This window comes from Aeromonas sp. FDAARGOS 1419 (assembly GCF_019047045.1).
Lineage (GTDB): Bacteria > Pseudomonadota > Gammaproteobacteria > Enterobacterales > Aeromonadaceae > Aeromonas > Aeromonas veronii.
This window is the reverse complement of sequence record NZ_CP077209.1, coordinates 806,847-864,517: the sequence shown is the minus strand read 5'-3', so window position 1 is coordinate 864,517 and position 57,671 is coordinate 806,847. Positions and strand designations below refer to the sequence as shown.

Below are 57,671 nucleotides of genomic sequence, written 5' to 3'. Positions count from 1 at the left end.
TCGAATAGAGCATCTTCGAAGGAGCTCTCAACAAAAAAGATGTACATCGTACTAGTTAACAATACAGTATTATCGTAAATAACAGGAATAGCATCGTGTTATCAGAATGATATCACTGGCTGTTCCATTAACAAGCTCAGCACAGTGATAGTGTTTATCTTGGTGCCCACAGGGATTGCAGTCAGGTCGACAAAAAAGCTCGGGTTGTGGTTGCTATAGGGCGCGGGCTGACCATTTTCGATTGCCTCAGCAAAAAGCTTCGGGGGCGCAATACCAATCAACTGGTAGACGTAGGGGGTTCCCAGTGGAGCAAATGCCTCCTGGAAATCTTCTGATCCCATAACGGAGGGGAAGTTGTCGACCACCTTGTCTCCCCCCAGCAGGAGGGTCAGATTAGGCTTGATCCTATCAACCAATGTCGCGTCATTCACCAGAGGCCCGGCATGACCTTTCATGGTTAGTGTTGGCATCTGGTTATCTGGTACACCTGCTGAAATGGCAATACCTCTGCTCATTGATTCTATGCGTGCCAGCATCTTTTCGCGGATGTCAGGACTGAACCAGCGAAGATTGAGCTTGAGCTTTGCTTCTGCTGGTATGACGTTGTTATCACGTCCAGCCTCGATAGCGCCAACCGTCAACACCGCTGACGATTGCGGGTCAAGGTTGCGACTGATGATTGTTTGGTAAGACAGAACCGCCTGCGCAGCCATTACAATCGGGTCAATCGTCATTTCAGGACTTGAACCATGCCCTCCAACGCCCTTGAAGTTGACATCCAATTGGTCCGTACCTGCCATACGCACACCAGCTACACTTGCAACATAGCCAACCGGCCCAGGCACACCGTGGACTGCGAATGCATAGTCTGGCTTGGGAAAGCCTCGCTCCCAGAGCTGGTCATCTACCATTGCCTGAGCGCCAAGGCCCACTTCTTCGGCAGGCTGAGCATAAACCACCAACGTTCCGGACCATTTCGCTGTCATTTTTGCCATGGTATTGGCCATGCCCAGTAACCAGGTCACATGCGCATCATGTCCGCAGGCATGCATCACATCAATTTCACTGCCATCAACAAGACGTTGCTTTTTTGTCGCCGCATACGGCAAGCCAGTTTCTTCTTTCACCGAAACAGCATCCATGTCGGCGCGAAACCAAACAACAGGTCCGGGGCCATTTTCCAGCACCCCAACTACCCCAGTGTGGGCAATCCCCTCGGTGACTTTGAAGCCCAAACGCTTAAGCTCTTTGGCGACGATGCTCGCGGTGCGAACTTCAGTAAATGCAATTTCTGGGTGTTGGTGTAAATCTTTGTAAATAGCGGCCAGCCGGTCAGCATCCGCATCGACCAAGGCATTGACTTGAGCAATAACGGCAGGAACCAGAGTCTGAGGCGGGGCTGTGGTAATTTGTACCGCCAGTAAGGGGGCGGCAAACAAAAAACTACTGAACCCGAGTGCATCACAGAACTTTTGTATGGGGAGGGTGAGTGCTTTCATTTTGTAATATCCGTAATCAAGTTGATTGGTAGGTTATAACTGACAGTCACCAGCAGCTCGCTCATTTAATGAGGCTAACCGGTAATGGGTGCATGCAGTAACTCGGCTGGCGATTGAGCCAAACTGTGATGTAAACTGATTACTCTGCATTCATGTCACCAAGAAAAATTTGCAGGCAATCCCGCTGTTTTTCTCTTGAACGATGATCTCAATAGAAGCCCCAAGGCGACAAGCTCATCTTTATACATCCTCCTTTGCGTGAGTGGTCGCAACGTGACTATTTGTTCGGTTGCTGTTGCCAAACCCACGATGCACAAGCCATTTCTCGAACTCGATAACTGCAAAAATCACGAAGCCAACCATCAATGTCATACCCCAGTAATAAAACGGCAACGGTTCAGTACTGAAGATTCGGTTCATTGCTGGTAGGTAGATAATTGCGAGTTGCAGCATCAGCAGGACGACACTGGCCAGCCAGAGACCTTTATTGCGGAACATGCTTGCATTGAGCGAAAAGCGGGTCTGCTCTCGACAGTTAAACATGTAGGCCCACTGTGCGGTGACCAACATCTGTAGCAACACCGTGCTGATAAAGTTATCACTGTGCCCCTTGCCTAGCAAAATAGCCTCCAGCCAGAAGGCGCCACCGGCAATTAATACGCCAACCAGCGCGATGCGCCATAGGCCATATCCATCAAGAATGCTGGCTTTGGCCGATCGCGGCTTACGTCGCATCATTCCGGGCTCGGACGGTTCAAAAGCAAGGCCAAACGCAAGGGTGGTTGAAGTGGCCATATTCATCCACAGAATCTGCAATGGCGTCAGCGGAATCATGGTGCCCAGCAATAGTGCAATCACAATAAGCAACCCTTGCGCCAGGTTGGTCGGCAAGGCAAAAAGAATTGTTTTTTTCAGGTTGTCATACACGCGACGTCCTTCAGAGACAGCACTGGCAATTGAGGCAAAGTTGTCGTCAACCAGCACCATGTCGGCAGCTTCTTTGGTCACCTCCGTACCTTTGATGCCCATTGCTATACCTACATTAGCTTGCTTGAGTGCGGGGGCATCATTGACACCATCGCCCGTCATACCAACCACATGGCCGCGCGACTGCAGCGCCTTGACCAGCCGAAGCTTATGCTCAGGACTCGTGCGGGCAAAAATGTCATTGCATTCGGCAACATCAATCAGCTCGTCGTCACTCAATTGCTGAAGTTGAGCACCGGTAACGGCTTCCCGCGTATTTGGCATCCCCAACATGGCACCAATGGCCATCGCGGTCTCCGGATGATCACCGGTGATCATCTTGACTCTAATGCCGGCCTGCTGACAGGTGGCAATGGCCCTGATCGCTTCCGGGCGCGGGGGATCCATCATAGCCGCAACACCAAGAAATTTAACATCGTTTGCCAGATCGGCATGGGTCAGTTCCTTCGTATCGGCTGGTATGCGCTTGAATGCAGCCGCCACCATCCGCAAACCCTTGCTGGCATAGCGTGCCATTACGGTTTCCCAGTATTCGCGGCAGAACGGCTGCTCACCTTCCTTGCCCTGTTGGGTACATGCCATCTCAAACAACACATCAGGGGCCCCCGTGATGAGTACCACGAGTTCGCCGTCAATCCTCTGTAAATTGGCTTGATATTTATACGAGGAATCGAAAGGAATTTTGTCGAGCAACTCGGCATTGCTAAAACTCAGCCCAGATTTAGCTGCGAGCACTTGCAGGGCACCCGCCGTCGGAGCCCCAATAATGAGCCATTGCCCTGCTTCGTTTTGTTGCAACTGGCTGTCATTACAAAGCTGCACAGTAGCAATGAAGCGTGATAACACTGGCTCTTCTGCGACTTGAATTACAGCTTCGCTTGCTGCGTCCCGGATGTAACCGACCGGATCATAACTGTCACCATCCACACTGAATTCACGCTCGGCCAGCACGACAGCCTTCACGGTCATTTCATTCATGGTCAATGTGCCGGTTTTATCTGAACAAATGACCGTCATTGCACCCAATGTTTCTACGGTGGGCAGGTTGCGGATGATGGCTTTTTTCCGAGCCATACTCTGCACCCCTAACGACAGGATGATCGAAATGATGGCTGGCAGCCCTTCCGGAACGGAAGCAACCGCTAGACTGATCAGGCTGAGCAACAATTCCGGCAACGGCACAGTATGGATCAGCAGACTAATGGCAAAGAGACTCACCATCATGATGGCAATAAGCCGGAAAATGCCTTTACCAAGCCGCTCCATCTGGGCCAGCAAAGGCGTCTGCAATTTTTGCACTGCAGCAAGCATGCTGTTGATGTGGCCCAGTTCCGTCTGATTGCCGATCGCAACAACGATGCCCTTGGCTGTGCCTGAACTCACCATAGTGCCGGAGTAGGCCATATTCAGGCGGTCACCCAACTGTGTTGCCCCCGGTAAAGGTTGGATGTGCTTATCAACTACGGTCGATTCTCCAGTAAGGATGGCTTCTTCGACACGCAGATTGTGTACCTCAAATAGACGTAGATCAGCCGGAATACGGTCACCGGGTCGAAGCGATACTATATCGCCAGGCACTAATTTTTCTGCATCGATATCCTGCAATGCGCCATCACGCAGGACATGTGCACGGCTAGACAGCATACCGCGAATGCCCTGGAGCGATTTTTCGGCACTACTTTCCTGAAAAAAGCCAATGGCGGCATTAATCAGAACCACCCCCAGAATGACACAAGTGTCCACCCAATGCCCCATTAACGCGGTTAAAATACAGGCCCCTATCAGGATGTAAATCAATACATCATTGAAGTGAGCTAAGAATCGCAACCACGCCGCTTGTCGTGCTTTTTCTGGGAGGCGATTTTTACCGAAATGGCGGTTTCGGTCCGGAATATTCTGAGTGGCCAGTCCAATATGCGAGGATTCCAATTCATTCAGCGTGTCCGATGCAGAAAGCTGATGCCAGTCTCGCCGTAATTTGTTGGAAATTATTAATTCTTTATTCATGAGAGTCTCCTTTGGCCTCGGAAAAGCGAGACGCGTCATCCGAGTTTATGGGGGCGAGGTGCAGCTTTTATTCCAAGCAACTGATCCGGTAATCGTTTTAATGGCTGATATTCCGCAATGTGACTTCTAATAGTCTGCTTGCTGCCATCGAGAACAATGGGAAAGTAGTAATCATCAGTATAACCAACAGATATAACGATGTGTTTTTAAATAGCCGAACGAAGGTAATCAATATTGTAACCCCATCAATGATGAGCACCTTTCAGGTTTGCCGATATTGTATCAGCCTACTCATTTCCTGATGACACAAATGGGGGCACTACAGCCACCAAAAGCCCCCAAAGGTTACAATAGGTTTCTATGGCGTTGTTTCCCAAATCAACCATCAAGCCACAACTGCCCCAACCCCAAGTGAGCGTTACACTAGGGGCTTTCAGTATTCAGCTTGTTTATGGCGCTTACATATGCAATGACTTCTCCCACTTGGCCGTTGCACGATGCTGCGGACGCAGAAGCTATCTGCGAAGCCGTGACGCGACTCTACATGCGGTTCATCCCTGTCAAATCCCCGGAGCAATAAGCCGAGCCGGCACTGCATCAGATCTGTAAGGGTCTCATCAAGCAGCTGACCACTCAGACCAATCAAATCCGAAGATTACTAGGCTGTGTTCTCAAAATGCTGGTTTTCTGTCCACTAATAGTTCCCGTAAGTAACGAAGGCAGAAAGCCAGCTTGATAAAAGCAGCAAAACTTCCCGCCAGCTTTTCATACCTCGTTGAGAATCTGCGAAACTTCTTCAGCCATCCGAAGCACCGTTCGACCACATTTTTCCTACGATAACGAGCTTTGTCTAACACCAGTGGACGTCCCTTATGGTGTCGTTGCTGGTCGCTGCGTTGCGGGATAACCGCTTTTATCTTTCTGCGCCGAAGTTCTGCCAGCAGAGCCCTGCTGCTATAGGCCTTGTCTGCGGCAAGATGCGTTGGCCGAGTGCGATAATGGCCTGATGAAGTCGGGATCCTTGCCATGGCCAACGCACTTGTCGCATATCTGATTTCCGCTGATTGCCCCGGCGAAAGGCAGAACCCCAGCGGTAAACCATTACCATCAGTGACCAAGTGAATTTTGCTGCCAAAACTACCACGAGAGCGACCAAGAGCTTGATTCACCGGAGTGTTTTTTTACGCGCTCCGGCAGCATCTTTGGATGCCCTGACATTGGAGCCGTCAATGCACCACAGGTCGAAGTCGATAAGCCCTTCTTCATTGAGATGCAGTTGCAACGCAGCAAGGATGGCATCGATACGACCTGTACTCAACCAACGTCGAAAGGTGTTGTAGACCGAGGTCCATGGGCCGAAATGTTCTGGCAGATCTCGCCAAGGTGCGCCGGTATGAAGAATCCAGAGAATGCCATCAAGCACTTGGCGTGGCTCACGTGTAGGGCGTCCGCTTATGCGGCGGCATAGAAAAAGGGGCTCGATAAGCCCCTATTGTGCATCGGTCAACTGGTAACGACGGGACACTGCATAGGTCTTAAGCTGTTGAGAAGATTTGAGATTATATATTCATCACTTTAAGAACACAGCCTAGGGGAGTTTGGCATCATCATCCCCCAAGACATCACCCACATACTGCGCATGTTACCCAACATCTGGAGGATGCGATAACATGCCTGCCTTGTTCCATCTACAATTGAGCCTGCTACAGGATTATCTGGACCACTTGTTCAAGATAACGGCGACACTTGGTAAACAAATCGAGTAATGCCATCAGCAGAACGCCTTGTGCCAATGCATCGGTAAGATCCCCGGCATCGGTCCCATCAACCCAGTGCGTTGGTTGCGAATATTGGCTATGCCAACAATTTCGAAAATGTCAGGCAACTGGCCGCGAGTCTCGGGTTGGTGCCAAGCCAACACTCCAACGGCGGCAAGCAAACCTTACTGAGGATCACTAAACGGGGAGATACCTATTTAAGTACTTTGCTAAACCACGGTGCCAGGGCAGTTTTGCAGTCGGTGAGGTGTAAACACAATGTCGCCTTGTACAGAAGGATGCGGCCATCTTTCTTCAGTTGGCAAATAGCCAACCACAAACTCAGCCCAGGCATCCATCATCGGACGCCGTTATCGCTCCTACGTCTTCTTACGAGCCATGACTGGCTACTTACGTCGCGGAAAAAATGTCTGTGTGAGTAATATCCATAATCTCTCTGTCTTGGCTACTCATTAGTACCTAGAAACACTCCGGGTAGATCAACCCGCCGTGGGGTGCAGTGGTTTTGCTTTGGTGTCAATCAGATGCTTCTGATTCCTCGTGTGGTTTATGACAGGTGATCTGAGTTAGGTTAGATAGTAACTTGAATCTCGAGTGTTCCATAGCTCAGCCTGTGTCAACCCGTTGCCCCTCCTCTAGGGGCTTTTTTCTATACCATGTTATAGTGGTCTAATCATCCCGGACACCATTTTAGGTGGTACAGTCGCCACCGTGACCTGAGGTGTTCAATGACAAGATTACGTCGCTCATTTACTGCCGAATTCAAACTCGACGCCGCCTCCCTGGTGCTCGACCAGGGATATTCAGTCCCCGAAGCCAGCCGTTCACTGGATGTTGGTGAAACCGTACTTCGCCGCTGGGTTCAGCAGCTTCAATCCGAACGCTGTGGCACTACCCCAATCAGCAAAGCGCTGACTCCGGAGCAGTAGAAAATCCAGGAGCTGGAAGCCCGTATCAACCGGCTCGAACGTGAAAAGGACATACTAAAAAATGTATGGTCTGCTCCTTATCTGCAAGCGTGAACTGATTTCCAGAAGTCGTTTGCGTCAATGTATCCGGCCTGTCTGTGAGCCGTTTTCCGGCTCTGGCCTTGATGGGATCCGCACGTCATCGTCCTAATAAAGCTACCAGTCACGAGAGACTGCTTTTTTAGCCAGGCTGCAACGTCGTGGGGTAAACGCTTCTGTCATCTGTTTTTGGCTCGCAAAACCGGGTATGAGTTCTATCAGTTAAACGGCTGTGCTTGCGTTGGCATAGGGTTGGTAATCCCTGCCGGATGTCAGTACTTTCCAGCAAATTCGCATTATCTTGTTGGCCAAGGCGATAAGGACCACATGATGGTGATGGCCGGCCTCCAGCCTGGCGACCCATTCGCCTAACGATGATTTGTCACGCTTCATGTGAATTTTTAGCGCTTTGGCACCTTGAATAACCATTTGCCTTAAATAGCTATTGCCACGCTTACTGATCCCGCCGAGCGAAGATTTGCCACCAGTTGAATATTGTCTGGGAACCAGCCCCAACCAAGCTGACTGGTCGCGGGCTTTCTTGAATTGTGAACCATTGCCAATCGCGGCAATCAACGCGGTTGAGACAATCGGTCCAATGCCGGGGACGGTACTGATTTTTTGGCACAAACCTGATGCGCTTGAGGCTTGTCCGAGCATGAGGCTCATGTCATCAATCTGAATATCCAGCTGTTGCCACCGTTCTCTCAGACGCAATACCAGGGCGCGGATAAAGTCAGGCAAACCATTCTCGGCATCTTCAAGGATCGTCGGCAGAGAGCGCTCGAAGATTTTTCTGCCGACTGGCACGGTGAGCCCATATTCCAGCAGCAACGCTCACATCTGATTGACAGTGGCGGTACGTTCGACGATGAAACGCTGACGGACGCGATGAGTCGCCTGCAATGCCAATTGTTCATGAGATTTCAACGGGACACAGCGCATAGTGCCTCTGCTACCAGCCTCGGCAATGGCGGTGGTATCGTTGAAGTCATTCTTGTTCGATTTGAGGTAGGGCTTAACAAATTGAGCGGGAATAATCTTGGGCTCGAACCCCGCCTGTTGGAACAGGCGTCCCCGGTATTGCGAACCAGGACATGCCTCGAAGGCAACCCGACAGGGTGGAGTCGTACTGATGAACTGTTTCAGTTGTGAACGAGTGAGCTTTTGCTTGGTCAATACATGCCCCATGCGATCCATCGCCACCAGGTGAAACCAGTTTTTGCCTAAATCGATCCCGTAAATGTAAATCTGCGCTTGAGTCATGATGAGCCTCCTTGATGCTGGCTCCAGCATAGCGGGGTGGGTGGAGCAGACCATCCCATTAGGCTACTGCTTTCTTGATGACGGACGAGTTCACATGTACGCACTGATAGACCGATTAAGGGAGCAAGCCCCCATCACTCTGGTCTGCTGCGCTTTCGATGTGCCCACCTCCTGTTTTTACGATTATCTGGCTCGCAGGCGGACGATTAACCGTGAACGTATGCAGCAGCACTGTGAGTTGTGCCGGTTGTTCAAAGTGCGTATTCCGGCGAAGTTGAACAGTCATTCCGGCCAACGTGAACACCCTGATCCTTAACGCGCTCACGTCATCTCGTTTCTAACTCGACAGTTCAAATTGGGTCAACTCACTTCTCCTCTTTCTCATCGATTCTCCCTTCAGTGACAGCCGGTGAGCGTTGTGCATCAGCCGGTCCAGGATCGCATCTGCCAGGGTGTTGTCCCCCAAGCTTGCGTACCACTCTTCCGTTGGCAGCTGACTGACCACGACCGTCGAGTATTTCCCATACCGATCATCCATGATCTCCAGCAGTGCGTTGCGCTGCTCGGCATTCACCGCTTCCAGTCCCCAGTCATCGAGGAGCAGCAGCGCTATCCTTGCCAGTTGACCCAGCAGTCTGGCGTAACTGCCATCTACCTTGGCCTGGCTCAGTTCAAGCAGCAGACGTGGCAGCCGGTAGTAAGGAGTGCTATGCCCTTGCTGACAGGCTTGGTAGCCCAGCGCACAAGCCAGGTAGGTTTTTCCACAGCCACAGGGACCGGTAATGAGCAGGTTCTGCCCCCGATGCAGCCATTCTCCTTGGGCCAAGTTTGCTACCTGTGACCGCTCCAGGTTGCGTGCAGACTGGTAGTCCACCTCTTGTACCGTGGCCTGGAGTTTGAGCCGCGCCTGCTTGACAAGCCGAGCTTGTTTACGCTGCTCCCGGCTCAGTTGTTCGTGTTCGACCAGCAGGCTTAGCCGCTCGATGAAGGGCAGCCCTTCGTAGGTACTCGCCTGTTCCAGTTGTTGTTGCACGGCATCCGCCATGCCGGTCAGTTTCAGGTTTCTCAGGCGGGTCAGGGTTTGTTGGGTCATGGGGCGTATCCTCTTTAGTGGAAGCTCTGGGGGCCACGGATGTTCTCGTGCTCTTGCGGTAACTCTGGGTAGCTCAGCGGGCTTGCGGGCAGTTGGTCACGGCCACTGGTCAGCACCGACTTGAGCTGTTTGAGTCGCACCAGACCTTCCCGGTTGGCCAACTGGCAACAGGCTTCAACCCGTGATGGCGGATACTCCCGACTAAGACTCAGCAGCCCCAGGCAGAGTCGGTATGCCTGCTCGGCATGGGCTTTCTCTTCCAGCCGTTCGCTAACCCAGTACAAGGTGCCCGGTCCGATATCAGCAGCCCACTGCTTGAGACGGACTGGGGTCCAGCGTTGCTGCTTGCTGTGGCGTTCCGGCATGTGTTCCGGGAGCGTGCTCATCCCCGGGATGGTTTTACGCGGATGGCTCGCGACCAGCTGTTGCTGGTGATAGACCTGGAGCAAAGTGTCGCCAGCATGGAGCTCCAGTTGCTGGCCCACATACTGGTGTGGCACCGAGTAGTGGTGCTGCTCATAGCTGACGTGATAGTCGATGTTGACCTTGACCGTTTTGATGGCGACATAGCGATAGGGATGCACCGGCAGTGGTCCCAGTGCCGGGCGGTCCAACTGCTCAAACGCCTCGCGCCGGTTACCGGACAGTTGCTTGAACGGGCGCTCGTTGAGTTCGTTCAGCAAGGCCCGGATGCACTGGTTGAGCTCGGCGAGCGAGAAGAAAGTCTGATGGCGCAGGCGGGCCAGGATCCAGCGTTCGACGATCTGCACACCCACTTCAGCCTTGGCTTTGTCCTTGGGCTTGTAAGGGCGCGCTGGCATCACCGCCACCTGATAATGCTCGGCCAACTGCTGGTAGCTGGGGTTGAGCTCGGGATCGTATCGGCAAGCCTTGCTGACACCGCTCTTGAGGTTGTCGGGGATCAGCAGTGCTGGGGTACCGCCGAAAAACTCAAAGGCACGGACATGGCTTTGCAGCCAGTCCGGCAGTGACTGTGACCAGGTGGCCTCGGCAAAGGTGTAGTTGGACGCACCGAGCACGGCGACAAAGACTTGTGCCTGGCGGACCTCACCCGTAGTCGGCGACACGATGGGCACCGTGGGCCCGCAGTAGTCGATAAAGAGCTTTTCCCCCGCCTTATGGATCTGGCGCATGGAGCGCTTTTGCAACTGACACCAGGACTTGTAACGGTCGCAGAACTGGGAGTAGCTGTAACAGCTGTTGGGATAGCGCTGGGTGTACTCCTCCCAGAGCAGTTGCTTGGAGACCCCCTTGCGCTTGAGTTCCTGATGGACAGAGGGCCAATCCGGTACAACATGGCGGGCCGATATGGTGGTATCGGCCTGCGGATAAAACAGGGCAGCCAGTCGGCCATCATCAAGCTCGGTGGGCAGGGGCCAGCTAAGGCCGAGCGCCTGGGCACTTTTGAGGAGTTTCTGGATGGAGCCGACACTGACCTTGGTACAGATACTGATCTGGCGAAAAGAGAGCTGAGTCTCCAACCGTAGTCGCAGCACTTCACGAATTTTACGCATTGCAATCCTCTTGGCAGACATAGGCTCTTCCCTGGCAAAAGGGAGAGCGTATCAAAGGTTGTTAAATCAATGCGTTAAGGATGATTCTGGTGAATGTGAACAGTGATTCCGGAAAGGAGGGGCAAAGTGTTCAGGTTGAGCCGGAATGAGCGTTCACATTGGTCCAGAAATGGTGTTCACGTTGAACCGGAATTGGTGTTCATGATCGGCCGGAATATGCACAATCTGCTGGCCCGCGAATTTGATGTCCAGCAACCCAATCAGGTGTGGTATGGCGATATCACCTACGTCTGGGCAGGTGGACGCTGGCATTACCAGGCAGCGTGCTTGACCTGTACACCCGGCGGGTCGTGGGCTGGGCGATGTCTGATAAACCTGATGCAGAATTGGCAATCAAAGCACTGGAGATGACCTATCAGCAGCGTGGTTGCCCATCTGGTGTACTGTTTCACTCTGACAAGGGCAGCCAATATGGCAGTAGGGCATTTCGGCAACGACTGTGGCGCTATCGCATGACCCAGAGCATGAGTCGGCGTGGCAACTGCTGGGATAATGCCCCGATGGAGCGATTGTTCAGAAGTCTTGAAACGGAGTGGGTTCCGGCTATGGGATACATGAGCGTGCGGGAGGCAAAGCGGGATATCAGTTATTACCTGATGGATTACTACAACTGGCGGCGTCCACATCACCACAATGACGGGATACCGCCAGCAAAAGCCGAAGAACGACCTAACCAAGTGTCCGGATTTAGTTGACCACTACAATGGGATATATGAGCTTGCGGGAAGCAAAGCGGGATATCAGTTATTACCTGATGGATTACTACAACTGGTGGCGTCCACATTGCCACAATGACGGGATACCGCCAGCAAAAGCCGAAGAACGGCCTAACCAAGTGTCCGGATTTAGTTGACTACTACAAACTAACCTCACTGTGAGTTGGCATCACATGACTATAGTAGGAAATACTTTTGAAGCGCGTAAGAGTTGTCTTGTTTTTTGCAACGAAGAAGTTTTAACTTGCGCCTACCAATAGATCATCATGTATAGTACCTTAGCAATATATCGAAGCTAGATAAAGATATAGCTGACGCTATGCAGCAGCATAAATCTTCAGACTTAAGTCTTACTGAGTATATTGTGTCATTATTGGTTTTGTGAAGGAGAAAACCAGTTGAATGTTATTTGATGACGCTTGTATCTTTGTTAGAAGAATTAAATGGTGCCACGCTTATTTTATAATGACGGTAAAATCATGAATGTATCAAAACATTTAACCATAGCTATTTTTTTTTGGGCCACTGGTGCATCTGCACAAGAATGGCATTCGCAACTCAAAAACAACAATAAAGAAGGTGAATGCCTAACGGTTGCCCAAGATAAAACTAATCTTTCTTTTGTAACATGCAATGGGGGCGAAGAGCAAAAGTGGGTTATCACCTATGACTCATCTTCATATTACCGAATTGGTAATGCATCTATTCCAAATAAATGTTTGCGTACATTAAGTAATGGTAGTGGGGTTCAATTGGGTGACTGTAGTGGGGACGGTTACTCTTCAATGAGGTTGTGGGCTATTAACTATCGTGAAAACAATAATATTTCACTAAAGAATAAATATACAAATGATCTAGGAAGATCTACTCAGACATTGAATGCAGTCGCTAATAAAGTAGGAATGTCTAATGCTGCAGATATAAATGTATCTCTCTGGAGTTACAATGGCGATATACCTTTGGCAAATAGCCCTACGGTAGGTAAGAAGAAAGTTTTACTGATGGCAACACACTTTAATAATACAATGCCTGCAAACCCAGAACCAATACGTAAGGCAGTGTTTGGTGATGGTGATGATTATTCCTCGTTACAGCACTATCTAAGACAGGGCTCGCGTGCAGCACTCCTGATTGATGGTACTTTTTTGAGTAATGTCAATATTGGTGATCGTCCGATGACTTGCGATCATAATGCCATATTAAGTGCCTCGAAGAATGCTGCGCTCAAGCAAGGAGTAAACCCAGCAGATTATGACTATCTATTTGTTGACATTTCTAGGACGTCGGAATGTCGCTTTGAAGGGTTGGCAGCACTGCAGGGTAATTGGATAATTACCAATGGAGTTGGGTATAAATATTGGGTATGGACACATGAGTTTGGACATAACTTAGGTTATACACACCCAAATACACTACGTGATTGCCCTATTAATGACAGTGGTATTGTACAGATAAATGGACAGTGTTCTATCCAGGGGGGGGATGATATGACGGATACAATGGGTGGTGGAGGTGGAAAGTTGTATCCTATCACTTATCAGCTTTTCTCTAACTGGATACCAGATAGTAATATGTCCACAATTCATAAATCTGGGCTTTATGAGCTGACAACATTATGGCAGGGTTTGCAACCAGGAATGATAGAGAGTTATCGTATTCCACGGCCTGATGGCTCAATCTTGGCCTTGGAATATCGTCAACCGCAGCCTTCATATGGCTTTGATAATTTTGAGTATGATACCCCAAGCCCTTTTATAAGTGGTGTAACTGTGCGGCTAGCAAAATATTCAGGAAAAACAGTAACCAGTACGCTTGTTGATGCGACACCGGGTAGTAAGCTTGGGATGAAAGATGCGCCCTTAATGCCGGGGCAATCTTTATACGATGAACTATCAGACACATTGATCACTGTCGTAGCAATAGATAGCAGTGGAGCAACAATTTTGGTCGAAAAAAACGTCTCAATGTCACATCCTGAATAAAGTTTCATATGAATTTATTTTTTGCTCCCTGATATTCAGGGAGCTTAAATTGTACAGTTCTAGTTATCACCTGACACCGGCCTCAAACCGGTGTCTTGTTTACGCTACTTTAGAGCGTACTTCCTTCGGTATCAATTTCAGACGGCGTTGTTGCCCAAATCAGCCAGCAAGTCATGATTTCGCCAGCCCTAGGTGACCGCTACACTCGGGGCTGTCTGACAGGTAGTTCTAGGGTATTTAGTTTGTTTATGGCGCTTACATACGCCATCACCTCTCCTACTTGGCCGTTGTAATTACGCAGACTGATTTTCCCCGCCAGCAACTGCTTGAACCGATACATCGCCGTCTCTGCCAGCGAGCGACGGTGATACCCCGATATCTTCTTCCAGTGCGCCAGCCCTTCTTTGCGCATTACCAGCACAGCCTCATTTCTTGGATGTCCCTTTTTCCAGAGTCCAGCGTTCTTGCGAGGTGGGATACAGGCTGTCGCCCCTTTGCACGAGATAAGCTGATGGCTGGCTTTGCTGTCATACGCGCCATCCGCATAAGCACGTCCCAGCTTGCGCCGCAGTGGATTGAGTAAGGTTGACAGCACCTCGGTATCATGGACATGCTCAAATGACACTTCTGCTGCCACGATATCGTGGGTCATCGGGTCTACCGCCAGATGCAACTTGCGCCACACTCGCCGCTTCTCGGCGCCGTGTTTTCAGACCTTCCACTCGCCTTCGCCAAACACATTCAGCCCGGTTGAATCGATAACCAGGTCGGTAATGCCTCCCTTTGGGGGCTGTCGATAAGCCACTGTCACCGTGCGAGCACGCTCGCTGACACAGCTATAGTCCGGCGCACACAGCGGTACGTTCATCCACTCGAACAGGGAGTCGAGTAGTCCCTGTGTTGCTCGCAGAGTGAGGCTGAAAATCCCCTTGAGCATCAGGAAGGTTGCGATGGTCTGGTCAGTGTAAAGCTGGCTGCGACCCCGCCGCCCATGATGGTCGTGGTGGAACCAGTTGTTCATGGCCTCGGCATCAACCCAGAAGGTGAGTGAACCACGGTTAATCAAAGAATTGTTGTATTGAGGCCAGTTGGTGATGGGGTGAAGCGACGAGCCCATGATGCAGATTTGAAGAGGATGGTGGTGTAGTGGTCAACTAAATCCGGACACTTGGTTAGGCCGTTCTTCGGCTTTTGCTGGCTGTATCCCGTCATTGTGGTGATGTGGACGCCGCCAGTTGTAGTAATCCATCAGGTAATAACTGATATCTCGTTTCGCTGCTCGCAAGCTCATATATCCCATAACCGAGAGCCACTCTGACTTCAGGCTTCTGAACAACCGTTCCATCGGGGCGTTATCCCAGCAGTTACCACGACGACTCATGCTCTGGGTCATGCGATAACGCCACAGTCGTTGCCGAAATGCCCGGCTGCCATATTGGCTGCCCTGGTCAGAGTGAAACAGCACACCGGATGGGCAACCCCGCTGCTGATACGCCATCTCAAGTGCTTTGATGGCCAGCTCGGCATCTGGTTTATCTGACATCGCCCACCCCACGACCCGCCGGGTGTACAGGTCAAGCACCGCTGCCAGGTAATGCCAACGACCACCTGCCCAGGCGTAGGTGATATCGCTACACCACACCTGATTGGGTTGCTGGACATCAAATTCGCGGGCCAGCAGATTGGGAATGTCCGGTCGTTCAGACTGTGCCACCTTATAGCGGTGTGCGCCCGGCTGTTTGGATACCAGCCCAGCTTCCTTCATCAGATTACGTACTTTGAATCGACCAATCTGATACCCCAACTCCCTCATCATCGACATCAAGGCACGGCTGCCCGCTGAGTTCCGGCTTTCTTTGAACAAACGGCACAACTCACAGTGCTGCTGCATACGTTCACGGTTAATCGTCCGCCTGCGAGCCAGATAATCGTAAAAACAGGAGGTGGGCACATCGAAAGCGCAGCAGACCAGAGTGATGGGGGCTTGCTCCCTTAATCGGTCTATCAGTGCGTACATGTGAACTCGTCCGTCATCAAGAAAGCAGTAGCCTAATGGGATGGTCTGCTCCACCCACCCCGCTATGCTGGAGCCAGCATCAAGGAGGCTCATCATGACTCAAGCGCAGATTTACATTTACGGGATCGATTTAGGCAAAAACTGGTTTCACCTGGTGGCGATGGATCGCATGGGGCATGTATTGACCAAGCAAAAGCTCACTCGTTCACAACTGAAACAGTTCATCAGTACGACTCCACCCTGTCGGGTTGCCTTCGAGGCATGTCCTGGTTCGCAATACCGGGGACGCCTGTTCCAACAGGCGGGGTTCGAGCCCAAGATTATTCCCGCTCAATTTGTTAAGCCCTACCTCAAATCGAACAAGAATGACTTCAACGATACCACCGCCATTGCCGAGGCTGGTAGCAGAGGCACTATGCGCTGTGTCCCGTTGAAATCTCATGAACAATTGGCATTGCAGGCGACTCATCGCGTCCGTCAGCGTTTCATCGTCGAACGTACCGCCACTGTCAATCAGATGTGAGCGTTGCTGCTGGAATATGGGCTCACCGTGCCAGTCGGCAGAAAAATCTTCGAGCGCTCTCTGCCGACGATCCTTGAAGATGCCGAGAATGGTTTGCCTGACTTTATCCGCGCCCTGGTATTGCGTCTGAGAGAAACGGTGGCAACAGCTGGATATTCAGATTGATGACATGAGCCTCATGCTCGGACAAGCCTCAAGCGCATCAGGTTTGTGCCAAAAAATCAGTACCGTCCCCGGCATTGGACCGATTGTCTCAACCGCGTTGATTGCCGCGATTGGCAATGGTTCACAATTCAAGAAAGCCCGCGACCAGTCAGCTTGGTTGGGGCTGGTTTCCAGACAATATTCAACTGGTGGCAAATCTTCGCTCGGCGGGATCAGTAAGCGTGGCAATAGCTATTTAAGGCAAATGGTTATTCAAGGTGCCAAAGCGCTAAAAATTCACATGAAGCGTGACAAATCATCGTTAGGCGAATGGGTCGCCAGGCTGGAGGCCGGCCATCACCATCATGTGGTCCTTATCGCCTTGGCCAACAAGATAATGCGAATTTGCTGGAAAGTACTGACATCCGGCAGGGATTACCAACCCTATGCCAACGCAAGCACAGCCGTTTAACTGATAGAACTCATACCCGGTTTTGCGAGCCAAAAACAGATGACAGAAGCGTTTACCCCACGACGTTGCAGCCTGGCTAAAAAAGCAGTCTCTCGTGACTGGTAGCTTTATTAGGACGATGACGTGCGGATCCCATCAAGGCCAGAGCCGGAAAACGGCTCACAGACAGGCCGGATACATTGACGCAAACGACTTCTGGAAATCAGTTCACGCTTGCAGATAAGGAGCAGACCATACATTTTTTAGTATGTCCTTTTCACGTTCGAGCCGGTTGATACGGGCTTCCAGCTCCTGGATTTTCTACTGCTCCGGAGTCAGCGCTTTGCTGATTGGGGTAGTGCCACAGCGTTCGGATTGAAGCTGCTGAACCCAGCGGCGAAGTACGGTTTCACCAACATCCAGTGAACGGCTGGCTTCGGGGACTGAATATCCCTGGTCGAGCACCAGGGAGGCGGCGTCGAGTTTGAATTCGGCAGTAAATGAGCGACGTAATCTTGTCATTGAACACCTCAGGTCATGGTGGCGACTCTACCACCTAAAATGGTGTCCGGGATGATTAGACCACTACAGTTCGCACCTTCCTTAGTTCTATTCAAGCGGCATCGATTTAGGCAACAACGCCCATCGATTAGTGAAACTACATCGGATGCAGGCATAAAAAAAGAAAATGCCTACAAGCAGGAAGAATCCCCTGCAGCATGAGACACTTAGCACGACACCTGTAGGCAACGACTTACATTATCCCCTCAAAGCACTCGAAAAAGGCTGCATAACAATAACACCTCGCTCAATATTAGCTAGATGAGCCGATACTATAGGTGAATGCCCCATACCAGAAGGAAGACAATATGATTACACTACTTCTCACCACGGCCTTGATAGCAAATGAAAACACTACAATTAAACCTGCAGCTAAAACATTTTATTTTTTTGGAGTCGTGCCCACGGCAACCTGTGAAATAGACCAATACGATGATGAAAAACTATATACAATCAACACACCTATAAAGTGCCCTGATAAAAACCAGGTTTTAATTAAACAAGAGACTGTCGTTCTAAATGGCAACATTACTAAAATATGGGTGATTGAATATGAAAACATCAAATAATATAAGTATTTATCTCATTGCCTTATCATTCTATTTTACATGGCCATCTTATGCAATAACATTTTCAAGCGGGCTAAAACCTATAATAAACGACCAAAATTACTATTGGTGGATTGAAAACAAAACATCATGCGCGATGTATATTGAAGCATGGTTGTCATCAGGCGTTGGCTTTTCAAAAAAAAATTACATAAAAAAAATGACCATCAAAAAAAAGGATAAAATTATGATTACAATTTTTGAAGATCAGATAATAAATCTCAAAAAACCATGGTTAAACATCATTCAAAATTCGAATCCATGCCATGAGGCAAGGCTGACAAGATTTAAATTAAGCATTTAACTGCAGCCTTTGAAATCAATATAGAAACAAGCTTATCATTAAAATGCAAGTTTGATAATGCGGTACAATTGGCAATAGCCATCAAATTTTATTACCCCCCCCCAAGCATTACTCATACTTTGGGGGGGGGAGATTTATAATGAATTACTTCACCATAATATGGTCAATCAACTTTTTCTGTAGCGACTAATATCCCGTGTATATATCCAGTCATTCCCGTTGAATACACTGTAACCTCCGTGAGCTTCTCGTTTGATGGTATGTCAATTCTGTAATCAACCGGATTCTTCAACCAGTTATGGTTACCAGTGGTTCCACAACCAACTTCAACCCCACTAGTATTAACAGCACCGAAATAGCTTATAACTTTCTTGGGGTCGTTTACAAACTCATAATCCGCAACACGAATATGTAACTGCTTGATCTGTTTACCAACCTTCAAAGTTCTCTCAACGCCACCAGTGCCACCAACATAGTAGCTTGATGACACACCTAAAGCATCGACAACGACCCCACTACGACAATAAAGATCATTACCAGCAGAGAAGTTAAATGTGTTATTGAACAATGGCCTTCTATCATTATAGACAAGAGCTCCATATGCTCCTCTTACATCCGCACCATAAAATGTGATAATTTTATTCACTTTAAAACCATCCAATGGATGGCCAGGTTTTGAAAGTACAAACTCAGGTTTATATTGACCGACTTTAAAACCAGAATGGAAATCATACTGTCCATTCCCTAGAGCTGTTGTATAGAACGACACCCCAATATTTGCTAGTGCAACGTCACCATCAAACACTTGATAATCCGTATCATTCACCCCACGATAATAAATACTATATGGTACGCTACGAGCCGTTTTCATTGTTTCAGGTAATGGGATATTTACTACATACGCAGCAGATTCGTCACCATTTTTAATACATGTAACATAAGCAGCTTCGCGTATTAATAAATCATCAATGGGAGATTCGGATATGCCAAGCATATTAACTGACTTATAAGCAATATCCAACACAGCTGGAGTACTACTCCAATAATTTCTTTTGGTTGGCCAATATCCTTTCGTCTTTTCCGAACGTTTCAGGTCCAGTAATTCATCCACCGTTGGTAATCTGGCGCCCCGACTCTCACACAATCCCTTGGCAGCATGATAAGAAAATGCAGCAGCTTCAAATCGACTATTGGATCCAGGAATATCAGTTTCAGTAAATGATTGATAACTTAACCCAATCAGGCCTGCTTGATATGAGCCCAAGGGCGCCATATACACAGCATCGCTACCAGGAAGCTGAATGTCAGTATAATAATCATCAACTTTGACAGCAATGATGGCTGTCGCGAAACCAGCATTATGATCAGTAATTGTATATGTGATGTAAAAGACACCAGGAGTGAATGACTTAAATTTTATCTTTGTATTACTGACATCCTCAGGTGAGTCAATAGCTGCAATTCCATTAAAAGAATATATGTCATGCAACTGAATACTATCATTATCAGGATCTGATATATGATCTTTGATATCTATCAGCGTTTCTTCACCTGCTTTTATAACCTGCGGCGCAACTGGATAAGAAAAATTATTGGCTATAGGCGCAGCATTTCCTTCCTGAGAAATCGCAACATCTACACTACCAAGGTAAATTCCCCCCTCACCATCTGTCATTTCATAAAAAATACGTGAAATTCCAGACTCTTGAGCTGTATAGAAAATTTTGTTATCCGCAGTGCTAGCATACGCTGATCCTGAGCCAACAACAATAATGTTATCTGTTAACATTAAACTTCCATTAGAAACGTCCACCGAACCATCGGCATATTCTGACACTGTGAGACTTAATGGAGATAATTGTATTTTATCACTTGCCACCTTATTCGAGGTAGACCTAATAACCGTGCGACTTATTGCACTGGCTGTTACACCATGATTATTTGAGGCCGTATACTTGATTACACAAGATGCAAGGTTGTCAGATTTCAATGAGAAACCATTACTAACTATTACCGCATCATGGCAAACGCTATCCCCACTCAATACTTCAAGGGAGCTAAGATAAGGAGTCTCTCCATCTGAAGATGCAATAAATGGTTTTAAATCAACCAAAGCAATATCATTCACTTTAAAAGAGTGGATAGTATCATTAGCAGATACAACGCTGGTTGTCATTGGCGGTGTAGATGGTGTCGATGGTGTAGAACCACTGTTATCATCCCCCCCCCCGCAACTACTTAAGAGTGTACACATAATGATAAGGCAAAGTAGGTACATCCTCATATAACCCCCGACAAATATGAATAGTTATAAATTAAAATCCATAAAAATATAAATCGCTTGTGTCTTATACAGCAGCAATAATATCTTCTAACTAAAATCCACATAGTTTCTCTGAACCAGGTCTCAATATGGAATTATCGCGTTGATGTGCCGGTAGTTATCAATATTAAGTGATGCCATGCAGCACCAATACACTTGACCATATATAGGGTATATTTACTCAAAGCTGTAAAAAATTATGCCGTAGCATTGTGACAACAACAGTATCTTGCCCGCTTTATCGAACCATCTCATTACATCGATATCACTGCATTGCTATCGACTTTTTTACCACCATTTCATAGGCTAGCCCGATAATCCGGCTACTATTCAAACTCATAGCGCCAATATCTTTATATGATAGAGTACAACTTGCAGTGTAATTAAGTTGGCGAGTGGACTGGAATATAAAATAGACTCGTATCCCCGCAGATTTACCATCACCATGGGTAAAATAACACCATATTGTCAATATTCTTGCTACAGTCAGCGTTTTGTTTTTTATGTGCCGGGATTGATCTTGTCGTTCGCACTACCTTTATATGAAAATAGCGCCTGCTAATAGACAGGCGCATAATTAATTAAGCCAACTACAAATTAAGTCGCTAGCAAAGCCAAAAATTATACTTTCTCGGCAACGATGGTGACTTGAGCCTGCACGGAACCACCTGCACTGACGTCAACTGGAGTCGCCTGCTTAACGGTCAGATTCAGGGTTTTTTCATTGTTCAGAGCAGAACCAATATCCCAGGGGGCATCATTAGCTTCAACAACCAAAGTTCCAACTTCAGAGGTCCCGGAGTAGCTCACCTGAGCTGTGCTCAGAGTCCAGTTGGCATCAACCATGTCGCCAATGACAGAAGTACCGGCATCATAGTCACGAGCCTCTACGGTCACGGGGGTGGAGGTGAAAGAACCATCGGTAGAGACGATCAGCTGACCATTACGAATATCTTGACCCGCCAGACCAGTGATAACCAACTCATCACCAGCTACCGAGCCGGGTACAAAACCAGACCATACGATATCCGCAGTCGGATTGGCAGCCATAGCAGAAGCGGAAAACGCAAGAGCAAGAGCCAGCATAGATTTTTTCATTTATAATTTCCTCTGTTGTAAATTGTTTAATTCAAGATATAGCAAGAAGCAGCTATGACTTCCTGACAAAACAAAAATACAACACAATCACATCCCCCCCATGTAGGACTGGGAGTATATTTGCGTAGGCCCTTCCCCAAAAAAAACTATTGTCATCTGAATATCTTGAAGCTTTCTTGGTTTTGTTCTCATGGTAATCCACCCGAAAAAATGAGGTGCTCATAGGTAGCACTTTTCCCGAACTGTGAATACAGGGGCGCCACATGAAAATATCACGCTTTAACGATATCCAGATCATCCCCCATCCTCAACTAGCCCGAGGTCGGCTCACTCGTCCCAGAGCTTTGCCGCAAGCATGGCATCAGCACTACGACCATCTACAAGTGGTGTTCCAAATTCGGCGGGATGACTTCCTCCCTCATGACTCGCCTCAAGGAGCTGGAGGATGAGAACCCCGCCTTGAGAAGATGTATGCCAAGGAGCGCCTCAAGTCCTAGCTCATCTCCGAGGTTATGGCAAAAAGTGGTGACGCCCTCTGCCCGCAAGGAGATGGCAATAAAGGCCGTGGCTCATTACGCCATCTCTATTCGCCTGGCTTACAAGCAGGGCGAGGCAGTTATCGCTATCAGCCCGTTCTGGCCGATGAAAACCAGGAGATTGCCGACTAGCTGCTGCGCCTCACCACCAACCAGAGCCGCTGGGGCTTTGGACTGTGCTTCCTCTACCTGTGCGCTACGCCAAAGACTTTAGCTGGAACAACAAGCAGATCTACCGGGGCTATCGAACACTGGAACTCAATCTGCAGATAAAACCCAAGAAGAGGTTGGTGCGTGCCAAACCGGAGCCGTTGGTAGTCCCCGACCAGCCCAATCGGGATTGGTCGATAGATTTCAATGCATCGAGGTTCATTTTTCCTTGCCCGCCGCACGGGCTAAACGAACGCTGGTGCATGTGATGGGTGGCTGAGCAAGCCGGCCGTAATCAGCTGTGGCAATGGCCCGAAATAGATCAACGAAGAACTCAAGAGCTGGGCGAAATAGGAGGGAATATGGTTGGGGTATATCCAGCCAAGCAAACCGCAGCAGAATGCTTAAATCAAGCTGTTTAACCGCACGGTGCGTTACGACTAGTTAGGCCAATACCTTTTTGAGTCACTCAATGAACTACAGCAGTTTGCTACGAACTGGTTGTGGGTTGATAACCATGAGCAGCCCAATATGGCTCTGGGTGGCTACACGCCGAAACGATGTCTGACACAGACTGCATAACCTCTAGTTTCGAGTGGCCTAAAAATAGGGGATTACCCTATAAAACCATGAAAATTAAAGCCCTGAGAGATACTAACACTTCAGGGCTTTATTAAACAAAAGGATAAAATCTACTTTATTATATCTGTAGAAATCTTTAGCCCTACTATTTGATCAGGAATCGCAGGATTTCGATACGCAGTAATCTCAACAGGTCTCTCATTTGGAGCCAATTGAATGTCGTATATCACATTATTTCCAAACCAATAACTCGGCAAAAGTGATCCACAACCATATTCAGCACCTGAAGAATCTACATACCCAAAGTAGGCTATAACATTAGTTGAGGGTAGACCGTAATCGTGAAACTCCGCTGTACGAATACGAAGCGTTTTCATATCTGCCGTACTCAAATATTTGTAATACTGTTCCGGATTCGTCGGGTTAACCATAACACCACCACTATTTAGGTAACTTATACTACCAAAAAAAGAACTTGGTGATGTGCCTATAAGTCTAAGAACCTGCGTAACACCTGACCCTGCGCTACACAAAATACCATCACCACCAGGAGGGAAATTAAAGATCTGACTGATAGCAAATGGATTATTTTGACTATCAACCGTTTCACCATATATCCCTTTCAAACTCGGCCCATAAAAATTAACATCCTTTTTTAGTCTAACCCCATCCAACGGATGGCCTGGCTTAGAAAGCAAAAAATCTAGTTGATATTGACCAGATTTAACTCCGGCATGAAAATCATACACACCATCTCCACGAGCAGTGGTCGAAAACGACTCAGCTAAATTTGTCAGTTTGACATCACCATCAAACAACTGTGGCTCTATTACCCCCCCCCCTTGATAATAAATACTATATGGTACAATGGAAGATGTTTTCATCGACTCTGGCAGTGAAACCGATATAATATAATTACTTGGATCATCACGTTCAATACATGTTACATATGCAACTTCACTCGTTAATGACCCACTGGGAATATCTGATGAATCAAGCATATTTATGGAGTAATAACTCGTATCGATAGCCGTGGGATTGGCACTCCAATAATTCCTCTTGGTTGGCCAATACCCTTTAGTTTTTCCCGAGCGTTTCAGGTCCAGTAATTCATCCACCGTTGGCAATCTTGCGCCACGACTGTCACATAATCCTTTGGCAGCAGAATAAGAAAATGCAGCTACTTCAAACTGACCATTATCTGCTGGAATATAATTTTCTATAACCGTTTGATATGTAAGCCCTACTTGATTGGCTTTGTACGCACTCAAGGGAGCCATATACAAAACGCCACTATCAGTAAGATGAATGTCAGTATAATAATCATCAACTTTGACAGCAATGATGGCTGTCGCGAAACCAGCATTATGATCAGCAATTGTATATGTGATGTAAAACACACCAGGAGTGAATGACTTAAATTTTATCTTTGTATTACTGACATCCTCAGGTGAGGCAATAGCTGCAATTCCATTAAAAGAATATATGTCATGTAACTGAATACTATCATTATCAGGATCTGATATATGATCTTTGATATCTATCAGCGTTTCTTCACCTGCTTTTATAACCTGCGGCGCAACTGGATAAGAAAAATTATTTGCTATAGGCGCAGCATTTCCTTCCTGAGAAATCGCAACATCTACACTACCAAGGTAAATTCCCCCCTCACCATCTGTCATTTCATAAAAAATACGTGAAATTCCAGACTCTTGAGCTGTATAGAAAATTTTGTTATCCGCAGTGCTAGCCTGCGCTGATCCTGAGCCAACAACAATAATGTTATCTGTTAACATTAAACTTCCATTAGAAACGTCCACCGAACCATCGGCATATTCTGACACTGTGAGACTTAATGGAGATAATTGTATTTTATCACTTGCCACCTTATTCGAGGTAGACCTAATAACCGTGCGACTTATTGCACTGGCTGTTACACCATGATTATTTGAGGCCGTATACTTGATTACACAAGATGCAAGGTTGTCAGATTTCAATGAGAAACCATTACTAACTATTACCGCATCATGGCAAACGCTATCCCCACCCAATACTTCAAGGGAGCTAATATATGGAATCTCTCCATTTGAAGATGCAATAAATGGTTTTAAATCAACCGAAGCAATATCATTCACTTTAAAAGAGTGGATAGTATCATTAGCAGATACAACGCTGGTTGTCATCGGTGGTGTAGATGGTTTAGAACCGCCGCTATCACCATCCCCACCGCCCCCACAGCCACTCAAGACTGTGCACATTGCGATAAAGTAAAGTCGGTGCACTTTAATTCTCCTTAAAAATTAAAAATGCTTTTACTAAGTTAGTAAAAAAATCGTTGAATAAAACAGCCAACCTATTGGCATATCAATCACCTACGACATACGTAACCGAAATATTGTGAATCTTTCCCATTTTAAACCTGACGCTACTAGCAGCCGTTCATTATTAACGTTAAAAATACCAGCCTCATGATTGCAGGAATAACACACCAAGAAATACAAGATGCAATCTCTGCAAAATCGCCAGACATCTCCATGGCATTAATGGATACACATACAATCAACTCTAAGCCCCCGATACACTCTTACAATGGCATTGAGAAAAAATAAACGCATCACCATTTACCTATTAACTAAAAAGTACGCTTATGGAATTTCATTCACACCAATCCGTGACATGGGTAAATCTGCGGTTGAAAGTAATAGTATCCTATTTCTAAAGATGCACTGATGAAATATAGGTTCCAAGTGGTTGTACACATGGAACCGCGAAACATTTAACGATAGTTAATATTATTAATTATCTGTAAAAATCTGAACTCCCAATATATCCCTACTTGTCGTATTTTTTGCGTACACTATAATTTTAACAATCTTTTCATTTAACCCCAATGGTATGGTATGTAGAACATGATTCTCGTAATTACCTACTTTGGGTTCAAGTGAACCGCAACCATAGCTAACCCCATTGGAATCTTCATACCCAAAAAAGGATATAACCGTCTCATTAGTAGGCAGATATCTTGACAGACGAATAATAAGTTTCTTCATTTTATTCGACTCTAGAACTCTCCAATCCCAATCCCATTGAACCGACCCAACAAAAGAGCCTTTGTTTTTTGATACACCTAAAGCCGTAACTTGGTTAGCATGGCCGCAATATATATTCTCACCAGAAGGAAACTCGTACGTGACATGGACAGGTAACGGTGGATTATTGGTAACTATACCGACTTGAGTATCTTTTCTACCAAATAGCCCCTTCCAATTTAAACCATTAATTGTGATATTCTTATACACCCTAAATCCATGCAGCGGATGACCGGGTTTCGAAAGCACAAACTCTGGCTGGTATGAACCGACACGCTCACCAGCATAAAAATCATTCTGTCCATTTCCAAGAGCTGTGGTGAAGAACGACATCCCTAGATTTGCCAGCTTGACATCACCATCAAATAACCGTAATTCAGCAGCATTTACATTTCGATAATAAACACTATATGGTACCTTAGTAGATACTCTCATCTCCTCTGGAAGTGACAGCGTTACAACATAGTCGCTTGGTTCCCCAACTTCAACACACGTTACATATGCAACTTCACTCGTTAGTAACGAGCTAGGTGTATCTGATGAATCAAGCATATTTACCGAATAATAACTCGTATCGACAGCCGCAGGAATAGCACTCCAATAATTCCTCTTGGTTGGCCAATACCCTTTAGTTTTTCCCGAGCGTTTCAGGTCCAGTAATTCATCCACTGTCGGCAATCTGGCACCACGACTGTCACATAATCCCTCAGCAGCATAATAAGAAAATGCGGCTGCTTCAAACTGACCATTAGCCCCAGGAATATCAGCTTCTATAATAGATTGATATTTAAACCCAACTAGATTGGCTTTGTATGCGCTCAATGGTGACATATACATAGCACCACTATCAGGAAGAGTAATATCAGTATAATAATCATCAACCTTGACCGCAATAATTGCTGTCGCAAAGCCAGAGCGATCATCAGAAATGGTATATGTGATAAAGAAAGTTCCGGGAGTGAATGACTTAAACTTTATCTTTGTATTACTGACATCCTCAGGAGAGGCAATAGTGGCAATTCCATTGAAAGAATATATGTCATGCAACCGAATACTATCATTATCAGTGTCTGATATATGATCTTTGATATCGATCTGTATTTCTTCACCTGCTTTTATGACCTGTGGCGCAACTGGATAAGAAAAGTTGTTGGCTATGGGTGCGGTATTTCCTTCCTGAGAAATCGCAACATCTACACTACCAAGGTAAACTCCCCCCTCACCATCTATCATTTCATAAAAAATACGTGAAATCCCAGACTCTTGTGCTGTATACAAAATCTTGTTATCCGCAGTGCTAGCCTGCGCTGATCCTAAGCCAACGACAATGATGTTATCTGTTAACATCAAAGTTCCATTAGAAACATCCACTGAACCATCGCTATATTCTGATACCGTGAGACTTAATGGAGATAATTGTATTTTATCACTTGCCACCTTATTCGTGATTGAACGAATAACCGTGCGGCTTATTGCACTGGCGCTTATACCGTGATTATCAGACACAGTATACTTGATTAGACAAGATGCAGGTGCATCAGACTTCAACGAGAAACCATTCTTGTCTATTACTGCATCATGGCAAACACTATCCCCACTCAATACTTCAAGAGAGCTAAGATAAGGAGTTGCTCCATCTGAAGATGCCGTAAATGGTTTTAAATCAATCGAAGCGGTTTCATTCACTTTAAAAGAGTGGATAATATCATTGGCAGATACCACGCGGTTTGTTATTGATGGTGCAGATGGAGAAGAGGGAGAAGAGGGAGAAGAACTGCTTTTATCAGCATCTCCTCCCCCCCCACAGCCACCCAAGATCGCACATAATATGACGAAATATAGCCTGTACATCCCTATTCCCTCGGTAATCACATAAAAACCAATGGTTTATTAAAAGTCAGTTTCAAATAAAACTGTAAAACTATCTGTGTATCTGCCACTTTCAATATCAGAGGCTGCAATATTGTCGTATGATACTTCAAGCTTAAAATCCACTCTGGATTTATCTGTACCAGCACTCAATATCGAGCTAGCTGTATTGAGTGTACCAGCCGCAACCAACGATGACGTAGAGCAGGCAGCACCGATGCACTTGACACTATATGGAATATCCTTACCCGACGTTGTGTGGGTTAATCGATAAGTGTCAGGTAACAGCATCATCTTGATACCTTTATCGAAGTATCCCATTGCGTTGACATCAAAAATTGTATTCGCCGAGACGGTTTTAGCCACCTTATCGTACACAGGTTCCATCACTCCGCTTCCATTCAAACTAACAGAGCTGATGTAGGCAGGCTTAAAGTTAATCTGGATTGAAAACGACTGACGAATATCACGATATGTCAAGGCTCCGCTATCTGTGTAATAAAAATAGCGCGTAGAAAACGGTATAACACCTGTGTAAATGCCCTCTGGCTTCCCCTCAAAAGCGGCCATAATGACACTGTCATCAATATTAAAAAGTGGCCTCAGAAAAAAGAATGGCGTCTTTGAAGACCCGTTATTTACAAGCTTATCATAGCTACAATTAAATTGCCCAATAAGATATATTACATTACCAGCAGTCCCTTGGTCAACACACGGTGTCAATGGTACGCTCGGAGAGACATCAGCAATAGAATTACTACCTGCATTATACTCAATACCTGTTAGTATAAATGTAAATGTCGCACTATTACTACCATTAGTTATGGTAATGTCTGGATTTGATTGAGGTGACCCCATAAACCCTGGACGCCACTTTGTTGTAGGTGCCAATCCACTGATAGCAGACCAAGTAGTCAACGTTTTTTCTCCATGAGAGATCGTTAAATTATCCCATGTCAGTCTACCGTTGCTTATCTTACCGTTCAATGTATATGCATGTGCTAATGACAACGGCAAATATAACAATGTTGTAAGAATGATCTTCCAAATCATATTTTTGCTTCCGGTGTCAAAATAATCTGGCGTTTATAGCTTTCATCATGATTATAAATTGATGCTTCTAGTGTCAAGGACTGCATATAGTCTGGCAACTCAAACTTTTTATATCTACCTGCGATAACTCGTTCTTGAGACCGGCAGTTAACCACATTATCTGATTTGCAGCGGTCTATCACGAAAGTGAGCATTGTATTACCCTGGTTCAAAATCTCTAGTGTTCGCCCCTTCCGCGTAATACTGTATTGCATTTTACTGGTTTTTGCTGGGACCACATAAATAACCGAGTAGCCATAATTGACTTGTACCGCGTTCTCTTGCTGCTCACCTTTTTTCAGATATGGCGCAGGCTCAAATACTACACTAAAAGTCATATCTTTATCGCTTTCACACTTTACTTTATAGCAAAGTGATCGAATCCCTACATCTTTTGTTCGACCTGGTTCGAGAATTAATTGTGGACTGGTTGTCATAACACGCCATTGTTGAATATTCTCTTTGGTATATTTACTTCGTGTTAATTCACCTCGGCTATCAGTGTTGATTTCACTGATAGATGTTTTTATATAACTTGTTTTGTCAAGATCGTTAGTTAAGGTAACTACACCATTACCACTCTCATCAGAAATGAGAAACATTGTATCAACAGTCAATGCATGGGCAGCATAGCTGCCCATCATACCAACGAAAAACATTATGCATTTAGTCATGCTGTAAACCCTCACTATTATCACGCATTGCGACTGGTTGGTTTATACTACCAAGGCTGTGATTCTCACGAGCATATAGTTGCATGCTATCTATTATCAACTCCTGAGCCTTGGATATAGTCAGTGAATCTTCATTATCCATTAACAAGTAAAGTGCAATATCAGAACCCACTTTACGTTGATAGACAGCACCATCCAAGGAGACTAGACGTTTGATGTAGTCCTTAACCAAATTTGTATCATCAAAAGTACCGACGTAATAAAGTTCTGATTGTGTTAGAGTATCCTGTTTTACAACACTGACAATTGAACGAGGTTTTACATCAGGCAGACAATAATTATTACCAAAATTCATCAGTTCGGCATCTTCATAATCAGTTGGTATCAAGCAACGATTTTCTCCTGCGTATAGCGAAAAATCACTTCCTTCAACTAGTGTCACACGAAATACGCCATCCATTACCTTGGTCACATCAATACAACCAAACCCCTTACATAAAACCTCATCAATAGGATCATCAAACACATCAGAAAATGAGCTTACAAAGGTGACAACAGGCTTCAAACTAGGTTTTATTACCACGACACTACCTGGATAAGTGAAGCCATTAAATCCCTGATCACCACTGTTATAAAGAGAGACGCTCTCGGTATCAATGTTTATATCATAGCTATCATAGGCACTAATTGGCATACTCTGATTTTTGTCATAGATGAACACCTTGTTTTCCAATTTCTCATTTTTTCGTAACGTTACAAAACCATAAGGGTCATTATCTGAAATAATCTTCTCTTGTATACCAGCATCAATAATAGTGTAGGCATCTGAGCGCTGACTAGTGAACGTCACCCCATTGCTTGAAACAAGCTGGCTGCTGGACAAGCTTCCCGATATACCATAATTACCATCGTCATTTGCATATACACTTGTATTACCACGATATGCATTCTCATTAACTGAGGCTGTACCATACATCTCATTCATTACATGCTGTCTAGCGCCTGAGTATGTCGAAGAAACCTCAAGCGAACTATTCGTATTAGACCTATCAAATAGCTCGTTTTTAAGTAAACTGGAGCGGTATTGTCTACCACCAACAGAGCTATCATTGGTACTAAATTTCGCTTCCCAGCTGCTACCGAATGGTATCTGGAAGTTCATAAATGTAGCGTAACTCTTACCTACATGATCATAATCTAAAGTGAGGTCAAGCCTTGCATTTAATGGTAATGTATAGCCAAGACCTATGGTGGATAAGTTATACTTGGTATATAACTTGCCACTTTCCGGTATATAATATTCACCACTGCTATACGTGTAATAGCTATTCAAGCCATTATCAAAGCGATAGAATATATTTCCAGAAATTTTTTCATAATCAAACCCCCCCATTAGATATGCAGCTAATGTATCATCGTTATCTTTATGCTGTAATTTTTCATACTGGACAGAGAAATAGTTCACTGCCAAACGAGCATCAAATGCCAAGGAACCGGGCTGATATATTGAAACGCTACTATTCAGGGCACTTTTAAAGGGTAAATACCATGTTGAACCCACAACTGCCATACCATCACTATCTGCACCAAGTGCACCAGCAGCAGCAAACCATGAGTCAGCAATCCGATATGAATATAGCGAACTAAAAAAAGCAACATCATCGAAACGAGATACTTCACTTGGCGATAACGGAGTTATTTCATTTAGCTCATAAAACTGCGCTGAAAATAAATCTCGAGATTCATTAAACTGCCCAATAGAAAGTACATAGTCGCCATTCCCAACCTTTGGTACATTTGCAATATTGTTATATATGGTCTTTTTCTCAGAAGAGATCACATTCCCCGCAACCACCACTTCGAGCTCTATGTCATACCGCCCAGATGGAAGTTCGCTGTATGATATTGTACCTTGCCCCTCAGATATCTGTAGTTGCTTGATAATTCTACCATCTCGTACTATTCGTAACTCACCAGGTGCAGGCGAGAAAAAGAATAACCGCTCATAATTTTGCCCATCATTTATAACAAGGTTATTCGTTGAACCGAAATTTAATGATGTCTGCTTGATGAATCTCGTTGGGCTGACCATATCGGTTGAGTTAAAGGCGACACCATTATCAAACTGACCTAGATAAATTCGCTTATCACTAGCAAAAGACAGATCGTAAGATAGCTCGTACAATCTATTTCTAGAATCACTGGCTGTAAAGTCAGATGTCAAATGTCCATATGGTAAACCTAATATCGACTTGTTATTAATAGCATAAGACGTTGAATCATGGAATGCGCTAGAGTATATATCTACATGATTCACAAATGCGCCATGATCGTTGAGTGCATTTGCATACTCTACATTTGTGCTTGGCTTATCTAACTTGGTGCCATTGACAAACAGGGTTAACAGTGCATTGTCATAATCATAATAAAATGCATAGTCACTCGGCATAACCACGCATTCTCTGATATAGCCATAACATTTCTCAGTGTTCTTAACACCCTTTTCCAAGGACGTCAGGATACTCTCAGACATCGCACGCGATACGTTATTGCGCTTAAAATAACGCTGCAACTGTTCAACAGCCACCTCCTGGTTTTTTGGCAGCCTTACACTGTCGTAATTGACACTCAATACTACACTGGTTGTTCCCGCACCATTAATATCTTTAATTGATACGGCTCGCTCTTTATACTCAAAAAGCTCTGAGAATTCACTCGGCACATCAGCATGCACAGCAATCGTGCATGATAACATGTTGAGCATGAGTGCAAACCTATTTACCAATCTCATATATTAAGCTCAAGTCTAACTGAAATATCACCAAAACATGCCCCCCTCCCGAGCTGAGAGGCTGACAACCCATTAAAGCTGATTTTCACCTGATAATCACCTTCATAAAAGCCATTGTTGATAATATTGAATTCAGGAATAGAAATACTTCCCGATACCGGAATGCTAATACCATCAACACTTAACTTAGCAAATCCATACACATCCGAATCAGGGGTAGATGTTAAATTCACTGCAGAATTATTACTATCAAAACAAGCCACGTTATTTTCATTGATAAAAATGGAAAAACCATTATTGACTTCAGATGTCGGCAACTGACTAATAACAGACATCTTCGCATCCAATTCTCTGAACACGCCGGTACCACGATCAAAAGTAGTGACCAATGTATCTGGTGTAAACCTAACGCTAAGCCCCCCTTCCAAGAAGTTATTCTTATCTATCTCAGTGGAGAGATTAATTTGCCTAGAAATTGGAGCGCTAATAGACAACATAGGAGTTATAATTAACGCGACTAAGAGCATTATCTCTCGCATACCCCCCCCGTCTTAGAAACAAAAAGCGCCTACCAATATGCAGGCGCACAATTAATTCAGCCAGCTACAAATTAAGTCGCTAGCAAAGCCAAAAAATTATACTTTCTCGGCAACGATGGTGACTTGTGCCTGCACGGAACCACCTGCACTGACGTCAACTGGAGTCGCCTGCTTAACGGTCAGATTCAGGGTTTTTTCATTGTTCAGAGCAGAACCAATATCCCAAGGAGCATCATTAGCTTCAACAACCAAAGTTCCGACTTCAGAGGTCCCGGAGTAGCTCACCTGAGCTGTGCTCAGAGTCCAGTTGGCATCAACCATATCGCCAATGACAGAAGTACCGGCATCATAGTCACGAGCCTCTACGGTCACGGGGGTGGAAGTGAAAGAACCATCGGTAGAGACGATCAGCTGACCATTACGAATATCTTGACCCGCCAGACCAGTGATAACCAACTCATCACCAGCTACCGAGCCGGGTACAAAACCAGACCATACGATATCCGCGGTCGGATTGGCAGCCATAGCAGAAGCGGAAAACGCAAGAGCAAGAGCCAGCATAGATTTTTTCATTTACAATTACCTTTGTTGTTAAGACTTTTAATTTAAAGCTCTGTTAAGAAAGCACAAAGACACAAACATATGCACTCGTGACTTCCTTCCAACAAAGATACCAAAAAAAATTCGCCCCCCACGCAGGACCAATCATCTTGAAATGTAGGAACCCTCTCATTCCATGGGTTGATGTGTTTATCTTTCAGCAGTTGATACGCTTTTCATTAATAAGTAATCAGCTGCGTTATTTCCCAAATAGGTGCATCTTGATTTCGTCAATATTGATATTATTATCATCCTGTTGTGGTCAACTAAATCGGACACTTGGTTAGGCTGTGTTCTTAAAGTGATGAATATATAATCTCAAATCTTCTCAACAGCTTAAGACCTATGCAGTGTCCCGTCGTTACCAGTTGACCGATGCACAATAGGGGCTTATCAAGCCCCCTTTTTCTATGCCGCCGCATAAGCGGACGCCCTACTCGTGGGCCACGCCAAGTGCTTGATGGCATTCTCTGGATTCTTCATACCGGCGCACCTTGGCGAGATCTGCCAGAACATTTCGGCCCATGGAGCTCGGTCTACAACACCTTTCGACGTTGGCTGAGTACAGGTCGTATCGATGCCATCCTTGCTGCGTTGCAACTGCATCTCAATGAAGAAGGGCTTATCGACTTCGACCTGTGGTGCATTGACGGCTCCAATGTCAGGGCATCCAAAGATGCTGTCGGAGCTCGTAAAAAAATACTTCGGTGAATCAAGCTCTTGGTCGCTCTCGTGGTGGTTTTGGCAGCAAAATTCACTTGGTTACTGATGGTAATGGTTTACCGCTGGGGTTCTGCCTTTCGCCGGGGCAATCAGCGGAAATCAGATATGCGACAAGTGCGTTGGCCATGGCAAGGATCCCGACTTCATCAGGCCATTATCGCACTCGGCCAACGCATCTTGCCGCAGACAAGGCCTATAGCAGCAGGGCTCTGCTGGCAGAACTTCGGCGCAGAAAGATAAAAGCGGTTATCCCGCAACGCAGCGACCAGCAACGACACCATAAGGGACGTCCACTGGTGTTAGACAAAGCTCGTTATCGTAGGAAAAATGTGGTCGAACGGTGCTTCGGATGGCTGAAGAAGTTTCGCAGATTCTCAACGAGGTATGAAAAGCTGGCGGGAAGTTTTGCTGCTTTTATCAAGCTGGCTTTCTGCCTTCGTTACTTACGGGAACTATTGGTGGACAGAAAACCAGCATTTTGAGAACACAGCCTAGGCTCCAGTGAGTGGCCGATATTTTCCTAGCCATGGTGCAGGATCGGCCCTACCGAAAGGGACTGAATGCCGGGCTGGCTCTCGACTTCTTACAACTGCTGGCAAGTCAGAACCGGGGGGATGCCGCTAGCCGGTCTGCCGGAACCATCTCGAGACAGGCTTGACCGGCGCGTCATGAACGGTTGCGCCTTGCCCGAAACTCGCGGGGGGAGAGGGCGAACGCTTCCTTGAAAAAGCGGGTAAAGCTGCTCTGGGTGGCAAAGCCGAGCCGAGCCCCCACCGCCTGCAGGGGGAGGGCGGGATCCTGCAGCAGGCGGCAGGCCTCCTCCCGCCTAACTTGTTCCAGCAGGGCTGAAAAATGGCACCCTTCTTCCCTCAGATGGCGGTTGAGCGTCCAGCGGGTCAACTTGAGATGCTCGCAGACCGTGGTCAGCTGGGGGCGTTCATCCTGGCATCCTTGCCAGAGTTGATGGCGGATGAGCCCCATCACTTTGTCCCGATAGCGGCTGCTTGGCCGCAACTGCGCCATCTGCCTGTCGAGCTCCCCGAGCAGCAAGGGTTGCAGGGGGGCGTTGTATTGGCCGTGGGCGTTGTCGAGCAAGAGGGCAGGAAAACGCAGCTCGAAGGTGTCACCCTGCTGCAACCGGCCCTCCAACCAGGTTGACAGCTCTCGCCTTAGTCTGGGTCTGATGGGAGTGGGCAGCATGAGTGTTCCTGAACCTGGATGATAAAACTGCAGTAGGGCATATAGGTGACAGAGGTTGGCTAGGCTGCCGAGGACGATGACGTCCGGGTGATCCGATTCCGAATGGTAACTGAGTCTGGCCTCTCCCTCTTCTTCCCGCAGGATGATCCGGTCGCACTCGCCGATGAGGGGGCGGTATGAGAGGAAAAAGTGGAGAGCCTGGCGCAGGGTGGCGGCGTTGCAGCACAGGCTCGCCAGCGGCAGATAGTCGGTAAACAAGCCGGTGAGGGTGGGAGGAGACCACGACAGGGTGGCGTTGACGTGAGGGGCGGCGATGGACAGCAGCCGGAAGTGGCGGCGGGCATCTATCCGTCCTTGAGGTAGCATCAACTCTTCTTTGGCGATGCCGGACCCAAGCAGCAGCTGGGCCGGATCCCGTCCCTCTGCCTGCCAATAGTCCAGGCAGTGCAGGGCAATCCGGTTTGAAACAGTCTTCACGGCAAAAATCCTTGTTGCGGCGGCCCACCATCATGGGACATCGGCGGCGGATTGCCGTGAGCCAGCGCCGCTTTCCTGTTTCAGATTTGTAACCAAGGGTAACCCTGCTACCCTTTTCACACTTTTCGATGCTGCTCCCAACCGGCAACTTCCTGCACCCGACGGGCAAGTGAGGGGGGCCACTTTTGCATAAAGTGGCCACTCCTACACACACAAGGAAGAGAACAATAATGAAACACCACTCGCTCTCCCGAACCCGTGTTGCACTCACCATCGGGGTCCTGTTGCTGGCAGGGTGCAACGACAACGACTCCGCCCCCAAGCCCGAGCAGCCGGTTCTGGGCCACCGCACCGCCACCTTGATCGAGCAGGATGGCCTGCAATTCAAGGATCTCGATGGCAACGGTACCCTGACTCCTTACGAGGACTGGCGCCTCGGCGCCGCCGCGCGGGCACGGGATCTGGTGGGCAGGCTCACCCTGGCCCAGAAGGCGGGGTTGATGATGCACGGCACCCTGGTGCTGGACGGGAAGGGGCGGGTGAACCTCGCGGCCATGGACAAGATGCTGCGCGAGGACGGAGTCAACACCTTCATCACCCGCATGGCCGGGGATCCGGCGGCCATCGCCGCGGACAACAACACTCTGCAGGCCCTGCTGGAAGGGGTGGGATTCGGTATTCCCATGACGGTGAGCACGGATCCCCGCAACCATTTCACCCATGATCCCAACGCCACCAGCATCGGTGCCGGGGCCTTCTCCCAGTGGCCCGAGCCCCTGGGACTCGCCGCCATCGGCGATGCCGCCCTGGTGCAGCGCTTTGCCGACATCGCCCGTCAGGAGTACCGGGCCGTCGGCATCCATGAGGCGCTCTCGCCCCAGGCGGATCTCGCGACGGAGCCGCGCTGGGGGCGTATCAACGGCACCTTCGGTGAAGACAACCTGCTCGCCAAGTCTCTGGTCAAGGCCTACATCGAGGGCTTCCAGCAGGGGAACCAGGGAATAGGCAAGGAGAGCGTGCTCACCGTGGTCAAGCACTTCGCCGGGGCCGGTCCCCAGAAGGACGGGCTGGATGCCCACAACCCCTGGGGCAAGGAGCAAATCTACCCGGGGGGCCAGTTTGCCTACCACCTGGTGCCCTTCGAGGGTGCCTTCGAGGCCAGGGTGGGGGCCGTGATGCCCTATTACGCCATGCCCCTGGGCCTGACGCAGGATGGGCAGCCTGTCGAGGAGGTGGGGTTTGGCTTCAACCGCCAGATCATCACGGATCTGTTGCGGGGCCACTTCAAGTTTGACGGCGTGGTGCTGAGCGACTGGGGCATCGTCAATGACTGTGACAGCCGCTGCGAGCAGGGGTTGACCCAGGATGAAGTCAATGCCGGGGTGAGCCCCTGGACCGTGCCCTTTGGCATGTCTTGGGGAGTGGAGAAGCTCACCAAGGCCGAGCGTTATGCCAAGGCCATCGACGCCGGGGTGGATCAGTTTGGTGGCGTGGAAGATCCCGCTCCCTTGCTGGCGGCGGTGCAGAGCGGCCAGGTGACCGAGGCGGCCATCACCACCTCGGCCGAGCGGATCCTGGAACAGAAGTTCGCCCTGGGACTGTTCGAGAACCCCTATGTGGATACCCAGGCCGCGGTGGCCCTGGTGGGCAAGGCCGAGTTCCAGCAGGAAGCCCAGGCCGCCCAAGCGGCATCCCACGTGTTGCTGAAGCACGAGGGAGCCCTGCTGCCGCTCAAGGCGGACGGCAAGCGGGTCTACCTGCACAATGTCAACGCCGAGGTGGCCAGGGCCAACGGCTATACGGTAGTGACGAGCCTGGCCCAGGCGGAGCTTGCTATCGTGCGGGTCAACGCACCGGGTGAGCAGGATCCCCGTTTCCCGTTTGGCAGCATCCACTTTGGCCAGCTCGGTTTTGCCAGCAATGATCAAGTGGTGCAGGAGACTGCCCACGATGGGGTCTACCGCGGCGCGGATGACTATGCGGCCATCCAGGCCATCGAGCAGGCCGGGGTGCCCATGGTGCTCTCCGTCTATCTGGACAGACCCGCCATCCTGACCGAGGTGGCCCCGGCGGCCCGGGTATTGCTTGCCAACTTCGGCGCCCTAGATCAGGCCCTGTTCGATGTCATCAGCGGCACGCAGAAGGCCCGTGGCAAACTGCCTTTCGAACTGCCTGCCAGCTGGCAGGCGGTGCTGGCCCAGCACTCTGACGTGGCCAAGGATTCGGTGGACCCTCTTTATCCCTATGGGGCCGGTCTTGCCTATTGACGTGCAGGGAACAGTATGCTCTTCAAGGCGTCTTCGGGCGCCTTGAGGCGTCCTGACAAGATCGGACTGTCTCGTATCAAGTAGCCTGAGCCGTTCTCCAATATCTCTTTGTGAATTCTGCCGAGCTGACATTGCCAAGTCGTTAGTGCCGACGTTGGCGGTTATAAAAAATCTCGATGTATTCCTGAATTGCTGCCTTGGCCTCCGCTCTCGTCTTGACTCGATGGTGGTGAACCAATTCATTTTTAAGAGACCCCAAAAACGCTCTATCGGTGCATTTTCAAAGCAGTTCCCCTTGCGTGACATAGAGGTCTACATGCCCAATTGTACCTGGAGAGCCCGGTAATCCTTGGCACACTACTGACTACCCCGGTCTGTGTGATGGATGAGCCCAGCTGGCGGCCTCTTCTGCTGCACAGGGCGAAGAAGGGCCTGGCTGACCAACCCGGTAGTCATTCTCTCTCCCATCGAATAGGGAAGGTGCGAACAAGTGGATCGCACCTTCACCACGATTTCTTTGTCCGCATTTGAAATGCCCATCACTCCCAAAACCTGAGTTTTTGCCACAAGTATTCGGCTATTAAGCGCCATTTAGCCTCATTTTCGAGGCTTATCTAGATTTTTGGGCACAGCTATCCCATGCCCGTATCATCTGGTCCACGCGAAACAGATTCGCCAGCGTAAACAACATCGCCAGTTGGTTGTCATTCTTGGGCGTTGTTCCCCAAATCAACCATCAAGCAGCAACTGCCCCAGCCCCAAGTGACCGTTACACTCGGGGCTTTCTGACAGGTAAACCAAGGGTATTCAGCTTGTTTATGGCGCTAACATACGCCATGACTTCTCCCACTTGGCCGTTGTAGTTACGCAGGCTGATTTTTCCCGCCAGCAACTGCTTAAACCGATACATCGCTGTCTCTGCCAGTGAGCGACGGTGATACCCCGATATCTTCTTCCAATGCTCCAGCCCTTCCTTGTGTATTACCAGCACAGCCTCATTTCTTGGATGCCCCATTTTCCAGAGTCCAGCGTTTTTGCGAGGCGGGATATAGGCTGTCGCCCCTTTGCGCAAGATAAGCTGATGGCTGGCTTTGCTGTCATAGATGCCATCTGCATAAACACGTCCCAGCTTGCGCCGCAGAGGGTTGAGTAAGGTGGGCAACACCTCGGCGTCATGGACATTTTCCAACGACACTTCCGCCGCCACGATATCGTAGGTCGCTGGGTCTACCGCCAGATGCACGTTGCGCCACACTCGCCGCTTCTCGGCGCCGTTTTTCTGACCTTCCCCCCGCCTTCACCAAACACCTTCAGCCCGATTGAATCGATAACCAAGTCGGTAATACGTCCCTTTGGCGGCTGTCGGTAAGCCACCGTCACCGTGCGAGCCCGCTCGCTGACACAGCTATAGTCCGGTGCGCACAACGGCATATTCATCAACTCGAACAGGGAGTCGAGTAGTCCCTGAGTGGCCCGCAGAGTGAGGCTAAAAATCCCCTTGAGCATCAGGAAGGTACAGATGGTCTGATCAGTGTAGAGCTGACTGCGGCCCCGGCGCCCATGATGGTCGTGGTGGAACCAGTTATCCATGGCGCCAGCATCAACCCAGAAGGTGAGTGAACCACGGTTTATCAAAGGCTTGTTGTATTGAGGCCAGTTGGTGATAGGGTGAAGCGACGAGCCATGATGCAGACTTGAAGAGGATGGTGGTGATCAGATCACCAAGTCCTCAGTTAGTTCCCTTCAAACTGCATCGATTTGAGAAACAACGCCCCCTATCTAGAAACACATGATGATCGCTCTTGTCCCGTAGGCGACACCCCATGAATCATCGACAACATTGTCCAACGGAGTACGAGATAGTTCCGTACCAGCCAACATCAGATGGCATAGTGGATGGCATATCTAAAATCGTGCATAAAGAAAAAGCCCAAGCAATTCAATTGCTTGAGCTTATCATTTGGCGGTGAGGGAGGGATTCGAACCCTCGATACGTTGCCGTATACACACTTTCCAGGCGTGCTCCTTCAGCCACTCGGACACCTCACCAAATTTTGGTCTGTGGTTTAACGTGTTCAGCCAACACAGTGTTCGCTACGCTGTTGCGCTGGAACGGGGCGTAATTTAGGGGAAAGCCCCGCCCGCGTCAACGGCTTTTTTCACCTGGCGAACCGTTCGAACACTTAATGCACAGATTCCGGTGCAACCTGGATTTCCGGCTGGTTGAGGAAGCCGGAACGTTCGCATTCGGCAACCAGTTCGTGGGTAGCGGCGATGGTGCTTTGCACGAACAGCAGGAACTGCTCGACGCTGAGTCCGGCCTTGGTAAAGACGGTGTGGCCGACAACCAGCCGCGGCAGGTTGTCATCGATGATATCGAGGAACACCTTGAGGGAGGGGTACTGCATATTGAGTCGGCCCAGTTCGGCAACCAGCGGCAGCATTGCGGAGGGGCGCACTTCCAGCTCGGAGGAGAACAGCAGGCCTTCCTCTTCCACGAAGATCCGGCTCTCCTGAATACCATCGACCGACTGCAAAGAGACAATGTGGATACCGTGACACTGGTCGCAGACATAGTGCTCGATACGAGCCTGTTGCAACCAACGCATTATCATTTCGGAGCTGGGGATATTCATCATTTCCACGACAAGATTGGGATCAAGGGGCGCAGTCTAAACCAATTTGCTATCAACAAAAAGCACGCCAATCCGATAACCCTGCGGCTCGCTTCTTTTTGGCAAGCGCTATGCATATACTCAGCCAAATCCACGATGACGCTTGCCCCACAGGGGGCCCCATGACTATCCAAGAAAAGTATCGCCTTCATCTGAAATCACTCTCGGATGAGCTGCTCACCCTGCAAAAACCCATCCGCATTCTGGATGCCATCAAATGGCCACGCCATCTGCAGGATCGCTTTCTGGCAAGCGGTGGCAGGGAGCTGCCCACTATCGACAGGCACTTCTATGATGCCCTCCCCCTCGGCTTCGATCCGCGCAACAAGTATCTGGAGCTCAAGGAGCTGCGGGACCGGATCCGCAGAAAACTGGGGCCACAGGACGATCTTGGCCGGATCCTGCAAGAGACGGTCGATCAGTACATGGTGGTGATCGAGATGCTGCGCCAGCGGAGCCAACCCGATTTTCAGCGTTACAGCCAGCTGCTTTATGGCTCTGCCAGCGATCACCTGCGCGGGGATCGCAAGACTCTCAAGGAGCTGGGCGCCCGCCTGTGCGATATCTTCTCCCTGCCCGGCGCGCGCCATCTGGTGCGCCCCTACCCCAAGGAGTTCGAAGGAGAAGCCGCGGTCGCCAAACTGCAGGGCAAGCTGTCGAGCTACTTCAGTGACGGCACTGTGCAGGTGAAGCTGAGCGATGGCATCGTCTCCGATGCAGCGGCCGGTGGCGACTACATCAAGCTCAACTCCCACGCCCGTTTCTCCGAGCTGGACTTGCAGGTGCTGGAGGTACACGAGGGGTGGGTCCATGTCGGCACCACCCTCAACGGTCGCCAGCAGCCCTATGCCACTTGGCTGAGCGCCGGTTCACCGCGGATCACCGCCTGTCAGGAGGGGCTGGCCGTTCTGATAGAGACCCTCACCTTCAGCTCCTTTCCGGATCGGGCCAAGCGCATTTCCGATCGGGTGATGGCCATCGACATGGCCGAGCGCGGCGCCGATTTTATCGAGGTGTTTCAGCATTTCGTGCAGCAGGGCACCAGCGAGCACGACGCCTACAAGATCACCCAGCGGGTCTTTCGTGGCGGCATGGTGGGCGGCGGAGCCTGCTTTACCAAGGATCTCTCCTACGTGCGTGGCTATGTGGAGACGGTCAACTTCATCCGCAGCGCCGTACTGGAAGGGGTGCCCGAAATCCTGCCGATGCTGTTTGTCGGCAAGGTGACACTGGATGACATTCCGGTGCTCTATCAGCACTATCTGGAGGGGCTGATTGCCGCACCCCGCTATTTGCCGCCGATGTTTCGCGATCTCACCGGCCTCTATGTCTGGTTCGGTTTTGCCTCCGGCATGTCGCTAGTGGATATCGGTCGGGTACAGCACCATTTTCGCCAGCTGTTTCAACGCCTGCCGGTGGCCGACCCCATCATTGCGCCGGTGGATATCGAGATCGACTGAACCACAGCGATAGAAGTTGGGGAAAATAAAAAGGGCGCCAGATTGGCGCCCTGCTCGACGATTCAAATATCGCAGCCGACTTACTTGTAAGCCCGACCTTCGAGATAGTGTTTGCGACAGAGTGACACATAGCGATCGTTGCCACCGATCTCCACCTGTTCGCCATCACGCATCACCTGCCCCGCTTCATTGACCCGGGAGTTCATGTGAGCCTTGTTGCCACACCAGCAGATGCTCTTCAGCTCTTCAAACTTGTCGGCCAGACAGAGCAGATGGTAGGAGCCCGGGAACAGCTCGCCGCGAAAATCGGTCTTGAGGCCATAGGCCATCACCGGAATATCCTGCTCATCGACGATGCGGGCCAACTGGTAGACCTGCTCACGGGTCAGGAACTGGGCCTCGTCCACGATAAAGACATCGATATGTTTCTTCGCATGGCGCGCTTTCACCATTTCAAACAGATCGCAGCTGTCGCTGAACACGTCCACCTTCAGTTCAAGGCCAACCCGGGCACTGATCACCCCGACCCCGAAACGGTCATCGATGGCTGGCGTCATCGCCAGAGGATGCATGCCCCGCTCCAGATAGTTGAAGTGCGCCTGAATGAGCTGGGTGGATTTGCCTGAATTCATGGTGGCAAATTTGTAGTGCAGTGAAGCCATGATACTGTTCCGAAACTGAATTTATGGGGCGCATGCTAACCAAAGCCCCTGACAAAACCAAGGGGCCCGCGGGCCCCTTGCTCTATAAATGTTACGCGGTGGCCAGCACTGGCCGCGCTTTGGCCTTTTTCAGGTGATAACCGGTAAAGAGCACGAACCAGAGGGCACTGACACTGAAACCGGCCAGGCTGGAGTGCATCAAGCCCATCGCCAGGTAACCGATGGCCGCGCCGAAGGCGATGGCCAGCGCATAAGGCAGCTGGGTCATCACGTGATCGATGTGATGGCAACCGGCACCGGTGGCAGAGAGGATGCTGGTGCTGGAGATGGGCGAGCTGTGATCCCCGAACACCGAGCCAGCCAGTACCGCAGCCAGCATCGGCAGCATCAGGCTGATGTCGCTGGCGGCGGCCATGTCACCGGCCAGCGGCAGCATGATGCCGAAGGTACCCCAGCTGGTGCCGGTGGCAAACGCCATGGCACAGGAGAGGATAAAGACCACGGCAGGCAGCACTTCGATCGGCAGGTTGCCGTTAGCCAGCGAAGCCAGGTACTTGCCGGTCTCCACGTCGCGCACCACGGCACCGATAGTCCAGGCGAACAGCAGGATGTTGATGGCTGGCAGCATGGCCATGACGCCTTGCGGCGCGGCCTTGATCCAGTTCTTGGCACCCAGCTTCAGACGCATCGCCAGACCGATGGAAACCACCAGACTGCACAGGGCACCGTATACCAGCGAAGAGCCGACATTGGTGTTTTCGAACGAGCCGAGCACGCTGAACGGCAGACCTTTCTCGCTCAGCACCGCCGCACCGGAATCGATCATGAAATAGATGGTGGCAGCGGTCAGGGTCAGGATCGGCAGGACCATGTCGATCATGCCGCCGTTGCTCTCTTCCGGGCTCTCCATATCCAGACCAATGGGGCGGCCCTTGGACTCATCCCACAACTTGCCTTCCAGCGCCCACGCTTCGTGTTGACGCATCGGGCCGATATCCAGCTGACAGGCGATCACCACCAGCACCATGATCAGGGTGAAGACGGCGTAGAGGTTCATCGGGATCATCTCGACAAACGCCGCGATGGGGCTCTGCTCAGTCAGACCGTGGGCCGCCATGATGCCGCCAACCAGGGCGATGATATAAGCACCCCAGGAGGAGATGGGCATCAGCACGCAGACCGGCGCCGCGGTGGAGTCCAGCAGATAGGCCAGTTTGGCACGGGAGATCTGGAAGCGGTCGGTGACCGGACGGCAGATGGCCCCCACCGACAGGCTGTGGAAGAAGTCATCGATAAAGAAGGCAAACACCATCATGCCAGTCAGGGCTTTGGCGCCCTTGCGGGTCTTGGCACGACGCTCGGCCCACTCGGCAAAGGCACGGGTCGCCCCGGAGACGCTCATCAGGCTAATGAGGCCGCCCAGCAGCAGCATAAACAGGATCATGTTGACGTTGTCACGATTGAGCGCACCATCGACCCAGAAGATCTTGAGCACGGTATTCAACATGTAATGCAGGGATTCGAGGGGAGAAAACTGATTGAGCAGCAAACTGCCGGTGACGATACCCACACCAAGGGACAACAGTACACGGCGGGTCAGGATCGCCAGCGCGACAGCCAACAGGGGGGGAAGAACGGACCAACCGGAGTCGGCGAAATGACTAATGTCCATGATCTCTTTGCACCTAAAGATTACAGGTGGAGATCTACCGAGAGGATCTAAAGAAACAAAACCTATGGGGAGGTCATACTCCTCAGCCCCTTCAGGTAGCGCTCCATAGTGGATGACTATGGCAGTCCTGCACCTATTAGATGCAGAACCAGCAGCCCGGTATGATGGCCTGGCCACTTCGGCGCTGGCTCCTTTCCTTGTGCATCACAGGCATCACCCTCCGCACAAATACTCATAGGCAGCGCGCCTCTACTTAAAGGTATTCGCCGCACATTTTATCGAGATGGCAGCTTATAGCAAGTTTTTTGATTAAATAATCATAATAAACAGATCAAGGCCGGAAAATGGTAGTCAAATGATGCAACAACGCCAGCTTTGACGCTATTTTCACCTACTGCGGCCTCATTGGCATCCAATCACCAAGCCTATTGCTGGCCATATTAAATATCTGTATTGAGGTTCCCCCGGATATTATATTTAACCCGGCTTGACTTATTTAAATCACCAAGCAAGAATCAGCTGGAACATAATATTTTTCTCTGACACGACGTGGTAACTCCTATGAATGAATTTTTAAAGGTACTGCTTAATATCCGCAGTCTGCGTGCGACCTGCCGCGAGCTTTCTCTGGAACAACTGGAAGAGGCACTGGAAAAACTCTCTACTATCGTTGCTGAACGTCAGCAGGATGAGGCTGCCGAGCGCCAAGCCCGTGAAGAGCATCTGCGGAAAATTAACGAATATAGCGAAATGCTGAAAGCAGCCGGTATTGACCCGGCAGAATTGGTAAGCGCGGTCGCTACCAACCCCGGCAAATCAGAAAAAGCCAAGCGGGCGCCACGTCCGGCCAAATATCGCTATCAGGATAATGGCGTAGAGAAAACCTGGACCGGCCAGGGCCGTATGCCTTCGGCTATTGCCAGCGCAGTGGCAGCAGGCAAATCACTGGAAGACTTTGCTATCTGATCTCAATCTCGTTGCTAATAAAAAACCTCGCCAAGGCGAGGTTTTTTATTGCAGCTTAAATGTGACATATCAGATAGCCGATTGCGGGCGATCTGCTGCCTTGACCCACAGCACTTCACGATCCCCTGCCACGCAGATGAGATAGCGGGCAACGGTAAAGAACCAGTCACTCATCCGGTTCAGATAGGGCAGCACCTCGGGATTGACCCGCTCTTCCCGGCTCAATGTCAGCAGCAAGCGCTCGCAATGACGCACCAGAGTGCGCACCACATGCGCTTGCGCCGCAGCACGGGAACCACCCGGCAATATAAATTGGCGCAGCGGTGGCAATGGCTCACTATAACGATCTATCTGCTGTTCAAGGCGAGTGGTCCAGGCGGCATTGACTTGCCAAATCGATTCATTCTGGGCGTCGCTGGAGAATGCCAACTCGCCCCCCAGATCAAACAACTCCTGTTGCAACAGCTGTAAATCAGCCAATAAGCCGACCTCTTGCGACGGGACGTCACAAATCAGCAAGCCAATATGGGAGTTGAGCTCATCGATATAACCGTAGGTCTCGACCCGCAAATGATCCTTTGGCAACTGGATACCATCGGCCAGCCGGGTCATGCCCTTGTCGCCCTGCCTAGTATATATTCTCATACCGACATCCTGTTAATAATGGGAATAATCATGGACTCGAGTCCATTGAGTTTGATTTCGTAAGCCAACGCCAGCGTCTGGCCCAATTTACCCGCCGGAAAACCGCTGCGCGCCATCCACACCAGATAGGGCTCGGGAATATCGATGATACGTCGACCCTGATATTTACCGTAAGGCATCTTGTTGGTCAGGGTCAGCAGTACCTGTTCGTCGGATAGCCAATCCATATTAATCGATATCCAGATATTTATGAGTCTGGATTGAGAGTCGCCAGTTACGCGCGATACAGGTATCCATCGCCAATTGGGTGGCCCTTGGCTTCTGGCTGATCGGCTGCAAGGCAATGACCACGTCCGGGCGCAGGGTAGCGGTAGCGAGCAGCGCATCCAGCTCTTCAATATGGTGCTCGGTGGCCACCGGATGCTTGATCTCGTTGGCACGCTCCAGCGCCGAGACCAGCACAGGCAGCCCCCCTTTCATACCGATCTTGGGGGAGACGGTTACCCAAGTCTGCTCATGAGTCTTGATCTCGCTGGTGCCACTGGTTTCAATTTGCACCTGATAACCCGCCGCCAGTAATGCTGACGAGAGTTCGTGCAGATCGTAGAGGCAGGGTTCCCCACCGGTGATCACCACATGGCGCGCCTGATAACCCAGGTCGGTAAAGCTCTTAATAATCTGCGCGGTGCTAAGTTGGCTCCAACAATCGGATTCGTTGGAGCGATCCAGCACCGCCGCCTTGCCCACTTCACGAGCCGGATCAACAACCCAGGTATGACGGGTATCGCACCAGGGGCAGCCCACCGGGCAACCCTGCAGGCGAACAAAGATGGCGGGCAGGCCAGTAAAGATACCCTCCCCCTGGATGGTCTGGAAAATCTCGTTGATTGGGTAGTGCATCTCGATCACGGCTTGTTGCAAAAGTCGCGGATTATACCCCAAGCCACGGCAAGACGCAGGCTCACTCTGCGCTTTTCTCACCCAGCCCGGTTTTCTCAAACAGTCTGGCCATGATGCCCGCCTTGTCGGCCAGATAGTTGTTCAGGCCGCGACTGCGCAGTTCACACGCAGGACACGTGCCGCAACCGTCACCGGCAATGCCGTTGTAGCAGGTCAGGGTCTGCTGGCGCACCGTGTCGAGGTGACCATAGTGATCTGCCAGAGCCCAGGTCTCGGCCTTGTCGAGCCACATCAAGGGAGTTTCAAAACGGATACCGCGATCCAACCCCAGCGACACCGCCTGATTGAGGGCCTTGACGAACTCGTCACGGCAATCGGGATAGCCGGAGAAGTCGGTCTCGCAGACACCGGTGATCACCGCTTCGGCGCCCACCTGATAGGCATAGATGGAAGCCAGGGTCAGGAACAGGATATTGCGGCCCGGCACGAAGGTGTTGGGCAGGCCATTATCCTGCAGCTCGCAGCTGACCGGGATGTCGTCACGGGTCAGGGCAGAGACCGCCAGCTCATTGAGCAGCGTCACATCCATCACCTTGTGGGCGGCGATCCCCAGTGCACTGCCCAGACGGCGCGCGATGTCGATCTCTTCCCGATGGCGCTGACCATAGTCGAAGGTGATGGCGTGCACTTCATCATACCGGGCCAATGCCTGCACCAGACAAGTAGTGCTGTCCTGACCACCGCTGAAAACCACAACTGCTTTTTTCATCTTGATAACTCCTTGAATTGTCACCCGCGGCGGCCTTCGACAAAGTCCTGCCACTGGGTATTCAACCGATTGAACAGGGTCAGCAAGGGCGCATAGCGCTCCGGCCTCCCCTCCCACCGGGACAAGAGGTGATAGCCCGCCTCTATGGTAGAGAGGGCATCGGGAAAGGGTTTCTTTCGAATGGCATATTGACCGGCAATGGCACCAATGCCGATGCAGGGCAAGCGGGCCAGTGCCGGGTTGCTCTGCAACATGCGATAGGCTTTGCGCCAGGTGCCGTCAAGCAAGATAAAGGCGACGGATGCGGAGCTAGAGGATTCACTCTCCCACTGTTGGCGAAGATCGGTCAGCGAAATGGCATCCTCATCTGGCCAGAGTAGATAGCAGCGACGGGAAGGATCTGCAAGCAACCCATTGAGCCACTCATCGCGGGAAAAGTCCTCCCCCACATGGATCTCGCACTGTTGCAAAGAGGCCGCCAGCAGTGCCGCGGTCCCCTTGGGATGTGCCACCTCGTTGGGGTGCTGCAAGATGTAGAGGGGCGTGTGATTGTCAACCGGCACAATATAATCGCACAGGCAGGCTTTGAGGGCTCGGGTGCAACGTGTACAGTATCGACTGTTCTTGTCGTTGGACTGTTTCATGTTGTCAGACAAATCTGGATTGCTCTGGGTTATCACGCTCTCTCTCACCAGCTTGCTACTCTTCTTTACCATTCCCAATCTTCAGCTCTCCTTCGATCGGCCCTTGATCGCCGGGGGCGAAGGGTGGCGGATCATAACAGGCAATCTGGCTCATACCAATCTGTGGCACCTGCTGCTCAATCTGGGCGGCCTCGCCATCCTCTATAGCCTGTTTCGCGACTATCTGGGTGGGGCTCGCCTGCCGCTGCTGATGTTGCTGCTCTGGCTGGCAGTGGGCTTGGGGATCTGGTGGTGGTGCCCGCAGACCCAGTGGTACATGGGACTATCCGGCTCGCTGCATGGTCTGTTTGTCTGGGGGGCAATGCAGGATATCCGCCACGGACGCCGCACGTCGGGCTGGCTACTGTTGGCAGGGATGGGGCTCAAGCTGGCGATGGACTTCTACAACGCAGGAGAGAGCCCGATATCCACCCTGATCAATGCCAGGGTACACATCGGCTCTCATCTTATCGGGGCCGGTGCAGGCCTGTTGCTCGGCCTGCACCGTGTATCACTGAGTGAGCCTGTTACGCACCAACCAGCTCGGCATTGATGCTGGCCAGCATGGCGGCCGGATCGGCAGCCTGCGTAATGGGGCGACCGATAACCAGATAATCGGACCCCGCCTCGACCGCCGCTTTCGGAGTCATCACCCGGCGCTGATCCCCGGCCGCTGAACCGGTCGGGCGAATACCCGGGGTCACCAGCTTGAAATCTTCGCCCAGCAAGGCTTTCAACTCATGGGCCTCGTTGGCAGAGCAGACCACCCCATCCAGACCGGATGTTTTGGTCAAGGTAGCCAGCCGGATCACCTGCTCGGCCGGGCTCACATCCAACCCGAGGGGGAGCATGTCGGACTGCTCCATGCTGGTCAGCACGGTCACGCCGATAAGCAGGGGGGCCTTGTCGCCATAAGGCAGTAGCGCCTCTTTGGCGGCACGCATCATCCGCTCACCACCACTGGCATGCACGTTGACCATCCAGACACCGAGCTCGGCACTGGCTGCCACCGCTTTGGCAACGGTATTGGGAATATCGTGAAACTTCAGATCCAGAAAGACATCGAATCCCTTGGCCACCAGCTGGCGTACAAACTGCGGGCCAAACAGGGTAAACATCTCCTTGCCTACCTTGAGACGGCACTGGGCCGGAGAGATACGTTCAACGAACGCTAAGGCATCTGCCTCGTGCTGATAATCCAGCGCTACCAGTACTTTGGGATCTTGCATCTCACATCCTATTGCTTGTTATTCACCGTCCAGACCACGGATCGGCTTGATGGAACCCCACTGGCGACAAGACGGGCACTGCCAGAACAGCGAGTGAGTGGCAAAGCCGCACTGCCGACACTTGTGGGTTGACTTGATTTTGATCTGCTCGCCGACCAGCTGTTGCAGCAGCTCGAGGCTCTCCTTGGCAGGCCCCTCTTCCGCACTGGCCAGCTGAAAACCCACCAGCTGGTAAAAACCTTTCATCGACGGATGACGACGCAGCTGACGCAACACCAGCGAACGGGCCTGGCTCAGGCCATCACGCTCTTCAACCAGCTTGGCAAGGGCCAGGGTCACGCTGACACCGGCGTGATCTTCCACTGCCTTCTCAAGCAGTGGGATCAACGCAGGCGTGCGCCCCAACTGCTGATAGCACTCGAGCAATTTGGGCATTGCCTCGGAGGCAAAGTCGATATCCTGCTCGAACACCCGCAGCAGCTCCTTGCTGGCCTGCTCATACTCCCCCTGTGCCATGGCGAGCTCAGCGAGGCGCAAACTGGCCCGGGCACATGCCGGATTGATACTGAGCGCCCGTTTGAGCTTGGTCAGCCCCTCCCCTTTATTGCCCTCACGCAGCGCGATCTCGGCTTGCTCGCAATAGAAATGGGAGATGGGGTCGGCCAGCTTCTTGCCCTGGAATTTTTGCAGACGAACCGCCACATCGATGGCCTTGTCCCAATCCCGCAGTTGTTGATGAATGATCAACAGCTGTGCCAGCGCCGTCTCTTCATAGTCGCTGTCGTCACACAACTCATTCCAGAGCGCTTCAGCACGGTCGAGCAGACCGGCAGCAAGAAAGTCGCGAGCCAGCTCCTGTAGGGCAAGTTGGCGCTGCTCCCGGGTCAGCTGGCGGGTTACCAGGTTCTGGTGGATCTTGATGGCACGATCGACCTCCCCACGCTGGCGAAACAGGTTGCCGAGGGAGAGGTGTGTTTCGATGGTTTCACTGTCCACCTCAAGCAGTTGGATAAAGAGATCCACCGCCTTGTCGGATTCATCGGACAGCAAATAGTTGAGGCCCGCCACATACTGGCGGGAAAACTGGTTACTCTGTTTTTGGGTGTCCTGGCGAACACTCCTGCGACCCATGTACCAGCCATAACCGGCGGCGATGGGTAACAGCAGGAAAAGCAGTTCAAGCATTGAGGAACATTATTCCTTACCCGGTGACCGGGCCAGCTCCAACTCGCGGGATTGACGACGCATGGTGCGGTTGAGGGTGCGGTTTTGCATTTTCAGGCGCAGGAACAGCAGGCCGAATACCAGCCAGCCCAGCAAAAAACCGCCAGCGAAGAAGAAGCCCAACAGCATGGCAAGCGAAAACTCACCCTGAGCGATCAGGTAATTGAACTGAACCAGCTGGCCATTTTGTGAGCCCAGCGCCAAGGTCAGAACAAACACCAGCACTAGCGGAATGAGGGCCAAAATACGCTTCATAAGAGCTCCCTGTCAGTATCTAATGAGAGGCTGATTATCCTTAAAATCGCAGGCAGACTCTAGAGTGAATGGGAAAAGAGTTTAAGAAACAAGACGATTGGCACAGGAATCGGAGCCAAAAAGAAAAAAGGCATACCCGAGGTATGCCCATTTCTGCATTATTCAATGATGTTGACGCGCTCGCGCAACTCTTTACCAGGTTTGAAGTGCGGGACATATTTCCCGGTCAGTTCAACCTTGTCCCCAGTCTTGGGGTTGCGGCCCACACGAGGCGCACGATAGTGCAGTGAAAAACTGCCAAATCCGCGGATTTCAATCCGGTCGCCGTTTTGCAAGGTCGACGCCATCTGCTCAAGGATCTCCTTGATGGCGGCTTCGACATCCTTGGCCGGCATATGCATGCGGCTGGCTGCCAGTTGTTCGATGAGATCTGATTTGGTCATAACGTTAAATCTCCTTCCCCGATCACATGCAATATTCATTTTGCCAGGATAAAAAAGGGCGGCGCAATGCCGCCCTTTTCTTGCATCAAGGATTACTCACCCTTGGCGGCTTTGAACGCTTCCATCATAGCATTGCTGAACACAACTTCTTCTTGTTGGTTCAGGTTATCGATAGCAACACGCTCATCAGCCTCGTCCTTAGCACGGACAGACAGGCTTACGGTGCGGTTCTTACGATCAACGCCCATGAATTTAGCTTCAACTTCGTCACCAACAGACAGCACCAGAGTGGCGTCTTCTACACGGTCACGAGCAGCGTCGGAGGCACGCAGGTAGCCTTCTACGCCATCAGCCAGTTCGATAACGGCACCTTTGGCATCAACCTCGGTAACCTTACCCTTCACGATAGCACCTTTCTTGTTGTCAGCCAGGTACTTGTTGAACGGGTCTTCTTCGATCTGCTTGACACCCAGGGAGATGCGCTCACGCTCCGGATCCACTTGCAGAACAACTGCTTCGATCTCGTCGCCTTTCTTGAATTCACGCACGGCTTCTTCGCCCTGGTTGTTCCAGGAGATGTCAGACAGGTGAACCAGGCCGTCGATGCCGCCATCCAGACCGATGAAGATACCGAAGTCAGTGATGGACTTGATCTTGCCGGAAACACGGTCGCCTTTGGCGTGAGTTTCGGCAAACAGCTGCCACGGGTTGGATTTGCACTGCTTCAGACCCAGGGAGATACGACGACGCTCTTCGTCGATGTCCAGAACCATCACGTCAACCACGTCGCCAACGTTAACAACTTTGGACGGGTGGATGTTCTTGTTGGTCCAATCCATCTCGGATACGTGTACCAAGCCTTCAACGCCTTCTTCGATTTCAACGAAGCAGCCGTAGTCGGTCAGGTTGGTCACGCGGCCAGACAGACGGGTGGTCTCCGGGTAACGCTTGGCGATAGCAACCCAGGGATCTTCGCCCAGCTGCTTCAGGCCCAGGGATACACGGGTACGCTCGCGGTCGAACTTCAGAACCTTGACAGCGATCTCGTCGCCAACGTTGACGATTTCGGAAGGATGCTTAACGCGCTTCCACGCCATGTCGGTGATGTGCAGCAGGCCGTCAACACCGCCCAGATCTACGAATGCACCGTAGTCGGTCAGGTTCTTGACGATACCCTTAACTTCTTGACCTTCTTGCAGGTTAGCCAGCAGGCTTTCGCGCTCGGAGGTGTTCTCGGTCTCGATCACGGCACGACGAGAAACAACAACGTTGTTGCGCTTCTGGTCCAGCTTGATGACTTTGAACTCAAGTTCTTTGTTTTCCAGGTGAGCGGTGTCACGGATCGGACGCACGTCAACCAGAGAACCCGGCAGGAAGGCACGGATGCCATTCAGTTCAACGGTGAAACCACCCTTGACCTTGCCGTTGATGATACCGATAACGGTAGCTTGCTCTTCGTAAGCCTTCTCAAGCTGCAGCCAGGCTTCGTGGCGCTTGGCTTTTTCGCGGGACAGCTTGGTTTCGCCGAAACCATCTTCGATAGAGTCCAGAGCCACGTCAACGGTGTCGCCGACGTTGATTTCCAGCTCGCCCATGGCGTTCTTGAATTCTTCAGCCGGGATAGCGGACTCGGATTTCAGACCGGCGTCAACCAGTACGAAACCGTTCTCGATAGCAACGACAGTACCCTTGACGATGGAACCTTGACGGGTTTCAACGGCGTTCAGGGACTCTTCAAAGAGTTGAGCAAAAGATTCGATCATTGTTTATGTCACAAATGAAACATCCACTTGCAATCCGGCACAAGCGGGGCTGTTTTAAATAATCTGCGCCATCCTTGGTGCAGACGACCGGATGTCAGCTTGCGCTGGCATCACCAAGTTGTTGCTCTGCATAGGCGAGTACTGTTGCCAGCACTTCATCTATGGTCATGGCGGTAGAGTCTACCACCAGAGCATCTTCTGCCGGTTTCAGGGGTGCAGTAGCGCGATTTCTGTCGCGATCGTCACGTTCCCGAATCTCGGTTAAAAGACGCTCAAAGTTAACATCAAAGCCCTTATCTTGCAACTGCTTATAGCGACGCTGGGCCCGTTCTTCGGCACTGGCGTCGAGGAAAATCTTCACCTCGGCCTCGGGGAAAACAACTGTCCCCATGTCACGACCATCGGCAATCAGACCCGGGGCCTGACGAAATGCCCGCTGACGGCGCAGCAAGGCTTCGCGCACCCGGGGGAAGGCGGCGATTTTACTGGCAGCATTACCCACTTCTTCGGTGCGGATGGTGCGGGAGACATCTTCCCCTTCCAGGATCACCCTGACCAGATCGCCTTCTACCTGAAATTGCACATCCAGATTGGCAGCCAGAGGCACCAGTGAGGCTTCACTGTCCAGCTCTACATCGTGATGCAGGGCGGCCAGGGACAACACCCGATAGATGGCGCCCGAGTCCAGCAAGTGCCAACCCAGCTTCTCAGCAAGCAGCTGACACAAGGTGCCTTTACCTGCACCACTGGGGCCATCAATTGTCATTACGGGGGCCATCTGAGGCATAACTTCTCTCCTGCACTGTGTTGCTCCCATCCCGAAGGGGTGGGTTAATGGGCGCCGATTATACCCGAATGTGGTGAGCCTGGCAGTCATCAATCCGCACAAAGGGCCAAAACCCCGACGGACAGCTGTGCTTGTATCTCATTTGGAGATTTCATTAAGCAATGCAGGGACTTGTTCTTATGGTCGTTCCTGACAAGGCGCGCTAAACTGGCCCCCTTTTTTGAGCCGTTAGTAGTAAGGAGCAACCTATGAGCAGCGTTACCCTCGTGGCCAAATCCAAATTGCCAACCCCTTGGGGCACCTTCACGCTGGTAGGTTTTCAGGAAACCGGCACAGGCAAAGATCACGCCGCACTGGTGATGGGCGACATTACCGGTGAAGAGCCCGTGCTGGGCCGGATCCACTCAGAGTGCCTGACCGGCGACGCCCTGTTCAGCCTGCGTTGTGACTGCGGTTTCCAGTTGCAGGCGGCCATGGAGAATATCGCCAAAGCCGGTCGTGGCGTGTTGCTGTATGTGCGTCAAGAGGGCCGAGGCATCGGCTTGCTCAACAAAATCCGCGCCTATCACCTGCAGGATCAGGGAGCCGATACCGTGGAAGCCAACGTGGCCCTTGGTTTCGCCGCCGATATGCGCGACTACACCATCTGCGCCGATATGCTCAAGCAGCTTGAGGTCAAGTCTCTCAAACTGATGACCAACAACCCGCGCAAGATGAAAGCGATGGAATCCTTCGGTATTCCGGTGGCCGAACGGGTACCGTTGCAGGAAGGGCGCAATCCCCACAACGAGTTCTATCTGTCGACCAAGGCCAACAAGCTGGATCATATGCTGAAGAAGTGAGCCTGAATTGACGAATGTCAGATTGTCAAACGCCTCCCATTGGGAGGCGTTTTTCTTGGGATGACCACACATCAACCCAAGCTATCTAAGTGGCACGGTCAAATTGGCCAGCATAGCTTCAAGCTCTTCGCCAGTGCGGGCAGCACAGTATTGTTCAACCCGCTCCCGGGTCAATTGCGGCGCGAGACGTCCAATCAGATCGTAGAGATAGCCGCACAAAAACGCCCCTCTGCGCAACCCGATAGCGGCAACGCCACTAGGTAGCCAAGGCACCTGTTTGAGCAGCAGATCACCATCGCGCTGGGGCTCCCAGGCAAAAGTTGCCATCACTCCGATGCCCATGCCTTGTCTGACATAGGTCTTGAGCACATCGCTGTCGCTCGCACAGCAGGCGATCCGGCTCTCGGCATGAGCGCAATCAGAGCCATGAGTTGTGGAGAGAGCCCTTCCATCGGTCACCAATGCAAACTCCACCAGCTCGGCCGGGGTCAGCGATGTTGCTCTGGCCAACGGATGCTCCTTGGGCAGCACCAAGCCCCGTTGCCACTGAAAAGAGGGGAGCACAAGCAGATCGCTCCCATCCTCCGGTTCATCCGCCAGCAGCAGATCGGCAGCGCCATCATGCACGGCTGCTCGGCACTGCGCCGCACTCCCCTGCATCACAGTTACGGCCACTTTGGGAAAGCGGGCCATGAAACCCTTGAGGATGGCAGGCAGAATATAACGGGCCTGCAGATGAGTAGCGGCAATGGTGAGGGTTCCCTGCTCCGGATGCACATGCTGCCTGGCCATCACCTTGATGGTGGCGACCTTGTCGAGCACCTCGGCGGCTACTTTGATCACATCCCGACCGATGGGGGTGATCTGGGTCAAGTGTTTGCCGCTGCGCTCGAAGATCTGGATCCCCAGCTCATCCTCCAGCATCCGCACTTGTTTGCTGATCCCGGGCTGGGAGGTAAAGAGGCTCTCGGCGGTGGCCGACAGATTCAGCCTGTGGTTGGCCACCTCGACGATATAGCGCAATTGCTGCAATTTCATGGTGTAGCCCTCAAGCGAACCCACCGTTAATAGTAACAAACTTTCAGCAATGACCCGCCGCCATCAGGCCGGGCGCTCCTTGAGTAGGAAATCACGCAAGGCACGGTTGGCCATGGAGAGCGGATCGCCACGCCGCCACGCCACACAGAGGTCGAGGTAGATGGGCGGGTCGAAGGGCACGCCACTCAGATCCGGCTCCTCTTCCAGCACCATCCGCAAGAAGGTGGTCACCGCAAAGCCTTGCCGCACCACCGCCTTGAGCAGAGGGATAAGATTGCTCTCGAAGGCGATATCGGGTTCAACGCCCAGGCTCTGGGCCAGCGCCTCCATATGCTCCCGGTGATAAAAGCCACGGCGAAACAGCGCCAGCTCCTGAGCAAAGAACTGCGAAAGGGTGACGGCCGGTTCGCCGCGCAAGGGGTGATCGTCCCCCACCACCATCAACATCTCTTCACTCAGCAGATGTGCCCCCTCGATGGCGGGGGGGAGATCACTGGTGATGAGAATGGCCAGATCGAGGGAGCCATCCACCATCCGGCTGAGCAGCTCACGGGTGCCGGCCTCTTCGACCCGGATCTTGAGGCCGGGATAGCGATGCTTGAAGGCCATCAGACGAGGGGGGAAATAGTAGGAGCCCATCATATAGGGGATCCCGATCCGCACTTCCCCCCGCTCCAGCCCCTTGAGCTCGGCCATCTCGGCCTCGGCCTGATGCATCTGCAGCAACAGACGCTCGGCATGGCGACATAGCACCTCTCCCTCCGGGGTGAGCCGTACCGCCCGGTCCTGCCGATCAAACAGCCGCAATTCGAGCTGCTGCTCCAGCTTGGCGATGGCCATACTGATGGCCGGTTGTGCCACATGCAGACTGTTGGCTGCCTTGGTAAATGAGCCGGCATCCCTGACCGCCAGCAGATAGGTGAGCTGTTTCAGATCCACGTATCAATTCATCTTATGAGATGGATAACTTAAATATATTATATTTATAACCGCAAGGACTCTACCCTGACCAAAAGTAGTCAGGACAATACGCAATGATTGAAGTTGGAAGTCGCGAGTGGATACGTGCAACCCTGGCCCTCAGCCTGGGCTCTTTTCTGGTGTTTCTGA

General features: G+C 50.5%; 45 protein-coding genes, 1 tRNA gene, 12 pseudogenes and 1 riboswitch (1 of these 59 only partly in view). Of the genes and pseudogenes, 19 read left to right on the top strand and 39 right to left on the bottom strand.

Annotation, left to right across the window (positions count from 1 at the left end):
* Positions 1–101 precede the first annotated feature (101 nt).
* The 3 genes from I6L49_RS03765 to I6L49_RS03755 all read right to left on the bottom strand — a co-directional run bounded on the left by I6L49_RS03765 (position 102) and on the right by I6L49_RS03755 (position 5,976).
* On the bottom strand, positions 102–1,499 hold the full coding sequence (locus tag I6L49_RS03765) for an amidohydrolase (RefSeq protein ID WP_216950629.1): 1,398 nt from the start codon (positions 1,497–1,499) through the stop codon (positions 102–104).
* Between the two features lie 240 nt (positions 1,500–1,739).
* The gene (locus tag I6L49_RS03760; protein ID WP_216950628.1) at positions 1,740–4,493 is read right to left on the bottom strand and encodes a cation-transporting P-type ATPase; all 2,754 of its coding nucleotides are present in this window, start codon (positions 4,491–4,493) and stop codon (positions 1,740–1,742) included.
* 671 nt (positions 4,494–5,164) lie between these two features.
* Positions 5,165–5,976 (bottom strand): IS5 family transposase gene (locus I6L49_RS03755; protein ID WP_254127587.1). Its coding sequence is split into 2 segments (ribosomal slippage): positions 5,165–5,676 and positions 5,676–5,976, totalling 813 coding nucleotides; the frame shifts between segments, so codons are not numbered across the junction.
* 322 nt (positions 5,977–6,298) lie between these two features.
* On the opposite strand from I6L49_RS03755, the pseudogene I6L49_RS21010 reads away from it, so the two are divergent.
* Positions 6,299–6,507: pseudogene (locus tag I6L49_RS21010) on the top strand (transposase); the annotation flags it as partial.
* Positions 6,508–6,999: 492 nt separating this feature from the next.
* Positions 7,000–7,260: pseudogene (locus I6L49_RS03745) on the top strand (transposase); the annotation flags it as partial.
* A gap of 240 nt (positions 7,261–7,500) precedes the next feature.
* On the opposite strand, the gene I6L49_RS21005 reads toward I6L49_RS03745, so the two are convergent.
* Positions 7,501–8,112, bottom strand: a complete 612-nt coding sequence (locus I6L49_RS21005) for an IS110 family transposase (protein WP_254127535.1) — start codon at positions 8,110–8,112, stop codon at positions 7,501–7,503.
* Positions 8,113–8,115: 3 nt separating this feature from the next.
* Positions 8,116–8,544 carry a transposase gene (locus I6L49_RS21000; RefSeq protein WP_254127534.1) on the bottom strand — a complete coding sequence of 143 codons (429 nt, stop codon included), beginning with the start codon at positions 8,542–8,544 and terminating at the stop codon, positions 8,116–8,118.
* Positions 8,545–8,605: 61 nt separating this feature from the next.
* On the opposite strand from I6L49_RS21000, the pseudogene I6L49_RS03735 reads away from it, so the two are divergent.
* A pseudogene (locus tag I6L49_RS03735) lies at positions 8,606–8,800 on the top strand (IS3 family transposase); the annotation flags it as partial.
* Between the two features lie 81 nt (positions 8,801–8,881).
* Here I6L49_RS03735 and istB read toward each other — a convergent pair.
* Both istB and istA read right to left on the bottom strand, forming a co-directional pair.
* Complete coding sequence (gene istB, locus I6L49_RS03730; protein ID WP_216950626.1) at positions 8,882–9,637, bottom strand: IS21-like element ISAs29 family helper ATPase IstB; 756 nt, start codon at positions 9,635–9,637, stop codon at positions 8,882–8,884.
* A 14-nt stretch (positions 9,638–9,651) separates the two neighbouring features.
* A complete protein-coding gene (istA, locus tag I6L49_RS03725) occupies positions 9,652–11,193 on the bottom strand; it encodes an IS21-like element ISAs29 family transposase (RefSeq protein ID WP_216950625.1) in 1,542 nt (513 codons plus the stop codon).
* A 192-nt stretch (positions 11,194–11,385) separates the two neighbouring features.
* Between istA and I6L49_RS03720 the strand changes: the two are divergent.
* From I6L49_RS03720 to I6L49_RS03710, 3 genes and pseudogenes are all read left to right on the top strand, one after another.
* Positions 11,386–11,927: pseudogene (locus tag I6L49_RS03720) on the top strand (IS3 family transposase); the annotation flags it as partial.
* Positions 11,928–11,938: 11 nt separating this feature from the next.
* Positions 11,939–12,085: pseudogene (locus I6L49_RS03715) on the top strand (IS3 family transposase); the annotation flags it as partial.
* 306 nt (positions 12,086–12,391) lie between these two features.
* On the top strand, positions 12,392–13,930 hold the full coding sequence (locus I6L49_RS03710; protein ID WP_216950624.1) for an RICIN domain-containing protein: 1,539 nt from the start codon (positions 12,392–12,394) through the stop codon (positions 13,928–13,930).
* A gap of 199 nt (positions 13,931–14,129) precedes the next feature.
* On the opposite strand, the pseudogene I6L49_RS03705 reads toward I6L49_RS03710, so the two are convergent.
* Both I6L49_RS03705 and I6L49_RS03700 read right to left on the bottom strand, forming a co-directional pair.
* Positions 14,130–15,047: pseudogene (locus I6L49_RS03705) on the bottom strand (IS5 family transposase).
* A gap of 33 nt (positions 15,048–15,080) precedes the next feature.
* Positions 15,081–15,980, bottom strand: a pseudogene (locus I6L49_RS03700) (IS3 family transposase); the annotation flags it as partial.
* 61 nt (positions 15,981–16,041) lie between these two features.
* Between I6L49_RS03700 and I6L49_RS20995 the strand changes: the two are divergent.
* From I6L49_RS20995 to I6L49_RS20985, 3 genes are read left to right on the top strand one after another with little or no spacing between them, the layout of a single operon-like run.
* A complete protein-coding gene (locus I6L49_RS20995; RefSeq protein WP_254127534.1) occupies positions 16,042–16,470 on the top strand; it encodes a transposase in 429 nt (142 codons plus the stop codon).
* Positions 16,471–16,473: 3 nt separating this feature from the next.
* A complete protein-coding gene (locus I6L49_RS20990) occupies positions 16,474–16,635 on the top strand; it encodes a hypothetical protein (RefSeq protein WP_254127533.1) in 162 nt (53 codons plus the stop codon).
* A gap of 4 nt (positions 16,636–16,639) precedes the next feature.
* Positions 16,640–17,086 (top strand): transposase, encoded by a 447-nt coding sequence (locus I6L49_RS20985; protein WP_254127532.1) that lies wholly within the window; start codon positions 16,640–16,642, stop codon positions 17,084–17,086.
* 240 nt (positions 17,087–17,326) lie between these two features.
* Here the strand turns inward: I6L49_RS20985 and I6L49_RS03690 are convergent.
* A pseudogene (locus tag I6L49_RS03690) lies at positions 17,327–17,587 on the bottom strand (transposase); the annotation flags it as partial.
* Between the two features lie 347 nt (positions 17,588–17,934).
* Here I6L49_RS03690 and I6L49_RS03685 point away from each other — a divergent pair.
* Both I6L49_RS03685 and I6L49_RS03680 read left to right on the top strand, forming a co-directional pair.
* A complete protein-coding gene (locus I6L49_RS03685; RefSeq protein ID WP_216950623.1) occupies positions 17,935–18,195 on the top strand; it encodes a hypothetical protein in 261 nt (86 codons plus the stop codon).
* Entirely contained in the window at positions 18,179–18,538 is a 360-nt protein-coding gene (locus I6L49_RS03680) for a hypothetical protein (protein ID WP_216950622.1), read from the top strand. Before I6L49_RS03685 ends, I6L49_RS03680 begins: the two co-directional genes overlap by 17 nt.
* A 163-nt stretch (positions 18,539–18,701) precedes the next feature.
* On the opposite strand, the gene I6L49_RS03675 is transcribed toward I6L49_RS03680, so the two are convergent.
* Together I6L49_RS03675 and I6L49_RS03670 are read right to left on the bottom strand one after the other, a co-directional pair.
* Positions 18,702–20,714: a beta-prism lectin domain-containing protein gene (locus I6L49_RS03675; protein ID WP_216950621.1), complete on the bottom strand. Its 2,013-nt coding sequence runs from the start codon at positions 20,712–20,714 to the stop codon at positions 18,702–18,704.
* Positions 20,715–21,482: 768 nt separating this feature from the next.
* Entirely contained in the window at positions 21,483–21,959 is a 477-nt protein-coding gene (locus I6L49_RS03670; protein ID WP_216950614.1) for a hypothetical protein, read from the bottom strand.
* 263 nt (positions 21,960–22,222) lie between these two features.
* Between I6L49_RS03670 and I6L49_RS03665 the strand changes: the two are divergent.
* Positions 22,223–23,227, top strand: a pseudogene (locus I6L49_RS03665) (integrase core domain-containing protein).
* A gap of 110 nt (positions 23,228–23,337) precedes the next feature.
* Here I6L49_RS03665 and I6L49_RS03660 read toward each other — a convergent pair.
* The 7 genes from I6L49_RS03660 to I6L49_RS03630 form a co-directional block, all read right to left on the bottom strand.
* Positions 23,338–25,509 (bottom strand): hypothetical protein, encoded by a 2,172-nt coding sequence (locus I6L49_RS03660; RefSeq protein ID WP_216950620.1) that lies wholly within the window; start codon positions 25,507–25,509, stop codon positions 23,338–23,340.
* A 513-nt stretch (positions 25,510–26,022) separates the two neighbouring features.
* On the bottom strand, positions 26,023–28,167 hold the full coding sequence (locus I6L49_RS03655) for a hypothetical protein (protein ID WP_216950619.1): 2,145 nt from the start codon (positions 28,165–28,167) through the stop codon (positions 26,023–26,025).
* Positions 28,168–28,206: 39 nt separating this feature from the next.
* Entirely contained in the window at positions 28,207–29,238 is a 1,032-nt protein-coding gene (locus I6L49_RS03650) for a hypothetical protein (protein WP_216950618.1), read from the bottom strand.
* Positions 29,235–29,951 (bottom strand): hypothetical protein, encoded by a 717-nt coding sequence (locus tag I6L49_RS03645; protein WP_216950617.1) that lies wholly within the window; start codon positions 29,949–29,951, stop codon positions 29,235–29,237. The genes I6L49_RS03650 and I6L49_RS03645 overlap by 4 nt, the downstream gene beginning before the upstream one ends.
* Positions 29,944–32,715 carry a TcfC E-set like domain-containing protein gene (locus I6L49_RS03640; RefSeq protein WP_216950616.1) on the bottom strand — a complete coding sequence of 924 codons (2,772 nt, stop codon included), beginning with the start codon at positions 32,713–32,715 and terminating at the stop codon, positions 29,944–29,946. Before I6L49_RS03640 ends, I6L49_RS03645 begins: the two co-directional genes overlap by 8 nt.
* A gap of 23 nt (positions 32,716–32,738) precedes the next feature.
* The gene (locus I6L49_RS03635) at positions 32,739–33,281 is read right to left on the bottom strand and encodes a hypothetical protein (RefSeq protein WP_216950615.1); all 543 of its coding nucleotides are present in this window, start codon (positions 33,279–33,281) and stop codon (positions 32,739–32,741) included.
* A gap of 96 nt (positions 33,282–33,377) precedes the next feature.
* Entirely contained in the window at positions 33,378–33,854 is a 477-nt protein-coding gene (locus I6L49_RS03630; protein ID WP_216950614.1) for a hypothetical protein, read from the bottom strand.
* 419 nt (positions 33,855–34,273) lie between these two features.
* On the opposite strand from I6L49_RS03630, the pseudogene I6L49_RS03625 reads away from it, so the two are divergent.
* Positions 34,274–35,086, top strand: a pseudogene (locus tag I6L49_RS03625) (IS5 family transposase).
* 184 nt (positions 35,087–35,270) lie between these two features.
* Here I6L49_RS03625 and I6L49_RS03620 read toward each other — a convergent pair.
* A complete protein-coding gene (locus I6L49_RS03620) occupies positions 35,271–36,281 on the bottom strand; it encodes an AraC family transcriptional regulator (protein ID WP_216950613.1) in 1,011 nt (336 codons plus the stop codon).
* Between the two features lie 230 nt (positions 36,282–36,511).
* On the opposite strand from I6L49_RS03620, the gene I6L49_RS03615 reads away from it, so the two are divergent.
* Positions 36,512–38,548, top strand: a complete 2,037-nt coding sequence (locus tag I6L49_RS03615) for a glycoside hydrolase family 3 protein (RefSeq protein WP_216950612.1) — start codon at positions 36,512–36,514, stop codon at positions 38,546–38,548.
* A gap of 76 nt (positions 38,549–38,624) precedes the next feature.
* Here I6L49_RS03615 and I6L49_RS03610 read toward each other — a convergent pair.
* The 4 genes and pseudogenes from I6L49_RS03610 to I6L49_RS03595 all read right to left on the bottom strand — a co-directional run.
* Positions 38,625–39,022 (bottom strand): annotated as a pseudogene (locus I6L49_RS03610) (IS3 family transposase); the annotation flags it as partial.
* Positions 39,023–39,317: 295 nt separating this feature from the next.
* Positions 39,318–40,240: pseudogene (locus I6L49_RS03605) on the bottom strand (IS5 family transposase).
* A 269-nt stretch (positions 40,241–40,509) separates the two neighbouring features.
* A tRNA-Ser gene (locus I6L49_RS03600) sits at positions 40,510–40,597 on the bottom strand.
* Between the two features lie 134 nt (positions 40,598–40,731).
* Positions 40,732–41,187: a YbjN domain-containing protein gene (locus tag I6L49_RS03595; protein WP_216950611.1), complete on the bottom strand. Its 456-nt coding sequence runs from the start codon at positions 41,185–41,187 to the stop codon at positions 40,732–40,734.
* 158 nt (positions 41,188–41,345) lie between these two features.
* Here I6L49_RS03595 and I6L49_RS03590 point away from each other — a divergent pair, with 158 nt between their 5' ends.
* Positions 41,346–42,683 (top strand): flavohemoglobin expression-modulating QEGLA motif protein, encoded by a 1,338-nt coding sequence (locus I6L49_RS03590; RefSeq protein ID WP_216950610.1) that lies wholly within the window; start codon positions 41,346–41,348, stop codon positions 42,681–42,683.
* Between the two features lie 80 nt (positions 42,684–42,763).
* On the opposite strand, the gene I6L49_RS03585 is transcribed toward I6L49_RS03590, so the two are convergent.
* Both I6L49_RS03585 and I6L49_RS03580 read right to left on the bottom strand, forming a co-directional pair.
* Entirely contained in the window at positions 42,764–43,345 is a 582-nt protein-coding gene (locus I6L49_RS03585) for a thymidine kinase (RefSeq protein WP_005351181.1), read from the bottom strand.
* A 91-nt stretch (positions 43,346–43,436) separates the two neighbouring features.
* Entirely contained in the window at positions 43,437–45,017 is a 1,581-nt protein-coding gene (locus tag I6L49_RS03580; protein WP_069527952.1) for a Na+/H+ antiporter NhaC family protein, read from the bottom strand.
* Positions 45,018–45,105: 88 nt separating this feature from the next.
* A riboswitch (Lysine riboswitch) is annotated at positions 45,106–45,277 on the bottom strand.
* 301 nt (positions 45,278–45,578) lie between these two features.
* Between I6L49_RS03580 and I6L49_RS03575 the strand changes: the two genes are divergently transcribed.
* Positions 45,579–45,983: an H-NS family nucleoid-associated regulatory protein gene (locus tag I6L49_RS03575; protein ID WP_005359895.1), complete on the top strand. Its 405-nt coding sequence runs from the start codon at positions 45,579–45,581 to the stop codon at positions 45,981–45,983.
* 69 nt (positions 45,984–46,052) lie between these two features.
* On the opposite strand, the gene I6L49_RS03570 is transcribed toward I6L49_RS03575, so the two are convergent.
* From I6L49_RS03570 to I6L49_RS03550, 5 genes are all read right to left on the bottom strand, one after another.
* Complete coding sequence (locus tag I6L49_RS03570) at positions 46,053–46,628, bottom strand: cob(I)yrinic acid a,c-diamide adenosyltransferase (protein ID WP_064337720.1); 576 nt, start codon at positions 46,626–46,628, stop codon at positions 46,053–46,055.
* Complete coding sequence (locus I6L49_RS03565) at positions 46,625–46,855, bottom strand: DUF3820 family protein (protein ID WP_005337126.1); 231 nt, start codon at positions 46,853–46,855, stop codon at positions 46,625–46,627. The genes I6L49_RS03570 and I6L49_RS03565 overlap by 4 nt, the downstream gene beginning before the upstream one ends.
* Before the next feature lies 1 nt (position 46,856).
* Complete coding sequence (gene queE / locus I6L49_RS03560) at positions 46,857–47,528, bottom strand: 7-carboxy-7-deazaguanine synthase QueE (RefSeq protein WP_069527953.1); 672 nt, start codon at positions 47,526–47,528, stop codon at positions 46,857–46,859.
* A gap of 61 nt (positions 47,529–47,589) precedes the next feature.
* Positions 47,590–48,297, bottom strand: coding sequence for a 7-cyano-7-deazaguanine synthase QueC (queC, locus tag I6L49_RS03555; protein ID WP_120414086.1), 708 nt, complete (start codon positions 48,295–48,297; stop codon positions 47,590–47,592).
* 20 nt (positions 48,298–48,317) lie between these two features.
* Positions 48,318–48,941, bottom strand: a complete 624-nt coding sequence (locus I6L49_RS03550; RefSeq protein ID WP_058057426.1) for a tRNA-uridine aminocarboxypropyltransferase — start codon at positions 48,939–48,941, stop codon at positions 48,318–48,320.
* On the opposite strand from I6L49_RS03550, the gene rrtA reads away from it, so the two are divergent.
* Positions 48,940–49,533 carry a rhombosortase gene (rrtA, locus tag I6L49_RS03545; protein ID WP_180342846.1) on the top strand — a complete coding sequence of 198 codons (594 nt, stop codon included), beginning with the start codon at positions 48,940–48,942 and terminating at the stop codon, positions 49,531–49,533. The genes I6L49_RS03550 and rrtA overlap by 2 nt on opposite strands.
* Here the strand turns inward: rrtA and pyrF are convergent.
* The 6 genes from pyrF to cmk form a co-directional block, all read right to left on the bottom strand.
* Complete coding sequence (gene pyrF / locus I6L49_RS03540; RefSeq protein WP_139405268.1) at positions 49,508–50,209, bottom strand: orotidine-5'-phosphate decarboxylase; 702 nt, start codon at positions 50,207–50,209, stop codon at positions 49,508–49,510. The genes rrtA and pyrF overlap by 26 nt on opposite strands.
* An 18-nt stretch (positions 50,210–50,227) precedes the next feature.
* A complete protein-coding gene (gene lapB / locus I6L49_RS03535) occupies positions 50,228–51,394 on the bottom strand; it encodes a lipopolysaccharide assembly protein LapB (RefSeq protein ID WP_216950609.1) in 1,167 nt (388 codons plus the stop codon).
* Between the two features lie 9 nt (positions 51,395–51,403).
* Positions 51,404–51,688 (bottom strand): LapA family protein, encoded by a 285-nt coding sequence (locus I6L49_RS03530; protein ID WP_005337143.1) that lies wholly within the window; start codon positions 51,686–51,688, stop codon positions 51,404–51,406.
* Between the two features lie 158 nt (positions 51,689–51,846).
* Positions 51,847–52,131: an integration host factor subunit beta gene (gene ihfB / locus I6L49_RS03525; RefSeq protein ID WP_005299934.1), complete on the bottom strand. Its 285-nt coding sequence runs from the start codon at positions 52,129–52,131 to the stop codon at positions 51,847–51,849.
* 92 nt (positions 52,132–52,223) lie between these two features.
* Positions 52,224–53,894 carry a 30S ribosomal protein S1 gene (gene rpsA / locus I6L49_RS03520; RefSeq protein ID WP_005337148.1) on the bottom strand — a complete coding sequence of 557 codons (1,671 nt, stop codon included), beginning with the start codon at positions 53,892–53,894 and terminating at the stop codon, positions 52,224–52,226.
* Between the two features lie 94 nt (positions 53,895–53,988).
* Positions 53,989–54,681, bottom strand: coding sequence for a (d)CMP kinase (cmk, locus tag I6L49_RS03515; protein WP_005351160.1), 693 nt, complete (start codon positions 54,679–54,681; stop codon positions 53,989–53,991).
* A 248-nt stretch (positions 54,682–54,929) separates the two neighbouring features.
* On the opposite strand from cmk, the gene ribA reads away from it, so the two are divergent.
* A complete protein-coding gene (gene ribA, locus I6L49_RS03510) occupies positions 54,930–55,523 on the top strand; it encodes a GTP cyclohydrolase II (RefSeq protein WP_005337152.1) in 594 nt (197 codons plus the stop codon).
* Positions 55,524–55,604: 81 nt separating this feature from the next.
* On the opposite strand, the gene I6L49_RS03505 is transcribed toward ribA, so the two are convergent.
* Both I6L49_RS03505 and I6L49_RS03500 read right to left on the bottom strand, forming a co-directional pair.
* Positions 55,605–56,561 (bottom strand): LysR substrate-binding domain-containing protein, encoded by a 957-nt coding sequence (locus I6L49_RS03505; RefSeq protein ID WP_216950608.1) that lies wholly within the window; start codon positions 56,559–56,561, stop codon positions 55,605–55,607.
* A 63-nt stretch (positions 56,562–56,624) separates the two neighbouring features.
* Complete coding sequence (locus I6L49_RS03500; RefSeq protein ID WP_005337156.1) at positions 56,625–57,500, bottom strand: LysR family transcriptional regulator; 876 nt, start codon at positions 57,498–57,500, stop codon at positions 56,625–56,627.
* Positions 57,501–57,595: 95 nt separating this feature from the next.
* On the opposite strand from I6L49_RS03500, the gene I6L49_RS03495 reads away from it, so the two are divergent.
* Positions 57,596–57,671 carry the start of an MFS transporter gene (locus tag I6L49_RS03495; RefSeq protein WP_216950607.1) on the top strand. Its footprint extends 1,148 nt past the window's final position, so only the first 76 of its 1,224 coding nucleotides appear in the window; its start codon is at positions 57,596–57,598; its stop codon lies beyond the right edge, outside the window.

Bases quoted from the DNA above. Each gene is read 5' to 3' on its own strand.
- I6L49_RS03645 (WP_216950617.1), bottom strand. From the start codon at position 29,951: ATGACTAAATGCATAATGTTTTTCGTTGGTATGATGGGCAGCTATGCT.
- rrtA (WP_180342846.1), top strand. From the start codon at position 48,940: ATGTTGTCAGACAAATCTGGATTGCTCTGGGTTATCACGCTCTCTCTC.
- I6L49_RS03675 (WP_216950621.1), bottom strand. From the start codon at position 20,714: ATGACAACCAGCGTTGTATCTGCTAATGATACTATCCACTCTTTTAAA.
- I6L49_RS03640 (WP_216950616.1), bottom strand. From the start codon at position 32,715: ATGCTCAACATGTTATCATGCACGATTGCTGTGCATGCTGATGTGCCG.
- I6L49_RS03565 (WP_005337126.1), bottom strand. From the start codon at position 46,855: ATGGATTGGCTATCCGACGAACAGGTACTGCTGACCCTGACCAACAAG.
- cmk (WP_005351160.1), bottom strand. From the start codon at position 54,681: ATGCCTCAGATGGCCCCCGTAATGACAATTGATGGCCCCAGTGGTGCA.
- I6L49_RS03760 (WP_216950628.1), bottom strand. From the start codon at position 4,493: ATGAATAAAGAATTAATAATTTCCAACAAATTACGGCGAGACTGGCAT.
- I6L49_RS03585 (WP_005351181.1), bottom strand. From the start codon at position 43,345: ATGGCTTCACTGCACTACAAATTTGCCACCATGAATTCAGGCAAATCC.
- I6L49_RS03655 (WP_216950619.1), bottom strand. From the start codon at position 28,167: ATGTACAGGCTATATTTCGTCATATTATGTGCGATCTTGGGTGGCTGT.
- I6L49_RS03765 (WP_216950629.1), bottom strand. From the start codon at position 1,499: ATGAAAGCACTCACCCTCCCCATACAAAAGTTCTGTGATGCACTCGGG.
- I6L49_RS03670 (WP_216950614.1), bottom strand. From the start codon at position 21,959: ATGAAAAAATCTATGCTGGCTCTTGCTCTTGCGTTTTCCGCTTCTGCT.
- I6L49_RS03570 (WP_064337720.1), bottom strand. From the start codon at position 46,628: ATGAGAATATATACTAGGCAGGGCGACAAGGGCATGACCCGGCTGGCC.
- ribA (WP_005337152.1), top strand. From the start codon at position 54,930: ATGAGCAGCGTTACCCTCGTGGCCAAATCCAAATTGCCAACCCCTTGG.
- ihfB (WP_005299934.1), bottom strand. From the start codon at position 52,131: ATGACCAAATCAGATCTCATCGAACAACTGGCAGCCAGCCGCATGCAT.
- I6L49_RS03650 (WP_216950618.1), bottom strand. From the start codon at position 29,238: ATGATTTGGAAGATCATTCTTACAACATTGTTATATTTGCCGTTGTCA.
- istA (WP_216950625.1), bottom strand. From the start codon at position 11,193: ATGTCTGCCAAGAGGATTGCAATGCGTAAAATTCGTGAAGTGCTGCGA.
- I6L49_RS03505 (WP_216950608.1), bottom strand. From the start codon at position 56,561: ATGAAATTGCAGCAATTGCGCTATATCGTCGAGGTGGCCAACCACAGG.
- I6L49_RS20995 (WP_254127534.1), top strand. From the start codon at position 16,042: ATGACTCAAGCGCAGATTTACATTTACGGGATCGATTTAGGCAAAAAC.
- I6L49_RS21000 (WP_254127534.1), bottom strand. From the start codon at position 8,544: ATGACTCAAGCGCAGATTTACATTTACGGGATCGATTTAGGCAAAAAC.
- I6L49_RS03550 (WP_058057426.1), bottom strand. From the start codon at position 48,941: ATGAAACAGTCCAACGACAAGAACAGTCGATACTGTACACGTTGCACC.
- I6L49_RS03575 (WP_005359895.1), top strand. From the start codon at position 45,579: ATGAATGAATTTTTAAAGGTACTGCTTAATATCCGCAGTCTGCGTGCG.
- I6L49_RS03590 (WP_216950610.1), top strand. From the start codon at position 41,346: ATGACTATCCAAGAAAAGTATCGCCTTCATCTGAAATCACTCTCGGAT.
- I6L49_RS03580 (WP_069527952.1), bottom strand. From the start codon at position 45,017: ATGGACATTAGTCATTTCGCCGACTCCGGTTGGTCCGTTCTTCCCCCC.
- I6L49_RS03685 (WP_216950623.1), top strand. From the start codon at position 17,935: ATGATTACACTACTTCTCACCACGGCCTTGATAGCAAATGAAAACACT.
- I6L49_RS03710 (WP_216950624.1), top strand. From the start codon at position 12,392: ATGGTGCCACGCTTATTTTATAATGACGGTAAAATCATGAATGTATCA.
- I6L49_RS03530 (WP_005337143.1), bottom strand. From the start codon at position 51,688: ATGAAGCGTATTTTGGCCCTCATTCCGCTAGTGCTGGTGTTTGTTCTG.
- I6L49_RS20985 (WP_254127532.1), top strand. From the start codon at position 16,640: ATGAGCCTCATGCTCGGACAAGCCTCAAGCGCATCAGGTTTGTGCCAA.
- I6L49_RS03630 (WP_216950614.1), bottom strand. From the start codon at position 33,854: ATGAAAAAATCTATGCTGGCTCTTGCTCTTGCGTTTTCCGCTTCTGCT.
- rpsA (WP_005337148.1), bottom strand. From the start codon at position 53,894: ATGATCGAATCTTTTGCTCAACTCTTTGAAGAGTCCCTGAACGCCGTT.
- queE (WP_069527953.1), bottom strand. From the start codon at position 47,528: ATGCACTACCCAATCAACGAGATTTTCCAGACCATCCAGGGGGAGGGT.
- I6L49_RS03595 (WP_216950611.1), bottom strand. From the start codon at position 41,187: ATGATGAATATCCCCAGCTCCGAAATGATAATGCGTTGGTTGCAACAG.
- lapB (WP_216950609.1), bottom strand. From the start codon at position 51,394: ATGCTTGAACTGCTTTTCCTGCTGTTACCCATCGCCGCCGGTTATGGC.
- istB (WP_216950626.1), bottom strand. From the start codon at position 9,637: ATGACCCAACAAACCCTGACCCGCCTGAGAAACCTGAAACTGACCGGC.
- I6L49_RS03635 (WP_216950615.1), bottom strand. From the start codon at position 33,281: ATGCGAGAGATAATGCTCTTAGTCGCGTTAATTATAACTCCTATGTTG.
- I6L49_RS03680 (WP_216950622.1), top strand. From the start codon at position 18,179: ATGAAAACATCAAATAATATAAGTATTTATCTCATTGCCTTATCATTC.
- queC (WP_120414086.1), bottom strand. From the start codon at position 48,297: ATGAAAAAAGCAGTTGTGGTTTTCAGCGGTGGTCAGGACAGCACTACT.
- I6L49_RS03615 (WP_216950612.1), top strand. From the start codon at position 36,512: ATGAAACACCACTCGCTCTCCCGAACCCGTGTTGCACTCACCATCGGG.
- pyrF (WP_139405268.1), bottom strand. From the start codon at position 50,209: ATGCAAGATCCCAAAGTACTGGTAGCGCTGGATTATCAGCACGAGGCA.